Raw genomic sequence first — 57,444 nt, forward strand, 5'->3', positions numbered from 1 at the left:
CGACTTACCTCACCGTGCTTTGTAGTATAGCTTCTTTAAAAACTATTTTATCAGCAATGTGGAAAAGTGAAAGACTTTCATTACTATTTGTGCCGCCGACTTGGCGGCGGAATGGAGATTATTATGAAAGGGGGAAACATGAAATTAATAATTCACGATCTGAACGAAGAAGAAGTCAAAAATTTATTTTCTGAACCGGATGAAGATGTGGTCCTGATAGGAAATAAAGGGGAAATCCGTAATTGTATCGGCTGTTTCGGATGCTGGATCAGGACTCCGGGCAAATGTATTATAAGAGACCGGTATGGTGACATGGGAGAGCTGCTTGCCCGGTGTGAGGAGGCTGAGATTATCAGCCGGTGCTGTTACGGAGGCTACAGTCCTTTTGTGAAAAATGTGCTGGACCGGAGTATCCCTTATCTGCATCCGTATTTTGAGATTAAGAATGGCGAAATGCACCACAGGCAGAGATACGAGAAAATATTAAAATTAAAAGTGGGATTTTACGGAGAGTGTATATCAGAAGATGAGAAGTGGACCGCAGAGGAGCTTGTTAAGGCCAACGCAGTCAATTTGTATGCACAGGTGGAAGGAATACGGTTTGTGAAAACACCGGATGAGTTAGGAGGAAGGTAACATGAAGATCGTATGTATCAACGGAAGTCCCAAGCCTTCTGGAAGCAGTTCCGGAGTGATTTTAAAGGAATTAAAAAACTTGCTGAAGGGGCTGGATATCAAAGAGATCTCCGTGCGAAAGCCGGAATTAACTGAAGAAATGAAAGCAGCAGTCATGGACAGTGAGTGTCTTGTGTTTGCGTTTCCTCTTTATGTGGACAGTATACCTTCTCATCTGACGGCTGTGCTGCGGCAAATGGAAAAATTATTTCAGGAAACTGAGGCTGACAGGATGGTCTATGCGATTGTAAACTGTGGATTTTACGAAGGATATCAAAATCATATTGCCCTAAACATTATGAAGTGCTGGTGTAAGAAAGCAGGTCTCTCATGGGGACAGGGCCTTGGCATCGGCGGTGGAGGAATGATCCCCATGCTTTCTGATATACCGGAAGGAAAAGGAATCAAGAAAGATTTCTCCGCTGCGCTGAAAGAGATGGCGTGCAGTATCAGCACCGGGCGGAAAGCCGAAGACCGGTTTGTTTCTCCGGGGATACCGAGAATCATGTATAAGCTGGCTGGCCAGATGGGATGGAGAAAACAGATCAAAGAAAATGGACTTTCAGTAAAGGAACTGTCCAGAAGGATTTTAAAATAAGTATTTTACGGGGGACTGGATCATGAGAAGAAAAGACAGGGAAATCACAGATCCTGCAAAGATCAGGGCAATTATTTCGGCGTGCAGCTGCTGCAGGCTGGGATTTGCGGATGGAGAAAGCGTCTATATCGTGCCTTTAAGTTTTGGATACTGTGAGGATGGCGAAAAGAGGACTTTTTATTTCCACAGTGCAGGTGAGGGCAGAAAAATTGAATTGATCTCCAAAAATCCCTGTGCAGGGTTTGAACTGGATACAAATTATAAGCTGAATGAGAGTACAAAAGCCTGCGGCTATTCCGCCCGGTTTCAGAGTGTTGTAGGAAGCGGAAATGTATCATTTGTGGAAGATACGAATGAAAAAAGAAAGGCACTTTTGGCTATTATGTATCAAAACACCGGGAAAGAAGAGTGGGAGTTTTCAGAGGAAATGTTTGACGCAGTGTGTACTTTTAAGCTGGAAGTAAGTGAGATGTCCTGTAAGGAGCATTCCTAAAACCAAAAATGTAAAATATTTCTAAAAAATTAAAGAAGGGTATACCACACCCGGGGAAATTGTTATATAATAGCAGTATTCATGAAAACCAGATGTTGATGGAGAAGGTATATGGACACTTTAGAATATTTAACAAAAGAGGTACAAAAGTTTTGTGAGGACAGAGACTGGGATCAGTTTCACGGGCCAAAGGATCTGGCCATCGGGTTGTCAACCGAGTCCAATGAGCTTCTGGATCTGTTCCGGTTCAAATCAGAGGAGCAGATGGGGGAGATGATGGATCGGGATACAGCACGGGAACGCATATCGGAAGAACTTGCGGATGTGTTTTTCTTCCTTCTCCGCTTTTCTCAGATGTATGAATTTGATTTGAAAGATTCTCTCCTTGCTAAAATTGAAAAAAACGGAGAGAAGTATCCCGTGGATAAAGTAAAAGGAAAGAATTTAAAGTATACGGAGTTAAAAACGACTACAGAATGAAAGGTTACATATGGAGGATGCACGCGGATTACTGAAACAATATTTCGGATTTGATGACTTCCGGGAAGGCCAGAAGCCTTTAATCGACGCGGTCTTAGAGGGGCGGGATGTTCTTGGGATCATGCCCACGGGCGCCGGGAAGTCTCTCTGCTTTCAGATCCCTGCCCTGATGATGCCCGGGATTACGCTGGTTGTTTCACCTTTGATCTCTCTGATGAAGGATCAGGTGGGAGCATTGAATCAGGCCGGGATACATGCAGCTTTTCTGAACAGTTCATTGAGCATGGGACAGTATAGAAAAGCCCTGGATCTGGCACGGGAAGGCAGGTATAAGATCATATACGTGGCTCCGGAGCGGCTGGAGACAGAGGGATTTTTACGGTTTGCTCTTTCGCCCGGCGTGGATATTTCTTTTTTGGCTGTGGATGAAGCACACTGTGTATCTCAGTGGGGACAGGATTTCCGTCCCAGCTATTTAAAGATTCTCTCCTTTTTGGAGAAGCTGCCGAGGCGTCCGGTTTTAGGGGCGTATACGGCTACGGCCACTGTGGAGGTAAAAGAGGATGTCCTGGATATCCTAAATCTGAGAGACCCGCTGGTCGTGACAACAGGATTTGACCGGGCAAATCTGTTCTTTGGAGTTAAGAAGCCCAGAGATAAATACCGGGAATTAGAATCCTATTTAAGAGAGAAAGAAGAAAAAATGCCGGGAAGCAGCGGCATTGTGTACTGCCTTTCCAGAAAAAGTGTGGAAGAAGTATGTTATCAGCTCAGAGAAGCAGGATTTTCGGTGACCAGATACCATGCGGGACTGTCGGATACAGAACGGCGTGAGAATCAGGATGACTTTATTTATGACCGGAGACAGATCATGGTGGCAACCAATGCGTTCGGCATGGGTATTGATAAACCGGATGTGCGTTTTGTCATTCATTATAATATGCCGAAGAATATGGAAAGCTATTATCAGGAAGCCGGAAGGGCAGGACGAGACGGGGAGCCTGCAGAATGTATCCTGTATTTTGGAGCCGCCGATCAGAGGACCAATCGTTTTTTGATTGAACATGGAGAGGATAATCAGGAACTGGATGAGGAGACCCGCAGGATCGTGATGGGAAAGGATCTGGAACGGCTGAAACAGATGACTTTTTACTGTGCGTCCAGCGGCTGTCTGCGGCATTATATCCTTGATTATTTCGGAGAAGACAGCGGCACGGAATGCCAGAACTGCAGCAATTGTTTAGAAGAGTTTGACCTTTCGGATGTGACAGAACAGGCAGCGGCGGTTGTCAGATGTATCGAAAGCTGTCATAGAAATTTCGGAATCAATCTGATTGTGGATGTCCTGAGAGGGGCAGACAATCAAAAGATTCGTCAGAGGGGCCTGGAGGATAACCCGGAATATAAGGCATTGGCCGGAATGACAGTTCCGAGTCTGAAACAGCTGATGAATGAGATGATGATGCAGGGATTTCTGAATCTGAGCAATGACGACTATCCGGTATTGGAACTGACAGACCGGTCCGAAGAACTTTTGAGCGGTGAAAAACTTGTCATAAAAGTTCCGAAGAGAGAAGAAAAACAGGCGCCGAAAGCCAGGAAAAAGAAGGCCGGAGCCGCTTCTGCTCTGGAAGAAAAAGATCTGGGTCTGTTCGAGGAACTCAGAAAGCTTCGTATGGAGATCGCAAAGGAGGAGAAGATACCGCCGTATATGGTATTTTCGGATAAGACGCTGGCAGGCATGAGTGAGGCAAGGCCGCAGACTCTGGATGAGATGCTTAATATAAGCGGAGTGGGACAGTTTAAGCTTGAAAAATACGGGGAGAAGTTTCTTGAGAGTATTAAAAAGTATGAAGAATAAGAAAGACAGAGAACTGAAGGAGGAGATGAAATGGCTGTCAGAAAGATCCGTACCGGAAATGATCCGATATTAAAGAAGAAGTGTAAGACGGTGCCTGAGGTGGATGACAAGGCAAGGCAGCAGCTTGAAGATCTCATGGATACTCTGCACAGTGCAGAGAACGGGGCGGCACTGGCTGCGAACCAGGCCGGTATTCTCAGGAGAATGATCGTCATTGACTATGAAGGGTATTATTTAAAACTGGTAAATCCTATAATCGTTGAGAGCAGCGGGTCACAGGAGTGTGTGGAAGGCTGTTTGAGTTTTCCAAACCGTTTCGGTAAAACTATTCGCCCGGCCAAAGTGACGGTAGAAGCGCTGGATGAACACGGACATGAAGTATCTTATACGGTGGAAGGTGAGATGGCAAAGTGTTTCTGCCATGAGATCGATCATTTGGATGGAGAAGTATTCATAGATAAAGTATATGAATACGTAGGAATCGATGAGTAAAGAAAAGGTCCTCGTATTGTTCGGTGACTCTCTCACCGACTACTTTCCTATGGAATTGTTTCAAGATGTGGAGGCGCAGGTTTATAACAGAGGTGAAGAGGGCAATACAGTGCCGGAGATGGCTGCCAGGGCAGAGATGGATGTGGTTTCGCTGAAACCGGATTTAGTTCTAATGCAGGGCGGGGCCAATGATTATCTGCTTCCTTTTTACCGGGGCGCAGAGGTGGTAGCCGGTCAGCTGTTGAGGACGGCAGAGCGGATTTTGGAGAAACTTCCGGGGACAAGGATTTGTATCGAATCACTGTACCCTATGTATACAAAAAAGACAGGAAATGCGCTTCCTTTCTGGTCAGAAGGGAAGTCAAACGAAGAGATACAGGCTGTTAATTCAGAAATTGAGAGACTTTGCGGGGAAAAAGAAATTCCATATGTGGATGTTTACCGGGAATTGATCGGGGAGGATGGAGAACTGCCGCTTTCTTATACGGTGGATGGTGTTCATCTCAGCAGAGAGGGATATGAACAGGTGTGGAAGGTATTGTCCCAAGTGTTGATAGCGGAAAAATTCCTGAGATAGAATTGTGGATAAAATGTGCCTGAGACGGAAAAGGAGAAAAATATGGGAGAAAAAAGGCTTTCAGACAGTGCGGCAGAGGAAATTCTTGCAATGATCACGGTTGAGAAACGGTTTTTGCCCGGTGATAAACTGCCCAATGAAAATGAACTCTCACAGGAGATGGAGATCAGCAGGACGACGCTGCGGGAAGCGGTCCGGGCCTTGGTCGCCAACGGTATTCTGGAGATTCAAAGGGGCCGGGGGACATTTGTGAAACAGGATATTGACACGGATGATGTGAAGCTGCTCACGCCTCTGAAAGATGTTAAGGTAAATGTAAGGGAACTCTATGAGATGAGGCTGATCTTTGAACCGGAGGCTGCCTACTATGCGGCGCTTAGGGCAAGTGATAAAGAACTTGACCGTATTCTCGCATTTGGACGCCGGGTGGAAGAGAAGGTCCGCAGGGAGGAAGACCGGACAAAAGATGAGCAGATGTTCCACAGGTCCATTGCAAAGGCAACCCACAATGAATTTATGAATCAGCTGATGCCTGTGATCTATCAGGGGATCGGAGAGGGAGTCACGCTGTCCAGACAGAAAGAGATGGCGGTACAGGATACCTTAAAGGATCATCAGCTGATCATGGAGTTTCTGGAAGCCAGAAATGCGGAGGGGGCCAGGAGCGCTATGAGAATTCATATCCTGCATGCTATGAAGGAATTAAATATAGAAAATTTGTAGTTTGAATTTATACAGGCAAAAGAAACGGCAGGTGATGATCTGCCTACATGTACTTTAAAGACAGTAGCTGAGAATATCAAAGGAAAAGAAATCAGGGATAAGACAGTTATCCGGCCGGCAGAGGAGCCTTACAGCAGGACCGGCGGAATTGCTGTGCTGAAGGGAAATCTGGCGCCGGAAGGATGTGTGGTGAAACGGTCTGCGGTGGCAGAAGAGATGCTCAGCCACAGAGGAAGGGCAAGAGTCTTTGACGGTGAGGAAGCAGCCCTCGAAGCAATCTATGCCGGCAGGATCGAATCCGGAGATGTGGTGGTCATCCGTTATGAGGGCCCAAAAGGGGGACCGGGCATGTGGGAGATGCTGAATCCTACATCTGCCATCATGGGCAGCGGTCTGGGAGACAGCGTGGCACTGATCACGGACGGCAGATTCTCAGGCGCCACAAGAGGAGCGGCCATCGGCCATGTTTCGCCGGAGGCGGCCGTAGGAGGACCCATCGCCCTGGTGGAAGACGGGGACCTTATTGAAATTAATATCCCCGATCATAAAATCCGGCTGCTGGTGGATGAAAATGAGATCAAAAACAGAAAAAGCAGGTGGATGCCAAGACAGCAGAAATTAAAAAACGGATACCTGAAAAGGTATGCCAGGAGTGTCACATCAGGCAGCACAGGTGCCATTTTAGAGTGATGATATGTGTAAAATAAAAAGATGACAGAGGATGAAGTGATTGAACAGTGCGCCGGGGCAGATATATTCATTGTACAGTATGAAAGCGCTGCCGGAGCTTAAATATGTCGTGAGATAGCAATTCATTGTCATGTGGATATATAAAATGGGACCGAACGTTTGATGCGTGCGGCCCCATTGTTTTAGATTTCAAAGGTTTCCAATCCCTCAAACTGCATTTTGTAATATTTTGCGTACATTCCGTCCTGTTTTAACAGCTCTCTGTGGGAACCGCGTTCCTGGATGGTATGGTCATCTATGACGAGGATCTCATCGGCATGTTTAATCGTAGAAAGCCGGTGGGCGATGGTGATCGTCGTCCTGTTTTTGGACAGCTCTTCCAGACTTTTTTGAATGTGGCGTTCACTTTCATTATCTAATGCACTTGTTGCCTCATCGAGAATCAGGATTGGAGGATTCTTTAAAAACACACGGGCAATAGAGATCCGCTGTTTCTGCCCGCCGGAAAGCCGGGTACCCCGCTCTCCCACAAAGGTGTCATAACCGTCGGGGAGTTCCGCAATAAAGCCGTGGATGTTAGCTTTTTTGGCTGCCTCGATGATCTCCTCCATAGAGGCCTCCGGTTTTCCGTATGCAATATTATCCCGGACGGTCCCTCCGAACAGGTAAACGTCCTGCTGGACGATGCCGATGGAATTTCTCAGGCTCTGAAGAGTCATTCTTCGTATATCCTGGCCTCCGATGGAAACGGTGCCGCCGCTTACGTTATAAAACCTTGGGAGAAGGGAACAGATCGTAGTTTTTCCTCCTCCGGACGGTCCCACCAGGGCCACGGACTTTCCCGACTCAATCTCAAATGAAACATGGTCCAGAACCACTTCGTTGTCTTCATAGCCAAAGCTGACATCCTTATAGGCGATATTGCCGTCCGGATCGGCGATAGGTTCTGCGCCCGGCAGATCGACGATCTCAGGCTCTGTCTCAATAATATCCAGAAAACACCGGAAACCGGACAGTCCTTTCTGCATCATTTCAGTGAGCTCTACGAGGATCTGGATCGGGCTGATAAAAATACCGATGTACAGGGCATACATTGCCAGATCTCCGGGAGTCATCTGACCGGCGGCGATGAAGCAGCCTCCCGCCACGAGAGTTACCAGATACATGATACCCTGAAAGAACGTATTGCCGCCCTGGAAGGTTCCCATGGCTTTGTAGTTATCCCGCTTGGACATGAGGAAGCCTTCATTCCCCTGATGAAACTTTTCCCGTTCAATATCTTCATTGGCAAAGGACTGTACGATCCTGATGCCGGCCAGAGAATCCTGAAGGGTTGCGTTGATGTTACCGATCTTTTTCCGGTTATCCAGGAAGGTGGCCTGCATCCGTTTATTCTGGCGGGCCGAAAAGAGGATCATCATCAGCACTACCGCAGACAGGATCAATGCCAGTTTCCACTGGATGATAAAAAGAAAAATAAACGATCCGATGATCTTTACCACGGAGATGAACAGGTTTTCCGGACCGTGGTGCGCAAATTCGGAAATATCAAATAAGTCGGACACTAAGCGGCTCATCATCTGTCCTGTGTTGTTCTGGTCATAATAGGAAAATGAGAGATTTTCATAGTGTTCAAACAGTTCCCTGCGCATATCCCTTTCCATCTGGGCACCCATGATATGCCCCTGGCAGCTTACATAATACTTGCATAATGCCTGGAGGATATAGAAGATCAGCAGAATTCCTCCGATAACAAAGATATTTTTAAGGATCACGGAAGATTCCTTTAAAAACAGTGTATTTGTAAGGGTTCGGAGTATCTGCGGGTATGCCAGATCTACGATGCTGATGAAGGCCGCGCAGAGCAGATCAAAAAAGAAAACAGCCTTGTAAGGACCGTAATATTTGATGAATTTTTTATAAGTATCCATAATATAAGACTCCATTCTCATAGTAAATATCAGTGATAGTAAAGATTCTAACACAGGACAGAAAGCATGTAAACAGAGGAATGTAAAATATGCTTGACATTAAATGTAAAGCGAACTATACTAATATTGTAAAGCAAACTATACAAAAAAGGGTGTGCATATGAAAACAAGAATTCAGGAATTGAGAAAGGATCAAAAGGTGACACAGATGGAGCTGGCCGAATCCGTAGGGGTGACCCGGCAGACCATTATCTCTCTGGAAAACGGCAGGTACAAAGCCTCGCTGGTGCTGGCCCACAAGATTGCGCAGTTTTTTGGAGTAACGATCGAGGATATTTTTATATTTGATCAGGAGGAGGAAAACTTATGTTAGGATTATTTTGTGCAGGCAATGCCAGGAATGATGAAGAATATGGGAGGGCAGTCAGGAGTAAATAAGATCAATGAACATATGATATCCACGTATGCAGGAGTGGGGTCAGGAATCATGACAGCAGCCGTGGTCCTTTGGATACGGTTTCAGCTCATATTGAAAAATCCGAAAAAGCTGAAAGAAATGCGGCTCAGCAATACCGACGAGAGAAATCAGGAGATTGGAAAGAAGGCATACAGATTTGCCTCCACCGGACTGATCATGGCACTTTATCTCATCTGTCTGATCGGAGGTCTGTGGTATCCGGTCTTGATCAGTGTCGTAGGAATACTTATGTGGATCTTCCTGCTCACTTATGTAATCTCTTATAAAGTGTTTGAAAGAAAAATGTAAAAAAAGAAATATCCGGGAACAGTTGATTTGCTGCCATCCCGGATGTTTTTTATTTCATTTCATAGGAAAGTTCTACGACCTTCCCTATGAAATAAAAACGCTCCGCGGGTTGTGCACAGATGCGTAAGGAAATTATTTGCCTGCGGCAAATTGCATCTGGCACGCAAAGTTGTCAAGCCCCTCAAAGAGTGAGTGAGGGGTTGGGGCGTTGAAGTGGGCTTGCCCACTTTGTTCTTTTCATCCCTGCTGTGCAGCCGATTCTTTTTGTTCCCATTTCTTGCTTTTAAAATAGCAAAAACCGGCGATGGCAGGCAGCAGGGATGACAGAGCCTGCCCCAGATAGATTCCGGGGAATCCCAGTTTAAGAGGAAATGCAAACAGCCAGCTCAGGGGCAGGCGTACGATGACGGCATCTAAAACTGCATTTACCATGGCAATATGGGAAGAACCTATACCGATTGCGAAGGAATCAAACGTATACATAACTGCATAGACCAGACTGTTTGCACCACAGCATATTCGGAGGTACAAAATCCCGCTTTTCAGGACCTCCGGACTCGAGGGGTCAAACAGCATAATGATGGGCTCAGCAAAGATCTGGACGATCAGAACAGAGAACAGCGTCACCATGACATTGAGACGGAGACCGGTCAGGGTTGTTTTTTTCACGCGCCGGATATCATTTGCACCTATATTTTGACCGGCCATGGCTGTGACTGCCTGCCCCACAGCCCAGCACGGCATGCCTGCAAAAGTATTGATTTTCAGCCCGACACCGGATGCCGCTGCGGCGGCTGTACCGAAATTGTTGAGCATACCTGTAATCAATAGATAAGAAATATTGACGATGATCATCTGGCCGGCCGCCGGCAGACCAATTTTCATAATGACTGCCAGCTTATCGGCTTTGACCGCAAAGTTTCTGATTTTAAAATCAAAGACAAAGTTCCTGCGTTTCAGATGAATGACTGCGGTTACAAGTGAAATACCCTGGGAAAAAACTGTCGCGTAAGCCGCTCCTCTCGTTCCGATTCCCAGATAAGAGACTAAAAGCAGATCCAGTATGATATTAACGGCAGCAGCCACCGCGACAAAGTAAAGCGGACTCTTTGAATCTCCGAGCCCCTTCATAACCGAGCAAACGGAATGATACCCAAATACAAAAACAGTTCCCCAGCAGATGATTTCCATGTATGCACAGGCATCCTGCATTGCATCGGCAGGAATTTTTAATAAAATAAAAAGCGGTCTGCAGAATAGAAGTCCAAGTATGGTTATAAAAAGCGAAGCGATAAAGGTAACTGAAAAAAGCGTTCCGGTTGTTTCCGCCTGGCCTTTTATGTCGCCGGCTCCTTTAAATTGGGCGATCAGTACAGTCCCGCCCATGGTGATTCCCAGGCAGAAAGAATTAATAATAAAACAGAGCATGGAGGCGTTGCTTACAGCGGCAAGCCCGGCTTTTCCGACGGTCCTTCCGACCACCAGCATATCTGCGATGCTGTAAAATGATTGCAGCAGATTAGCTGACAGGAGAGGGAGTGCGAACAGGACCAGATTTTTTGTAATGTTTCCTTTGGTCAGGTTTTGTTTTTCTTTCATTTTCATGTTCCTTTCAAAAAAGCAGAGGGCATCATTAAAAGGGTGTGCCCTCTGTTCATATAAATAAAAAATACAAAAGGCAGCAGACAAAACATTGTCCGCTGCCCAGGTATGATTTATTTCCAGCTGTGAAAAACATACAAACAAAACCTGATGTCTCCATCAGTGTTTGGCATACTTCTTCATAATCTTGGCTCCGTACAATGTTTTGAATCATCAAATTGTATGGAGCTTTCATCAATACATAATTTTCCGAATATCATTGTACTCACCCTTTCTTTTCGTTGATAAGATAACTATAAAGGTCTCAGCTTCCTATGTCAAGCACTTCATAAATATGTCTAAAGCTTTCTGCAGCGGTTGAACGCCGCATGGATCTCCTGCCGTCTCGGCATTGCCAGATTAGATCTCACATATCCGCTGTCCAGTATCGCCGCAAGCCCTTTGGCGTCGATGAGCGCTAAAAGTTCCTCTGCGATTTGGCGCAGGTCTTTTCTGCCGTCGATCAGATGCAGCTGGGCATAAAGCAGAGCATAGGCGAGAGCTGTTGTCTGCTCAGAGTCACAGATCTGTTCTGCATACCGCAGGTCCACAGTCTCTTTGTTGATCTGGAATGCGTCTTTTCCGAGGGTTTTTAATTTGTTCCGGCTGTTTTTCAGGGACGGACGGCTGGGGTTTACAACACGGTGAAAAGAAGGGCTGTCCGGCTTTTCTTTCGGAATTGTTACCGGCGGAAAGGCTTTGGACTCCTCTTTTGCAAAGTCTGTGATCTCCCTCGGCACATAGCGGTCCATCTGTAAAATGTGGTCGGCAACCTGGAAATAAGCCCCGGAGCTTCCTGCCACAATGACGGAAGAAATACCGTGGTCTTCATACAGTCCCCGGACCCGTTCAATAAACGGAGTAATAGGCTCATGATCCCTGTGGACCACTCTCTGCATCAGTTCGTCACGAATCATAAAGTTGGTGGCGCTGGTGTCTTCATCGATGAGGAAAAGAGAAGTTCCGGCCTCCATACTCTCGATCACATTGGCCGCCTGGGAGGTGCTGCCGCTGGCGTCTTCAGTGGAGAAAGAAACCGTATCTTTTCCGTTTGGAAGATTATTGATAAACAGGGAAATATCTGTGTTTTTTATGCTGCGCCCGTCCTCTGCGCGGAGTTTTACCGCCGTGTCATCGGTGATGACATATTCACGGCCGTCATTTCTTATATGGTTGTAAACACCTAATTCCAATGCTTTCAGCAGTGTTGATTTTCCATGATAGCCCCCGCCTACGATCAAGGTAATGCCTTTTGGTATTCCCATGCCGGAGAGGGGACCGTGATGAGGAAGATTTAATGTGACTTTCAGGGAGTCCGGCGAATGGAAAGCCACAGCCTGCCTCATCGGACGCGGAGATACCCCGCTCTCCCTTGGGAGGACAGAACCATCTGCTACAAAAGCACAGAGATTCAGCTTCGGAAGCTGGTCACGAATATATTTTTGATCTTCAGCAAGACTGATCACATCTTCGACGGCGCCTACGTTAAGCTTCTTATAATAGAAGGAAGACAATACACAGTCGGGAAGAAAGTCAAACAGGATTTTGATCAGTTCAAATGCGGCGATGGTCCGGCCCCTGGCAGGAAATCCGATCTCAAAATGGACAGAGATATCACCGGACTCGGGATGGATGGACAGGGCGGTCCGCTCTAAAATCTCCTGCCCGCATCTACTGACAGAAATCAGGCCGCTCTTGCCTGAACCCTTTGCCTTAAAATTATAGGATTCCAGTTTCTTTCCGAAAACGCGGGTCAGATAGTCCTGAAGTGCGGTCCGCTTATGGGGCTGGTCAAACAGTTCTAAAGGGAATCCGGCTTTTATGCCGGGGATGCTGAGGCTTACTTTGGAGGGAGAGGCAAAGGGATCTCCCTGTACATGGTCAATATGCAGGGTATAGCCGCCGAACCGGTAACTCCCCCTGGTGTCTTTATAGGCAGGATAGCCTTTATGGTCGATACGCTCTAACAGCGATCTTAAATCATCTGAAGTCTTCATATGTTCTATCACCTTTCAAAATATGAGTTTTTTACCACTATTTCCGTCACGCTTTGAAATGCGTTCCTCCAATAGCGTTAAAATACTTTCGTTGGATAAAGATACTTGTCTGATGGATACCTATCCAGTTGATATTACGTCCATTTTCTGCATGATTGGAGTGAGGCATTCTAAGAGCCGAACGGGAAATCATGTGGAAAATGTCATCATAAGTATCCCACGATTAATTCGGTCAGTCAATCTGGTCCGAGTATTTTTTTTCTTTCAATGGCAAACACTGCGGGCAGTTGATATAATAGATGAAAGGAGGATTAGCCGATGGAAATTGAAAGAGTCTGGGCAGTTTATTTCAGCGCTACAGATACAACGAAGAAAATTGTGACGGTTTTAGCCGGGGAGGCGGCCCGAACACTGCGTGCAGAGTACTGTGAATATGACTTTACGCTGCCTGCTTCAAGAAAGGATCTTCTTGTTTTTGGACCCCGGGATCTTGTGATCTTCGGGACGCCGGTATATGCGGGGAGAGTGCCAAATGTTCTGCTTGACTTTCTGAAAGAGTATATCAAGGGAAATCATGCCTGTGCGGTGCCGGTCACGGTTTACGGCAACAGAAACTATGACGATGCCCTGATCGAGCTTCGGGATCTTTTAGAGCAGAACAGGTTTCATACTGTGGCAGCAGCAGCTTTCGTGGGCGAACACTCTTTTTCGGATACCTTGGGCAGAGGGCGGCCGGATAACAGGGATGTGAGCCTTATAAGGGAGTTTGCATTCGGGCTCTGCGAACGTTTGAAGAGGACTGAAAAAGAAGATTACAGCCGTCCGGTATACGTAAAAGGGATCCGGAAGCCATACAGAGGCTATTACCGGCCCAGAGACAGAAAAGGAAAATTCATTGATATCAGAAAAGTAAAGCCCTTAACCTCCGGGGACTGTGACGGCTGCGGAATCTGTGCAAAAGTCTGCCCCATGGGTTCTATAAGGCGTGAAGATGTTGGGACAGTGGACGGGATCTGCATTAAATGCGGGGCCTGTATCAAGAAATGCCCGAGACATGCAAAATATTATGAGGATGAAGGGTATCTGTACCATAAGACAGAATTGGAAGAACAGTATACAAAGAGGGCTGAGCCTGAGATTTTTTTCTGAATACATAGTGGGAGGAACGGATGATTAAAAATGTGATATTTGATATAAGAAATGTTCTTGCAGATTTTGGGTAGGAGAGATTATTTTTGAGGCTGGGTTTTGAAGGAGAAGCATTTTATTCGCTGGCGCCGGAATATAAAGAGCAGATTGACCTGCTCTATGAGCGCATTCACAAGATGACCGAAGAATATTCTTATGCATCCGGAAGAGCCTGTCTTTATCGGTGATATGGAGGAAAATATTACCGCGGCAAAACTATATGGATACGAAGGAATCGTATTTAAAAGCAGGAAACAAACAGAGAAAAAGCTTGCAGAGCTCAGCATCTGAAAATAAAGATTGTGCTTTTTATAGTTCGTTTATTAAAAAATATCAGGATATTCTCAGAGAATATGAAATTTCTCCGGAGCTGGTCCCGCTGGAGATTACGGAAAGCGTCATGTCAGAGGCTGAGGTGCTGCTGAGAAATATTATAGATGAACTTCACAGCATCGGTTTTTCTGTGCTTATGGATGACTTTGGAACGGGCTACTTTTCCATGACGATGCTTGGCACCATGCCGATCGATGTGCTGAAGCTTGATAAAAGTTTGTGGACGATATCGGGGAGAGCAAAGGAGAGAAGATCGTAAGGAGCATTATTGATCTGTCGAGAGGTCTGGGTATCCGTCTCACGGCGGAGGAGGTCGAGACAGAGGAGCAGTACAAATTTTTGAGGAAACTGAAATGTGATGAAATCCAGGGATATTATTTTGTAAAGCCAATGTCGGGCGCTGTTTTTCAAGCTTTATTGAAGACTGACAAATAAAGTACAGAAAAATATACAATAATTTTAAAAAAAAATGAAATTTCCTCTTCCATTTTGGGGCCAGACGTAATATAATAGCAAAAGCGGGGCATGGCTCAGCTTGGTAGAGCGCGTGGTTCGGGACTACGAGGTCGCAGGTTCAAATCCTGTTGCCCCGACTGCTGAAAGCATCAGACGAAAGTCTGGTGTTTTTTCATTTCATAGGAAAGTTCTACGACCTTCCCTATGAAATAAAAACGCTCTGCGAGCTGTACACAGATGCATAAGGAAATTATTTGACTGCGTCAAATCGTATCTGGCACGCAAAGTTATCAAGCCCCTCAAAGAATGAGAGGTTGGGGAGATGAGGTGGTCTTGACCACTTTGTCCTTTTGAAAATCCTGTTGCCCCTTGTTATCTTTTTTTTCACGTCGTATAATAGTATTTTGTGGGGCAGACTGTTTTCTGCCGTTCAGAACAGAGAAAAATAGGGAGAATTATTTTATATGAAGAAGAAAAAATTAGGCCTGCTGATCCGGCTGCTGATCGGTATCACAGCGGGTATGCTGATCGGCTCTGCCGGAGATATATTCGGCGTCGGGGATACGTTTATCTTTAAAGGCGTAATCCGTCTTTTTGTTACTTTTACTACATTGTTCAGTACATTTTTAAATTTTATTATTCCGCTGCTGATTCTTTCTTTTGTGGCCGCAGGACTGGCCGACCTGGGGAAGAAGGCCAATAAGCTGTTTGGGGTGACTCTGCTGCTCGCATACGCATCTACGGTGATCGCAGGGATCAGTGCATTTTTTGCGGGAAAGGCACTTCTTCCTTACCTGATTCAGCGGATCACCGGCAGCGAGATCCAGACCAGGTCTTTTGAAGCCATCTTTGCGATTCAGGCTGACCCGGTGTTCGGAGTTATGACGGCTCTGATCCTGGCGTTCCTTTTAGGACTTGGAATCGCAAACAGTAAAAATGATACGCTGCTGCTTTGTTTAAAGGATCTTCAGGAGATCATCACCAAGACATTAAACAAGATTATCATACCGATGATCCCGTTTTACGTGGCAGGGCTGTTCAGTAAAATAGCAGCCGAAGGGAAACTGCTTCCGACCATAAAGATGTTTGTTAAACTGTATGTGATGATCCTGATCTTTCAGTGGCTTTACATTGCATTTCAGTTTTTGATATCCACACTGTTTACGAAAGAGAACAAGTTTAAGAATTTAAGAGGCATTGCGCCGGCGTATTTTACGGCACTGGGTACACAGTCTTCCGCATCGACGATCCCGGTAAACCTTGAAAGCAGTAAGGACAGCGGTGTGTCAGAAGATATTGCAGACTTTGTCATTCCATTATGTGCGACAATCCATCTCTCCGGAGACACGATCTGTCTGGTAATCGGTTCCATGGGTATTATGCTCGCCAACGGACTGACGCCGACATTGTCCATGTTTCTTCCGTTTATTTTTATGCTGGGTATTACCATGGTGGCGGCTCCGGGAGTTCCGGGAGGCGGAGTCATGGCGGCTCTCGGCCTCATCAAATCTATGCTTCATTTTACAGACCCGATGAGCCAGCTGATCATTTCTCTTCATTTTTCCCAGGACAGCTTTGGGACGGCCTGCAATATTACGGGCGATCAGGCAATCGCTTACATGGTCGACAGCATCGACAGAAAAAACGGAGAAAAGAAATAGGGAATGGAAAAAAGAAAGGAATTATTTACCAATAAAGATTTGAAAAAGCTGATCATTCCGCTGATCATCGAACAGCTTCTGACGGTAACCGTGGGTCTTGCCGACTCCATTATGATCTCCAGCGTGGGAGAGGCGGCGGTCTCAGGGGTGTCTCTGGTGGACAGCATCATGATTCTGCTCATCAACATGTTTTCGGCTCTGGCCACCGGGGGAGCCGTGGTGGCAGGCCAGTATCTGGGCCAGAAAAAGCACGTGATGGCCTGCAAGACCGCAGACCAGCTGATCTTATTTATTTCAGCCCTGGCTGCGGTGATCATGGCCGGCATTTATGCAATGAGAGGCTTTATCCTCCACGGAGTTTTCGGGGCCATTGAACCGGCAGTTATGCACAGCGCGGAAGTTTATCTTCTGATCGTGACGGCGTCGATTCCGTTTCTGGCAGTTTACAACGGATGTGCGGCCTTGTTCAGGACTATGGGGAATTCCAAGACAGCCATGCAGATGTCACTCTTTATGAATGCTGTCAATATCATAGGCAACGCTGTCCTGATCTACGGTGTGGGAATGGGCGTGGAAGGAGCGGCGATTCCTACGCTGGCATCCCGGGTAATCGCTGCGGCAGTGATCCTTGTGCTTTTGAAAAACAGGAATCAGGCAGTCCATATCAGCAGAAATTTTAATTTCAAGTTCAAAGGTTTTTTGGTCGGCAGAATATTGAAGATCGGTGTCCCCAACGGGGTGGAAAACAGCATGTTTCAGCTTGGAAAGATTCTTGTTTTAAGCCTGGTTGCCGGGTTTGGGACTGCATCGATCACGGCCAATGCAGTCAGCAACATGGTGGCTATGTTTGAGATCATCCCGGGAATGGCAGTAGGGCTTGCGGTGCTGACTGTTGTATCCAGATGTGTAGGTGCCAATGATTATGAGGCAGCCCGGTATTATACAAAGAAACTGTTAAAGATCGCCTACGCTTCCCTGATCGTGTTTAACCTGTTTATTGTTGCCATGCTTCCTGTGATCATCCGGGCATATCATCTGTCGCCGGAGACCGCGGCCATTACAAGAAAGATCTTGCTGTACCACACACTGTGCTGTGTGACGATCTGGCCTGTTTCCTTTACTCTGCCCAATACTCTCAGGGCTTCCAATGATGTAAAGTACACGATGGTCACCGCAATCATTTCTATGTGGATCTTTCGAATCTTTTTCAGCTTTGTCCTCGGGAAATGGCTTGGATGGGGAGTGTTTGGAGTATGGGTCGCAATGACACTGGACTGGGCGGTGCGGGCCGTGCTTTTCCTGATCCGGTACATAAAAGGCAAGTGGCAGTACAGGACGATTTAACTTGACAAGAACGAGACAATCGTGTAAATTAATAGGCATAAGCTATTGGTTTGATAGATAAAAGTTATTAATTCAGAACGAAAGCAGCAATATTCGGAGATTATCATGTCAGCAAAAGGTAAAATGACAAATACATATGGTTTTTCATTTTATTTCTGGGGTTATTATTTTAATCCCGGCTTTTTGCGCTACAATGAATCATCTCCTGAAATCCGGTAGAAAGATCCATCGGTAAAGATCATTTTTAGGACCTGTATTCTTGTAGTGGAATACAGGTCCTTTTTATTTCACAGAAAAGGTTATAACCTTTCCTGTTCGCAGGCAAAAATCTATTTAATTTTCAAGGAGGAAAAGTACAATGATTATTATTTTAAAGAATGACGCAGAAAAACAGCAGGTGGAAGAATTAAAGCAGGAGATGGTATCCCAGGGCTTTGCCATTCATGAATCTGCAGGGATCAACACCCAGCTTTTAGGGCTGATCGGGGACACATCCAAGGTCGATGTCGACCATGTGATGGCAAATGATATTGTGGAGACCGTGCAGCGGATTCAGGAACCATACAAGAAGGCAAACAGGAAGTTCCATCCGAATGACACGGCTGTGGATATCGCGGGAGTAAAGATAGGCGGAGGAGAGTTTCAGGTGATCGCCGGTCCGTGCTCCATTGAGACGAAAGAGCAGATGACAGAAGTGGCACAGAAGGTAAAAGAAGCAGGAGCAGGTCTTCTGCGCGGAGGGGCATTTAAGCCGAGGACATCACCTTACGCTTTCCAGGGGCTCCACGATGAGGGGCTCAGGCTTCTGCTGGAGGCTAAAAAAGCCACGGGTCTTCCCGTGGTGACAGAGATCATGGATGCCAGCCATCTTCCTCTGTTTGAGGGTGTGGACCTGATCCAGGTGGGAACCAGAAATATGCAGAACTTTGAACTGTTAAAAGAACTTGGCAAGATAGATAAACCAATTCTTTTAAAGAGAGGAATGGCCTGTACCATTGACGAGTGGCTTATGAGCGCCGAGTACATCATGGCAGGCGGGAATGAGAACGTGATCTTGTGTGAGCGGGGGATCAGGACTTACGAGACCGCGGTGAGAAATACGCTGGATCTGTCCGCCATTCCGATGATCAAGAAGAAATCCCATCTCCCGGTTATCGTAGATCCTTCTCACGCCACAGGCATCCGTTTCATGGTAGAGCCTATGGCCCTTGCCGCCATTGCGGCGGGCGCCGACGGCCTGATGGTAGAGGTACACAACAATCCGGCCAAGGCACTCTGCGACGGCCCTCAGTCACTGACACCGGAAGGATTTGACCATATGATGCAGAAGGTGATGAAAACAAGAGACTTCTTTCAAAATTTATAATCTTTTGTTATACTGGTTCCAGACTTATTTGAAAAGAAAAGGAATCAGGACAAAGGAGCAGCAAAATGAAAGTAATCGTCGGACTGGGCAATCCCGGAAGACAGTATGAACGGACCAGACACAACATCGGCTTTGAAGCCATTGATTATATTGCCGGGAAAAACCAGATAGAAATTTCTTCAAGAAAGCATAAGGCGCTCATCGGAAGCGGATACTTAGGAGGACAGAGGGTACTGCTCGTAAAGCCGCAGACCTTTATGAACTTAAGCGGGGAGAGCCTTCGGGGAATCATGGACTTTTACAAACTGGAGCCTTCAGACTTTATTGTAATATTCGATGATATTTCTCTGGACGTAGGGCAGCTCAGGATCAGGAGAAAGGGCAGTGCCGGAGGCCATAACGGGATCAAGAGCATCATCAGCCATCTGGGAAGCATGGATTTTCCGCGGGTAAAAATAGGAGTCGGAGAAAAGCCCAAGGGATATGATCTGGCAGACTACGTGCTGGGCCATTTTTTAAAGAATGAACTGGAAATTTATGATGATGTGTTTCCGGATGTGGACAATGCGGTGAAACTTATGGTGATAGATGACATATCCGGGGCTATGAACCAATATAATAAAAAAGCGAGGAAGTAACCGCAGCAGAAAGTAAGGAATGAGACGTGTTAGATCATATTTTTGAGAATGATGCAGTGTTTGAACAGATAAAAACAGGCCTTGAGAACAATCAGGGCCCTGTTTTAGTGTCAGGATGTACGGACGGGGCAAAAGCCCATCTGGTCAGTGCACTGAGAGGAAAAAAGAAGCGCGGTAACTATAAGGTGATCGTGACAGCAGATGAGAATAAGGCCAAGGAGTGGGTGGAAAACTATCGGTTCTTCGGGGAAGACGCCGTCTACTTTCCTGCCAAAGACCCGCTGTTTTACAGCGCCGACATCCATGGAAATGCCATTGCAAAAGAACGGCTCAGGGGGATCGAGAGTATCATCAAAGGACAGGGAGGTGTCTTCGTCCTTTCTGTCGACGCCCTGATGGACCGGGTTGTACCCCTTGCGGAGATCAAGAAAAACCGGGTGATGATCAGCCTGGAGACAGAGGTTTCCGAGCAGGAGATTACGAAAAAATTTACCGCTATGGGGTATGAGAGGACTCCATTTGTAGAGGCGGCCGGAGAATTTGCGGTCAGGGGCGGGATCATCGACATTTACCCGTTTACATCGGACTGCCCGTACAGGATTGAACTCTGGGGGGAGGAGGTCGATTCGATCCGCAGTTTTGATGCCCAGAGTCAGCGGTCCATTGAAGAAGTAAAGAGTCTGACGGTCTATCCTGCCACGGAGATTGTTTTAAGCGAAGAACGGATCTCACAGGGACTAAAAAAGATCGAGGCCGAGTATCAGGACTTGAAAGAGACGTTCCACAAAGCCTTTGAGACGGACAAAGAGGTCAGGCTCACGAAGGAATTTCAGAGGATCAGAGAAGAGCTCTCGGAACTTTCCATGCTCATCGGAGTAGAAGGATATCTTCCGTATTTTTATGACAGGCTGGTGTGTTTCCTTGACTATTTCCCGAAAAATACCGCGGTCTATGTGGATGAGCCGCAGCATGTGGAAGAGAGGGGACGGGGCTTTTTCCTGGAGTTTACGGAGAGCATGAAAAGCCGTCTGGAGGCCGGATATCTGCTGCCGGGACAGATGGATACGGTAGCTTGTTTTGACGAGACTCTGAACCGCCTGCTGAAACAGCCGGCCGTTTTCTTGGCTTCACTGGCATCTGAGGTGAAGGCTGCGAAGGCGGCAGACACATTTTTCATGGAGACAAAGTCTGTCCAGTCCTACAACAACAGCTTTGAGCAGCTGATCAAGGACCTGAGAAGGTACCAGAAAAAAGAATATCGGATTCTTGTTGTCTCCCCTTCGGTGACCAGAGCAAAACGCCTGGCTGAGGATATGAGAGACAGCGGACTGACTGTCACATATGATAAGAAACCGTCAGAAGATATGGTTCCCGGACAGATCGTCATCACGCCAGGCAAATTAAAGAGCGGCATCGAATACCCGGAGACGAAATGGGTGCTGATCTCTGAGAGCGATATTTTCAGCGGAAGGAAAGAAAAACGCAGGAAGAAAGCCGCTTTTAAGGGAAAAGGCGAGAAGATAAAGAACTTCGCGGATATTTCCATCGGCGACTATGTAGTTCATGAAAAGCACGGCGTCGGAATCTACCGGGGAATTGAAAAAATCACCGTAAACAACGTCGAGAAGGACTATATCAGCATCGAGTATAAAGGCGGGGACAATCTGTTTATTCTTGCCTCGGCCCTGGACCAGATCGCAAAATACGCCAGCGCCAATGCAAAGAAGCCCCGGCTTAACAAGCTGGGAGGGAATGAGTGGAAGAAGACCACGAAACGGGTCAGGGGCCAGGTGCGTGAAACCGCCAAAGAGCTGGTGGAGCTGTATGCGGTCCGGCAGGCCAAAGAAGGGTATGTCTATGATAAAGATACGGTTTGGCAGAGAGAGTTTGAGGAAATGTTTCCTTATGAGGAAACGCAGGACCAGCTCAATGCCATAGAGGACGTGAAGCGGGACATGGAAAGTACGAAAATCATGGACCGGCTCATCTGCGGGGATGTGGGATACGGAAAGACGGAAGTAGCCATCCGGGCGGCCTTCAAGGCTGTGACCAACGGAAAACAGGTGGCATATCTGGTACCTACAACGATTCTTGCCCAGCAGCACTACAATACATTCTGCGAGCGCTTTCAGAATTATCCGATGACCGTCAGGGTGATGTCCAGATTCTGTACTCCCAGGGAACAGAAAGAGACGATGGAAGGCCTGAAAAAAGGAATCGTGGATGTGGTCATCGGGACACACCGGCTCCTTTCCAAAGACGTGAAGTATAAAGACCTGGGACTTTTGATCATAGATGAAGAACAGCGTTTCGGCGTGGGACATAAAGAGAAGATCAAGACACTGAAGAAAGATGTGGACGTGCTTTCTCTCTCCGCAACACCGATTCCGAGGACGCTGCATATGAGTCTGATCGGGATCAGGGATATGAGCATTTTAGAGGAACCTCCCCACGACCGAAGAGCGATCCAGACTTATGTGATGGAATACAACGAGGAGCTCGTAAAAGAAGCAGTCCACCGGGAGATGACGAGAGGCGGTCAGGTATACTATGTATATAACCGGGTCAATAACATTGCGGAGATCACGAGTGAGCTCCAGAAACTCCTGCCCAATGCAAAAGTGGCATTTGCCCACGGACAGATGCGGGAGAGGGAACTTGAAAATATCATGATGCAGTTTATGGAAAAGGAGATCGACGTGCTCGTCTCCACGACTATCATTGAGACCGGGCTGGATATACCGAACGTGAACACGATGATCATTCATGACGCCAACCAGCTGGGACTTTCCCAGTTATATCAGCTAAGGGGACGCGTCGGGCGCTCCAACCGGAACGCATTTGCATTTTTAATGTATAAAAGGGACACTTTATTAAAAGAGACAGCGGAGAAAAGGCTCCAGGCGATCCGGGAATTTACGGACCTGGGATCGGGATACAAGATCGCCATGCGGGATCTGGAGATTCGGGGAGCGGGAAATCTGCTGGGGGAAGAACAGTCCGGCCATATGGAAGCGGTGGGATATGATCTGTACTGTAAGATGCTCAATGACGCAGTGCTGAGACTCAAAGGTGAACTTTCAGAGGATACGGATTTTGACACGACACTGGATCTGAATATTGATGCCTTTCTTCCATCCGCCTATATCAGAAACGAAGTGGAGAAGCTGGAGCTTTATAAACGGATATCTGCCATCGAGACGAAGGATGAGCTGGAAGATATGCAGGATGAGCTCCTGGACCGTTTCGGCGATCTCCCGGCAGCGGTGGTCAATCTGCTCCATATCGCTCTGTTAAAATCTATGGCTCACCACGCTTATATGACGGATGTGAAACAGAAGGGCGAGAAAGTATTCTTTGAGATGAATCCGGAGGCAAATGTGCAGGTGGAGAAGATCCCGGATGTGCTGAACGAATTTCCGAAGGAACTCTCTGTCAGTGCCGGGGAGCATCCTGTATTTGTACTGGATCTTTCATCCGCGAAGAAAAGCGCATGGCTTTCAAAGATTGAACATTGTGTGAACTCATTGGATGCGTTGATTATCAGATCGTAATGTAGTATAATCCAAAATGGAAATAAATTAAACGGAGGAAACGAAGAATGAAACGTGTAGCGAAGAAGATCGTATGTCTTGCGGCGGTTATGGCTTTGTGCGCGGCCTTATTGGCGGGCTGCAAGAAGCAGGATGACAAGACGCTGTTTGAATATGCAGGAAATAAGGTGACCTATAAGGAAGCCCATGTATATGCCAGGATCATGCAGTACAGCGCAGAGCAGCAGTACGCATCCTATTTAGGCGATAAACTGTGGTCTACCCAGGTCGGTACCGATAAAAAGGGCAAAAAGATCACAATGCAGGATTCAATTAAAGACAATGTCATCAACCAGATCAAGACTGTAAAAGTATTGGCCGACCACGCAGATGACTACAAGGTAAAGCTTACTTCGGATGAGAAGAAACAGCTGGACGAATCCGTAAAATCTTTTACAAAAAATGAACTTGGAAAACGTGTCATGAAGGTGACCGGGGCAGACAAAGATTACATCAAGGAAATTCAGCAGGAAAATCTGATCGCCCAGAAGGTTATGAATGCGATCATTGAAAAGGCAGATGTGAAAGTGACAGACGACGAAGCGAAGACCGTAAAAGTATACAAGCTCGTTTTCACGACGAAGAAAACAGACAGCAAGACCGGCAAAGAAGTAAATATGACTGCAAAAGAAAAGGCAGCTCAGTTAAAGAAAGCCAAAGAAGCATTAAAGGCGATCAAGAAAGGCCAGAGCGTCAAGGCAGTAGCCAAAAAGTATAAAGTCGACACAGACAACGAAGAAAGCTACACAAAGGGAAAAGCAGCTCTCGGAACCAAGTTTGAAGATGCGGCTTCCAAATTAAAGAAGAATCAGGTCAGCGGCGTAGTCGAGACAGACGATGCGTATGTCATTATCAAGATGCTGAACCCGAATGTAAAGAGTGAGCTTGCCACATCCAAGAGTACGCTTCTGCAGGAAAAACAGCAGGAAGCATACCAGAAGGTATATAAAAAGTGGACGAAGGATGCAGACAAGGAGTGGGACGATGACAAGAGCATCGATCAGGAACTGTGGAAAAAGATCACATTTAAGTATAAGGCAACGACTACAGCTACCGAAAAAACGACCACAGAAGCCACAACCACAGCAAAGCAGAAAGCAACGACAGAGAAGAAAAAGTAATACAGCTCTTTGTGAAAGGCAGCCCATGATCCGGCTGCCTTTTTCGTAAAGATCAGAGAAAAGGAGGCAGTGTATGGAATTTCAGATCGGCGATGTGATCAAAATGAAGAAACCTCATCCGTGCGGGAGCAATGAGTGGGAGATATTGAGGGTCGGCATGGATTTCCGGCTGAAATGTACGGGCTGCGGCCGGCAGGTAATGGTGTCAAGGAAGCTCGTGGAGAAGAATTTCAGGGGATTTGTGAAAAAAGCTTGCGGTTAAAAGGAATTTATGGTAACATATCAACTTGTGATATATAAATTTATCCTTGCTCTTGGCAGAAGATCAAGAGCCGAAAAGACCAGAAGGAGGTGCAGATAACATGAGTAAATATGAACTCGCATTAGTCGTGAATGCTAAGATCGAAGACGAAGCAAGAGCGGAAGTAGTGGAAAAAGCAAAAGCTATGATTACAGAAGCAGGAGCTGAGATCACGAATGTCGATGAATGGGGAAAGAAGCGTTTAGCTTACGAGATCCAGAAGATGAGAGAAGGATACTACTACTTCATCCAGTTCGACGCAGAGACAGAAGTTCCGGCTGTTTTAGAAGAAAAACTTCGAATTACAGAAAATGTATTACGTTATTTAGTCGTAAAACAGGATGCCTAACACTTTGATAGGCAGGAGGAATCCAATATGAATAAAGTGATTTTGATGGGCCGTCTTACCAGAGACCCGGACGTGAGATACTCACAGGGTGAGAGAGCGACGGCAGTTGCAAGATATACTTTAGCTGTAAACAGGAGATTCAAGAGGGATGGCGAACCGGATGCAGACTTTATCAACTGTGTCGCATTTGGACGTGCCGGCGAATTTGCCGAGAAGTATTTTCGCCAGGGAATCAAGATTGTCATCTCAGGAAGAATCCAGACAGGCAGTTACACCAACAAGGACGGAATCAAGGTCTATACCACCGATGTTATTGTAGAAGAACAGGATTTCTGCGAGAGCAAAGCGGCAACTGACCAGTACAACGGAGGAGGAATGCAGACAGCAAATCCTTCGAAGCCGCCGCAGCCGAGCCAGGCCGCAGGAGACGGTTTTATGAACATTCCGGACGGATTGGAAGAGGAACTGCCATTTAGTTAAATTAGGAGGTTTAATCATGGCTTATAATAGAGGTGATTCTCCAAACAGGAGAAGAGGCGGACGCAGAAGAAGAAAAGTATGTGCATTCTGTACAGAAGCCGATGCCGTTATCGATTACAAAGATGTAGCGACATTAAAGAAATATGTTTCTGAGAGAGGCAAGATCCTGCCGAGACGTATCACAGGAACATGTGCAAAGCATCAGAGAGCTGTCACAAGCGCGATCAAAAGAGCAAGACATCTCGCTTTAATGCCTTACACACAGGACTAATAAAAGACAAGCCGCCGTATCCCTATGGATATGGCGGTTTTTTTGACCTTGCCTGCCAGTCATGCTATAATGAAAAATACAATATTTGAATCCGAGGTTTAAGGAGCCGTATCATGAAAAATAAAAATACAAGTATAAGCGTCAGCAAAGATATCGTCTGGCCCGTTCTGGCCGGACTGTTGTTTTTGATGGCAGACATCCTGGTGTTTTCCATTGACGTGAAGTCCGGGATCATCCTGGCCTGTTTTGTACTGATCTTCTTTTTGTTTTCCGTGCTTTATTATCCGTATTATAAGAAGAAGATGACACAGGAAACGATGGACTTTTTATTCGAGCAGAGCCGGGTCCAGAACCATTTGATCAAAGAGCTGCCCCTGCCCTATGTACTGATTGGCGGGGACGGGGATATCATGTGGTATAATCAGGCATTTGAAAAGATTTTGAACGGGAAGAACATTTCCAAGCTTCAGCAGATGTTCCCCGAATTGGACAAGAATCTGCTTCCGTCGGAGATGAATCATGCAGTCTCCCACGTGAAAAAAGAGATCAGGGAGAAAGAACAGGAAATGACCTGCTTTTACAAGATCGAGTTTGTGAGGATCCAGATGGACAGTCTTATCGATGAGGAGACAGAGAGCAAGTCCAAACAGTGGCTCAGAGACCAGTCGATGATTGCCGCCTATATCTTTGACCAGACCATGCTCAAGATGTATATGGAGCAGAACGAAAATCAGCGGATGGTGGTCGGACTGATCTATATTGATAATTATGATGAACTTCTGGACAACGTGGATGAAGTAAAACAGTCCATGCTTCTGGCGCTGACAGACCAGAAGATCAATAAATTTATCCAGAATATTTCAGGCATTGTCAAAAAGACGGAGAAGGATAAGTATTTGATCATCTTTCAGCAGAAGTATCTGGAGAAAGTCAAAGCCGAGAAGTTTCATATTCTGGAGGAAGTCAAGAGTATCAATCTCGGAAGCAGCGGCAATATGACGCTGAGCATCAGCCTTGGAATCAACGGTCAGAGCTACCAGGAAAACTACGAGGCTGCATGCACGGCCATGGACCTGGCTCTTGGACGGGGCGGCGACCAGGCGGTGATCAAGGACGGCGAGGATATTTCCTACTACGGGGAGAATGCCGCCGTAGTTGAGAAAAATACGAGAGTCAAAGCCAGAGTCAAGGCCCACGCATTGAGAGAACTTCTGGAGTCCAAAGAAAATGTAGTTATTATGAGCCATAAAATACCGGACCCGGATGCCATGGGGGCTGCGGTGGGATTATACCGCCTGGGGCTTTCTCTGGGCAGAAAGGCCCACATCGTCATGAATGAGGTGACGATTTCGGTGCGCCCGATCATGGAAGAACTGCTGTCGTGTGAGGAATACGACGAGGACATGTTTATCTCCAGCGATACGGCCAGGGAAATCACGGATGACAACACCCTGCTGATCGTTGTGGACGTAAATCATGCAAGCTATACCGAGTGTGAAGATCTGCTGGAACAGACCAATACGATCGTCATACTGGACCACCACAGGAAAGGAAAAGAGACGATTAAGTATCCGGTCCTCTCTTATATCGAGCCTTATGCCTCTTCTACGTGCGAGCTGGTGGCGGAGGTTCTTCAGTATATCACTACGAAGCCTAAGCTTCTCCCGGTGGAAGTCAATGCCATGTACTTCGGCATGCTGATTGATACGGATAATTTTGTCAACAAGACAGGGGTTCGGACGTTCGAAGCGGCGGCGTTTCTGAAACGGAGCGGAGCAGACTTAAATAAAGTACGGAAAATGTCCAGGACCAGTATGGACTCATACAGAATCCGGGCAAAAGCGGTCAGCGATGCTGAGATCATGTATGATTCCTTTGCCATTGCTACTCTGGTGGGGATCGGCATCGACAGTCCGACGGTGGTCGGGGCCCAGGTGGCCAATGAACTTTTAGATATTGACGGAATCAAGGCATCCTTTGTATTGACCGGCGTGGAAGAGCGCGTCTATGTCAGCGCCAGATCAATTGACGAGGTGAATGTACAGAAGATTATGGAGCAGTTCGGAGGAGGAGGCCATCTGACCGTGGCCGGTGCCCAGATGGTCGATGTTTCCCTGTATGACGCAAAACAGATCATCAAGGGGACTCTGCAGTTTATGAAAGAGGAAGGAGACATATAAAATGAAAGTTATTTTATTGCAGGATGTAAAAAATGTAGGAAAGAAAGACGATATCGTTGAAGTGAATGACGGATACGCAAGAAATGTGCTCCTGCGCAAGGGACTCGGCGTGGAAGCCAGCAAGAAAGCGGTCAACGATCTGAAGCTTAAGAAGGCCAATGAAGACAGAGTGGCAAAAGAGAAATTAGAGGAGGCAAAGAAATTTGCCGAGGAACTCAAAGAAAAGGAAGTTATCTTAAAGATGAAAGTGGGAGAGGGCGGAAGAACCTTCGGAGCCGTATCTACAAAAGAGATCGCAGAGGCTGCCAAAAAGCAGCTGGGCTATGAACTGGATAAAAAGAAGATGCACACAGAGCCGATCAAAACGCTCGGGGTACACAATATTGAAGTGAAAGTGCACCCGAAAGTGACTGCCACATTAAAGGTAAAAGTACAAGAGGATAAATAAAGACAATGGATGAGGCATTTATCAAGAAAATACAACCCAACAGCATGGAGGCAGAGCAGTCTGTCATAGGTGCCATGATCATGGACAGGGACGCGATTGCCGATGTTTCCGATATTGTCACCAAAGAGGATTTTTATCAGAAGCAGAACGGGATTCTGTTTGAATCGATGACAGAGCTGTATAAGGAGGGGAAACCCGTAGATCTGGTCACCCTCCAGAATAAGCTGAAAGAAAAAGATGTGCCGGAATCCATGAAAAGCCTGGAGTTTATAAGGGATCTTCTGGAGGTGGTGCCTACCTCTGCCAACGCCAAGCAGTATGCCCGGATCGTGAAAGAAAAGTCCACCCTGCGAAAGCTGATCAGGGTTACGGAGGAGATCACGAAGGACTGTTATCTTGGAAAGGAAGAGGTTCCACAGATCCTGGAAAAGACGGAAAAGGACGTGTTTGGTCTCCTGCAGGAGGCCAGCGGCCGTGAGGATTTTGTCTCTATCGATCAGGTTGTATTAAACACGCTGGAGAGCATAGAGGAAGCGGCGGCCTCCGATGGAAGGATCACCGGGGTTGCCACAGGGTTTGATGATCTTGACTTTAAGCTTACCGGCCTTCACCCGTCGGAGCTCATTATGGTGGCTGCAAGGCCTGCCATGGGTAAGACTGCATTTGTCTTAAACATCGCCCAGCATGCTGCGGTAAGAAAACAGGTTCCCACAGCTATATTCAGCCTGGAAATGTCCAAGGAACAGCTGGTGACTCGTATGATCTCCATGGAGGCCATGGTGGACTCTCAGGCGATCCGTACCGGAGAGCTTCAGGAGAGCGAGTGGGAGAAGATCATGGAGAGTGCCGGGACCATCGGGCGTTCCCCTCTGATCATCGATGATACTCCGGGAATCACTGTGGCGGAATTAAGGTCCAAATGCCGCCGTTATAAGCAGACCTACGGGCTGGGCCTGATCATCATCGACTATTTGCAGCTGATGTCCGGAGGGAAAAAGTCAGAGTCAAGGCAGCAGGAGATCTCCGAGATCTCTCGTTCCTTAAAGGCGCTGGCCAGAGAGATGGATGCGCCGGTCATCGCCCTGTCACAGCTGAGCCGTATGGTGGAGCAGAGGAAACCGCCCAAGCCGGTCCTTTCCGACTTGAGGGAATCCGGTTCCATCGAGCAGGATGCCGACGTCGTTATGTTCATCTACAGGGATGACTATTACAACGAAGACTCTGAAAAAAAGGGTCTTGCAGAGATCATTGTGGCAAAACAGAGAAATGGTTCCACAGGAAGCGTGGAACTTGTCTGGTTAGGACAGTATACGAAGTTTGGAAATAAAGAGAGAGTCAGGATGTAGCCTGCAGATTATGATAGAAACCGTCGTCTTTTAGAGGGCGGTTTTTCTTGTCCCGCAAAGAGCCCCCACCTTATAATAAATTAAGAAGAAAGGAAGGGACTTATGAAGGAAAAAAGACGAATGATTTCTGAAGCAGCCAAAGAATTAGGGTTAGAAACCTATACTTTAAGGGCCTGGGAGGAAGAGCTGAAGCTTAATATTCCGCGGAATGACAAAGGCTACCGTTACTATGGGGAAAAAGAACTACATACATTTATCAAGATCCGTGATATGAGGGATGAGGGTATGAGCATGGATGAAATCAAGGAGGCTCTGCCAAAGAATGTCATTCCTTTTCCCGCAGGCGGGAGCAGTGTGGGTCCGCAGGATAAAATGGAACAGTTCCAAAATGTTATGGTTAAGATTATGGGACGGGCCTTAAACGAACAGAAAAATCAGCTGAGCCGGGAAATCGGAGATCAGGTTACCAGGCAGGTGGCAAAGGAAATGGATTATCAGTTCCGTCAGAAGGAGGAGTCGGAAGAGAAGAGATTCCAGAAGCTGGACGAGCTGATCCGCCTGCAGCAGCAGAGCAGGGAAGAAATTGCAGCTACAAAAGAGAGAGGCTTCTTTTTTAGGAAGAAAAAAAGAAACCGCGAATAATCATCATCGCAAACAAAAAAGAGATGCCGGGCGGCATCTCTTTTTATGTATCGATTATTCCTGGCTGATAGCGCCGGTTGGACATCCGTCTGCGCAAGCTCCGCAGTCTAAGCATGTATCTGCATCGATTACGTACTGTCCGTCCCCTTCGCTGATAGCTCCTGCCGGGCAAGTACCTTCGCAAGCGCCGCAAGAGATACAAGCGTCTGAAATTACATATGCCATATCTATATTCCTCCTTTAAAAAGTTGTGTATGAAATGGCGGGTGACCCGCCTTTCAGGTACTTTTCATTTTAATATACTTAATATACAATATCAAGGGAATTCCGGTGAATTATTGTATTTTTAATTATAATGTATTATACTAAATAGGATTCTTCTTCAGGGATTTATGGAGAAGAACGGCGACTGTTAAGAATGGAGGTATTATAAATGAATACAATCACAAAGGACATGGTGATCGGTGACCTGCTTGCCATCGATGAAAACTTCGCGGCTATTTTAATGGCATCCGGCATGCACTGCGTGGGCTGCCCGTCTTCTCAGGGAGAGACACTGGAAGAAGCTGCTTTTGTTCACGGAATGAATGTAAATGAACTTCTCGGCAGACTGAATGAATATATGGAGACAAAACAGGCCTGACGCCCTGTCACCGTAAGATTTAGAGGACAACCTTCAGATGAGATTCTGGAGATTGTCTTCTTTTTTTTGCCCTGATTTATATTTTGCGGTGCGTTGTGCAATCGGATTGCGCATGCTTGTGATGAGCAATTCAATGAGCAACTTTGGGACCCAATTCAGATTGTTTTAGTGGGTATTACAGGGTTACAATTTAAGAGTACTAAGAATGAAATAAAAAGAAAAGGAGTGATAATGTTTGAAACGCGACATGATTTACAAAGACCTGATCCAGCTGGATATGGAAGCGGCAGACACCGATGACTTTTTTGACAAGATGGCCGCAAAACTTGAAGAACTTGGTTTTGTAAAGAGCTCATTCGTGGATGCGATCAAGACAAGAGAGAAAAACTTCCCGACGGCATTGGCGGTAGAGCCGTATCCGGTGGCGATCCCTCATGCAGATCCGGAACATATCTTAAAGCCTTTCATCGCGCCGGTCAGATTAAAAGAACCGGTCAAGTGGTGTGAAATGGCAGCAAACGATGTGGAACATGATGTGAAGTTTATCTTTATGCTTGGCTTTAAGCGTTCCGACGAGCACGTGGAACTGCTTCAGATCCTTGTGGCAAACTTCCAGGATGAGTCCCTGATGGAACGCCTGATGGATGCAAAAACCAAAGAAGAGTATATGGAAGCGATTCTTTCCATGGAAGGACTCTGATCACAGAGTGAAAGTAAATGAAAACAAGGGCTTATCTCAAGAAAGGAAATAAAAATTATGAAAAAGATCATTGTAGCATGCGGAAGCGGAGTAGCAACATCTCAGACAGTAGCAAGCAAGGTGAACCGTTTATTAAAAGAAAATAAGGTAGACGCTCAGGTGGAAGCGGTAGATTTAAAATCCGTAGACCGCTATATGGATTCAAGCGTGGCATATATCGCGATCACAAAAATCGACAAGGAGTATCCGATTCCGGTCATCAACGGAATCGCATTCTTAACCGGTGTAGGTCAGGATGCAGAATTGAAAAAACTGATCGAAGCATGTAAATAAGAGGAGAAAAACTACAAAAGACACATCGTAAGAGGATGAAAGGAGAGATTGTATGCAAGTATTGAGTTCAGTTGTCAACTATCTGTTAAGTTTGGGGGCGGCGATTTTCGTTCCTATCATTATCATTATCGCCGGACTGATCGTAAGGATGAAGGTGAAAGATGCGGTTTCCGCCGGTATTACACTCGGGGTGGCGTTTACAGGAATGACAATGCTCATTTCCTTCATGACGGATACCATCAGCCCAGCGGCTCAGGCCATGTTAAAATCAACCGGTATTTCACTGCCTATCGTGGATGGAGGCTGGACCACCATGTCAACCATATCCTGGTCCTGGCCATACGCATTTTTAATGTTCCCACTGCTGATCATCATCAATGTCATCATGCTGGTCATTAACAAAACAAATACATTCAACGCCGATCTTTGGAACGTATGGGGTAAGATTTTTACTGCCGTTGCCGTTGTAGCCATCACAAAACCTCATTTTGGAGGGGCAGGATCCATTGCCTGCGCATTTGTGGTAGCAGCTATCCAGATCATTTTTGAGCTGAAAGCGGCAGATATGCATCAGCACAGAATCGAAAAGCTTTCCGGAATTCCGGGTGTAACCTGTACCCATAAGATGACCTTCCTGGCAGCTGTCATGTATCCGATCGACTGTATTTTAAAGAAAGTACCTGCATTAAACAAACAGTTTGACGCAGCGGCATTAAAAGATAAAGTTGGTATTTTTGCAGAGAACCATATCCTTGGATTCATTCTTGGTATTATTTTCGGAGTTCTCGCCAGATACAGTGTAGCAGATACTCTGACCCTGGCGATTAAGGCAGCGACAGCGCTGACTCTGTTCCCGGTCATCACAAAATACTTTATGCAGGCATTGGCTCCGATCTCTGAGGCAGTCAGTGACTTCATGAATAAGAAATTCTCAGGAAGAACTCTCGTAGTAGGGCTTGACTGGCCGTTCCTCGGAGGATCCAATGAGATCTGGCTGGCAGTGATCTACTCTGTGCCAATCACATTATTATTCTCTATGTTCCTGCCGGGAAATGAAATCCTTCCGTTTGCAGGTATCATCAACCTTGCACTTGCCGTACCAGCATTCCTTGTTACTGGAGGAAACCTGATCCGTATGATCATTCTCTGCACCGTCTTCGCGCCGGTATTCTTATGGGTTGGTACTGCGTTCGCGCCGTTTATGACCGACCTTGCAAGGACAACAGGAGCAGTATCCCTGAAAGCGGGAGAGATGATCTCCAACAGTTCCATTGATGGACCGATCCAGACTTACGCTTTCTCCCATGTATTTAAGGTACTGGACGGAAACTTTATTCCGCTGGCCATCCTGATCGTCTGGGTGATCTGTTTTGTACTCTACTACAGAAGCCTTAGCAAAGAAGCACAGCAGGAAACAAACAACTAAACGTTTTAGACATAGAAAAGGGGAAGAATTATGCAGAGGTTTGTCAATGATCCGGATTACGTCGTAGAAGATATGCTCAAAGGCTTTTTAAAAGCCCACGGAGATCTTGTCGTGAAGTCTGAGGCCAATGACCGTGTGGTAAAATACATAAATACACCGGTGGAAGGAAAAGTCGGACTGGTAACAGGCGGCGGCAGCGGACATGAACCTGCTTTTCTTGGCTATGTCGGAAAGAATATGGTGGATGCTGTGGCAGTCGGCGAAGTTTTCTCTTCGCCGTCCGCCCAGGCATTCTATGACGCATTTATGGAGGCGGACGCTGGAGAAGGCGTGGCCTGTCTGTTTGGAAACTATGCCGGAGACAACATGAATGTAAAAATGGCTGTACGAAAAGCGAAAAAAGCCGGTGTCACTGTAAAGTATGTAACCGCAAACGATGATGTGGCTTCATCTCCGAAGGAAACGAAGGAAAAACGCCATGGTATCGCAGGCGGCGTTTTTATGTGGAAGATCGGGGGAGCCAGGGCAGCAAAAGGCGGAGATCTGGATGAGGTCATTGCATCTGCCCAAAAAGCAGTGGACAATACAAGAAGTATCTGTGTAGGATTAAGTCCATGTGCCATACCTGCAGTTGGACATCCCAATTTCCATATCGAAGAAGGAACTATGGAGGTGGGGATCGGACACCACGGGGAACCGGGCATTAATGTGCAGGACCTGGAGCCTGCCGCAAAGATTGCAGAGAACATGGCTGAAACAGTAGCAAACGACCTGGAACTCAGAGAAGGGGAAGAGGCGGCGGTGCTGCTTTCCGGTCTCGGGGCGACACCGGTCATGGAACTGTATGTACTGTACGATGAAATTGAAAGATACCTGAGAGAAAAGGGAATTTCCGTTTATAAGACTTTTATTGGGGACTATGTGACTTCCCTTGATATGAACGGAGCCGCGCTGACGGTCATGCGCCTGGATGATGAATTAAAGGAACTGCTGGATTACGAGGCAAAATCACCGGGCATTGAGGTTACCAGATAGCACCGGAACGATGAAAGAGGGATTCTAGTGTATTTAGACGAAAGAGGCTATTTAGTATTAAAAACAATTGTAAATAATCCGTCTATAACTGGAAAGGAAGTGGAGCAGTCATTAGATTTGTCCAGGAAGCAGGTCAGCTATACGATGGATAAGATTAACCAGTACCTGGCGGATAACGGACTGCCCAAGATAGAAAGACTGCGCACCGGGAAATTTGTGATACCGGTTCCTGTGCTGGAACAGTACCAGACCGAGGATATCGGGATCAAAGACAGTACCTATGTGTACTCCGACAAAGAACGGGGAGCTCTGATCTTCCTGATCCTTCTGTGCACAAGGGAAGAATTATCAATTTACCATTTTACATCAAAGCTGGATATCAGCAAGAATACATTTTTGATCGACGTTAAAAAACTGGAGGAAAGGCTGGCGCCGTACGGCCTTGGAATCCATTACAGCAGACAGGACGGATATCATCTGGCCGGAAGTGAGTTCTGCAAACGGGAGGCCATGATCCCTATTGTGCGGCAGATCTTAAATATGCCGAACGGGCAGGAAGCCATTATGGAGATTTCCCAGGTCGATCCGGAACTCATGGAGCAGGTGCGGGGGCAGATCAGTGAGATTGAGAATAAGTTAAAGATCCGTTTCACCGATGAAAGGCTGAGGGAACTTCCGTATATCCTCTGTCTGGTGCTGATTCGCATCAAGAAAGGGAGAATTCTGGAAGATCTTCCTGAGTCCTTCCAGCATATCGCCGGAACAAAAGAGTATTCTGTCATGGTGGAGTTTGCAAAAGAGCACGACGTGGCATGGCAGACGGAAAAGATCTTTTTTGCCGCGCAGATTCAGATTTCCAACTATCACAGTTTCCAGTCGGATAATTTGAGAAGCGAAGTGGAGATCATGGAGGCGGCCAGACAGGTCATCGACAATTTTGAGAAGATTATATGCGTCAACATCAAGGAGCAGGACATTCTTCTTGAAGCGCTCTTTCAGCATGTGAAGCCGGCGTTTTACCGGGTCAAATACCACTATCATATTGAACAGAGTATTGTAGACATGGTACTTCCGAGATACAGTTCCCTGCACGCCATGGTAAAGAGATCCATGAAACCGCTGGAGGAACTGGCGGGAAGTGAATTTCCCGATGAAGAGCTGGTTTATATTACAGCGCTCTTCGGGGCATGGCTTCAGAGAGAAGGAATCCTGGACATAGAAAATCAGAAAAAAAGAGCTGTGATCGTCTGTGCCAACGGGGTGTCGGTTTCCAACTTCTTATTTTTCACACTGCGGGAGCTGTTTCCGGAGATCGAGTTCCTCACATGCCTTTCTATGAGGGATTTTACCGAATACAAAGAAGAATTTGAATTAGTCTTTACTATGGTCCGGCTGGAGACGGATAAACTTCAGTTTCTCGTAAAACCATTTCTCGATGAAGCCTCCAAGCATAAGTTCAGGGAAAAGGTGCTGAGTGAGATTAACGGTATTATGCCCCATGAAGTGGATGTGACAGAAATTGTAAGGGCTGTGGAGCAGCACGCAGTCATTGAGGACCGGGACGCGCTGGTCAGAGAGATAAACAGAGTCTTAAACCCTGTAAATGTCCAGGGAACTGCAGAAAGAACAGCGGAGATAAAAGAACAGCCCATGCTGGCAGATGTACTTACAAAGGAAACAATTCGGATATCAGAGAAGCCGATGGAATGGGAAGATGCCGTAAGGACGGCGTCGGCTCCGCTGCTTGCACGGGGAGATATCGAACAGCGCTATGTGGAGCGGATGGTCCAGATCATCCGGGAAGATAAGCCATATATTATGATCGCTGACGGAGTCATTATTGCCCATGCGGGAGTGGAGGACGGAGCCGGGAGGATCTGCATCTCTTTGTTAAAGCTTCCGGAAAGGATTGACATCAATGGGTACCTGAACGCGGATATTGTCATAGTTCTTGGGACTCCGGATGCCACCAATCATTTGGGAGTGCTGTTCCAGCTGAATGAGATCCTGGAGGACCCGTCTGCATTAAAGAAGCTGAAGCAGGCAAAACAGCCGGAAGAGATCCTTACCATTGTTCAAAAAGAAAAGGAGAAATCATTATGTTAGAATCATTAAAAAAGGATGTAGTTCAGATTGCAAAAAGAGCTCAGAAGGACGGACTGTGCAAGCATTTGTCCGGAAACTTCAGTGCCAGGGATAAAGAGACAGGCTATGTAGTCATCACACCGACTCAGGTGGACAGAGAACTTCTCACGGCAAGGGATATGGTTGTCTTAGACCTGGATGCCAATGTCATCGAGAACCTTTCCGGGCTGCGTCCGACCAGTGAGTCTTTAATGCATTTACAGATTTATAAGACGAGACCGGAGGTCAATGCAGTTGCGCATACACATTCAATGTATGCTACCACCTTTGCGGTGCTGAAAAAACCGATCCCGGCTGTTGTATACGAAGTTGCCAATTTAGGAGTGAGCAAATCCAGAATTCCGGTGGCTCCATACGGACGCCCAGGTTCCACGGATCTCTCCGACAGCGTTATTGAACCAGTTCAGGAAGCAGATTGTTTCCTGCTTCAGGGACACGGCGCCGTTGCCGTAGACAGCAGAGAAATTTACGATGCTTACCTGAAAGCCTCCTATATTGAAGAACTTGCTCAGTTATACTTCAATTCTCTCGTTGCAAACAGAGGACAGGAGCCGGATTACTTCCCTCCGGAAGAATTACAGAGCTGGGCATATCCTTCACAGATTAAATTCCCAAATAAATAAGGAGTGTGAGAGATGAAGAAAATTATCAATGAGCCGGACAATTATTTAAAGGAGATGCTCAGCGGCATCTATATCGCACATGAAGACATGGTGACCTGCACAGACGGTGACCTTCAGTGCCTTGTGTCTAAACACAAAAAAGAAGGAAAAGTCGGCATCGCCACAGGAGGCGGTTCCGGTCATCTTCCTTTGTTCCTTGGCTATGTTGGAGAAGGCATGCTGGACGGCTGCTGCGTGGGTGACGTATTTCAATCTCCGAGTGCAGATCAGATGCTTGCCGTGACAAAAGAGATTGACAGCGGGGCAGGCGTGCTCTATATTTACGGAAATTACAACGGAGATATCTTTAACTTTGATATGGCGGCCGAGATGGCAGACATGGAAGAGGATATCCGTGTGGAGACCGTTCTCGGAGCCGATGACGTGGCTTCTGCCGGTCCTTCCGCACCGGGGGAGAAGAGCACCCGCCGGGGAGTGGCAGGTATTTTCTTTGTATTTAAGTGTGCAGGAGCTGCAGCAGATAAAATGATGGATCTGGACAATGTAAAGAGAATTGCAGACAAAGCCAATGCCAATGTTCGGACTATGGGAGTCGCTCTTACCCCTTGTGTGGTGCCGAGAGTTGGTAAAGCAGGATTCTCCATCGGCGAAGATGAGATGGAGATCGGCATGGGCATCCACGGAGAGACCGGTATCAGACGGGGAAAAATTGAGCCGGCGGACCAGATTGTAGATGAGATGTTAGGCCAGATCGTTGCGGATCTTCCTTATGAGAGCGGCGATGAGGTGGCTGTCCTCGTAAACGGCCTTGGAGCCACCACTTTAGATGAACAGTATATTGTGACCCGCCGCATCGATAAGGTGCTCTCAGAAAAGGGAATCAGTGTTCACAGATATTATGTGGGAGAGTATGCCACAGCACTGGAGATGGCAGGATTTTCAATCTCTCTTCTGAAGCTGGATGATGAGCTCAAAGAAATGCTGGACAGTGATGCGAAGACACCGTTCTTCCGCCAGTAAGTGAGGAGGCAGAATTAGGAATGGATAACAGTTATTTAATCAGGCTTTTGAAAGAAATCAGTGACATCATGGCAGAAAACAGGGATCACCTGATTGAGATGGACAGCATTGTGGGAGACGGTGACCTGGGACTTACGATGGGAGATGGATTCAAGGCTGCCTATGAGAAAGCTGCGGATGGGTCCGTTACAGATGCCGGAAAGCTTTTATACCAGGCCGGAAAGGCCATGGCATCTGCCGTGCCGTCTACGATGGGTACACTGATGGCGTCCGGCCTGATGCAGGCGGGCAAAGTCCTGAAGGGTACGGAAACGCTTGAAAATGCCGATGTGGCAAAGATTTTTGAGGCCTATGAAGCAGGTGTTGCAAACCGCGGAAAAGCCAAAGTGGGAGAAAAGACGTTCATTGACGGTATCCACCCGGCGGTGGAAAGTCTGAATGCCGCTGCGGCATTGGGTGCTCCCTTGGAAGAGATGGCAGCCGGTGCAGTGAAAGCAGCAGAGGACGGATTTAAGAGTACGACTACTATGCTTGCGGTTCACGGACGCGCCGCAACCAGGGGAGAGGCTTCCAGAAGCCTTGAAGATCCGGGAGCTTATGTGGCGGTGCTTATTATGAAGGCGTTTGAGAAGAGTACAAAATAAACAGAATGTGCTAAGGAGAGACCGGTCCTGCAAAATATTGCAGGATCGGTTTTTTGTATTTTTCTTATTAAAATCCAATTACTTGAAAAAAAGAATCTTTCATGATATAATAGTAAAAATAGTTGTTGAGAAGTTGAATAAAATAAATATATTGTGGAGAAATGTTTTAATGATAGAAAGAGATTTAACGAGCAGAGAAATATGGATTATGAAGTGTATATGGGCTAATCCCGGGGGGATGACATTACAAGATCTCCAGAAAGAACTAAAAGAAATATTTGATTGGGAAATAAAAAGATCTACGATACACACCTACCTGACAACGATAGAAGGAAAAGGATATATAGAAGTCGAGAAGAAGGGAAGAAACTTAATTATGAAACCGTCTATCAGCGAAGAAGAACATAAGAAAGAGCAGGCAGAGAGGATGATCAGCTTTTGGTATGACGGGTCAAGACAAGGACTTATTAAAACACTGGTAGGGGATAATATTTCTCAAGAGAGCGGGCGGCATCTTATGGATGTATTGGATGAACTGGAAGAAATATAAGAAAAAATATAAAACAGTTGTAAGAGTCTTTACTGAGATATACAAAATTGATAAAAATTATGCTCTGTTTGGCGATGGCAATAGTGCTTACTGTTTGTTATGTAATGCCAAGTCAGGCAGCGAATGAGTCAAAAAATACAGAAACTGCAGATACAAATGAAGATCTTGATACACATGTTGATGATGGAGTGCCAGGAATTATGGAAGAAGATGATTTTGATACTCCGGAGAAATATAGAAAGTATTTAGAGGAGCATCCTGAACAGCAAGTTGAGACTTATGCTGCAAAAGCGTCCGCTAATCATAATGTAAAAGCAACAGCAACGTTACGTTACAAAATTCAAAATTTACCATCAAAAAATGCCATACAGAAGACTTATATAGGTTCTACTTATATTTATGTTATACAAAGAGTAGGAGCCAATTCATTGTTATCTAGGTGTACGATAAATGGGAATTTTGGGAAAAGCACAGAAACAGAAGGCATCCAGTTAAAAGGGAATCTGGTCTATTTCGGTATTTGTGATAAGAGTAAGGCAGACCCTGCATGCATATACTCAATTAATAAAAGTGCTTTTTAAACAAACTAAACAAAAAATTTTAAGAATGTGGAGGAATAAATAATGATTAGAAAAAAGTTTTATAGTATTTTCATGAGCCTAGTGCTATTATTTTCAATGCTTTCTTATACACCAATGGTTAGTGTAAAAGCGTCTCAATTAAGGTATGGAGATTATACATATCAGATTCAGACAAATGGTAGTAAAGAAAAGTACATTTATATTACGGGATATAGTGGAAAAGGAGTAAATATTGTATTGCCAAGTCAAATTAATAATATAAAAGTAACGACTATTTCAGAAGACTTATTTAAAAACAATGATTTGGTGAAAAGTATAACATTATCAAAAAATATAAAAGATGTGTATGGCAGATATTTTAAAGAGATCAATCATTTAGAGGAGTTAAAAGCAGTAAAAGAGAATCCATATTATACTTCTTCAGATGGAGTTTTATTTGATAAAAACAAACGTGAGTTGGTCTGCTATCCAAGAGCAAAAACAAACAAGAACTATTCGATTCCGTCAACAGTAAAAGAAATACAATCAGATGCCTTTGCAAATAACTCAAGTTTAGAAAAAATTGTTTGCAATAAATTAATGGATGCTATTCCAGATGATTTTGCAGCAGAAAGTAATATTAAAACAATCGAAATGGGCAAGAATATTCAAAGAATTGGAGAAAGGGCCTTTTATAAATGTAAAAAACTTAAAGCAGTAAATTTGAGTAAAGGTTTAAAATATATAGATGATGAGGCTTTTCGTGAATGTACGGCTCTTACCAGCATAAAACTTCCATCCAAGTTAAAAAATATTAGATTTTGGGCGTTTAGGAACTGTAAATTACTAAAGAAAATCACAATTCCGGACAGTGTTACATTTATAGAGACATGTGCATTTGAAGGATGTCCTGCGAAATTAAAAAAACCATCGTATTTAAAGAAAAATAAATTGGAACTTGGGGGATATGAGTACAGAGCAATCGCAGCGGTGAAAATTCCAAGAAAGGGGAAAGACAAAAAAGTAAAATATAGAGCTTCCAAAATCACAAAAATTACAACTTTAAAAAAGAACATAAAATTAAAAAAGGGAAAGAAGAAAAAAATTTATACGAGGATCTATGTCTCTAAAAAGAAGAAACAGGGCTATTTAGATTATTCTATTTTAAAATTTACTTCTTCAAATAAGAAAGTTGTCAAGGTAAGTAAGTACGGAAATATCAAGGCGCTGAAAAAAGGGAAAGCCACTATTACAGTGAAACTCAGAACTTCCGGAAAGTCTTATAGAATTAAGGTGAGGGTAACAAAGTAAGCTTATAAAGGCAAATAAGGGCTTCTTTGTCATCGGCATAAGAGATAACCGTGACAAGAAACTTGTTATTTTCTTGTTTTTATTCCTGAGGGATCAGGAAAAGCAAATCCGGCCACGGCAGTGTTTGTCAGAAAAAAACAAAGTGTGGAGACTAAGTAATTATTACAGTGAGTAAATAAAACTTAAAGCTTTCATAGTCCATAAAAGAAAGCACTATTCTTTGTAATTCGCCAATATGGGAATACACTTTCAAAGAATAGTGCTTTTTTATGAAACTTTTCGTCTATAATTCTCCTCTGGCCTCACGATCAAGCAATTCTTTCATAATAGAATCATATCGTTTATCCAACTTGTAAAATGCAAGCGTAACGACTGCAAGGGCTGCGACGAGTACCGGGCCGATCTTGTAAATGTTGATGATCATATTCAGTGCGGAACCTGGCTGTGTCACGGAACCGGCAGCAGAACTGACATAGCCTGACAGAGAGAGCAGTCCGGTCATGGCGGCGGATGCCACACCTGCGCCTACCTTTGTTCCGATGGAACCGCCTGCGAAGATCAGACTTTCCTGGCGGACATGGGTTTTCCACTGTCCGAATTCCACTACGTCACCGACCATTCCAAATACAGCTGCGTTCAATGGGGCCAGGCCTATAGCGCGGGTTACACAGCTCATGACTATCCATGGAAAACTGTACGGATTCAGGAAAAACAGAAGCTGTCCTGCCAGTGCGATAAATGCTCCGGCAAATGCAACATTTCTCTTGCCGAATTTCCCGATCAGCGGGGCGCATGCAAAGATACAGCCTACTAAAGTCAGAGTCTCTGTCATAAACAATGCACTGTACATCCAGGTATCATTGTGGAAAATATATTTACAATAGTAAGGAAGAATTGTCCCTGAGATACCGAAGGATACACTCTGAAGCATCCAGAGCACAAGTACTGCCCAGAAATACTGGTTTGTTACAAGGGCTTTCAGGCCTTCTTTCAGAGGAACGCTTTTCACTTTTTCTTTTGCCGCAATGACAACGGTTTCTTTACATTTCAGAAAACAGTTGATGAGCAGTATCAATGCAAGAACTGCCCAGATGGACATGGTCTTTACCCACGCGGCCTGATCGTCTCCGAAAAGCTTTACTAATGGGAGAGTAAAAGTTACGGCTACGATACGTCCGATTGGAGATAGTCCCATCCTCACAATACTCAACATATCCCTCTCGGAAGAAATTCTCGTCATCATGGCAGAGAGACTTCCGTAAGGAAGATTGATGGCTGTATAACAGATTGTGGTACAGAAGTTATATGTAACAAACAGGTAAACTGCCTGAACGATTCCGGTCGTGTGAGGCACGGTGAAAAGAAGGACGGCGGAGAGCGCATATGGTATGCTCATCCAAAGAATCCACGGCCTTGACTTTCCCCATTTTGAGTTTGTGCGCTCTACGATAATACCCATGACCAGGTCAGATACCCCGTCAAACAGCCGGGAAAGAAGCATAACCAGTCCGACAGTAGCCGGATTGATCCCAACATAATCCGTATAAAAAAGTGTGAGTAATGTACCGATCATTCCAAAGATCACGTTACATGCCACGTCGCCGCCGGCATAAGAGATCCGGGTTCCCCAGCTTAATTTGTGGCCCTTGACATAGTTTTTTTCCATTTATTTTTCTCCTTATTTCATCTGGTATATCGAAAAAATTCCTATTTATACCGTGATTTCAGAAATTTTTACAGGGCGGTGTTCTTCCAGTGACTTTTTAGCCGCAAGCCCCATGAGTACCGGCTCAAGTCCGTCCATAACTCCGAGTGGTGTTTCTGTGTCTTTTTCGATGGCATCGATAAAGCATTTGATTTCTTTTGCGTAAGCTGCCATGTAGCGCTCCAGGAAGAAGTAAAGAGGTTTTTCTCCGGTTACTCCTTCTGCATTGCTGATGACCGCTGAAGATGCGGAGTCATTCGCTGTTGCGACCATTCCTTTTGAGCCGAATACTTCAGCTCTCTGATCATAGCCGTAAACTGCTTTTCTGGAGTTGTCGATGACTGCGATCGCACCGTTTTTCATTTTTAAGGTAATGACTGCGGTGTCTACATCTCCTGCTTCGCCGATGGCCGGATCTACCAGGACAGCTGCCTCGACGTAAACTTCTTCCGCATCGCATCCTGCGAGGAAACGTACCATGTCAAAGTCATGGATTGTCATGTCTAAGAACATTCCTCCGGATACCTTTACATATTCTGCACTCGGCGGTTCCGGATCTCTGGATGTCACTTTAATGATCTGTGTCTCACCGATCTTTCCGGCAGCAACTGCATCTCTGACCGCTTCAAAGTTGTGGTCAAACCGGCGGTTGAAGCCAACCTGGTATTTCACACTGCTGTTTTTTAAAGCATCAATTACTTCCTGAATCTTCTTTACGTCATGATCGATCGGTTTTTCACAGAAGACATGTTTTCCTGCCTTGATAGCTTCCACGGAGATCGGAGAATGTGTATCTGTGGAAGAACAGATCAGCACTGCATCAATTTCAGAATCATTCAAGATATCTTTGTAATCCTTGGTTGTTTTTTCAACGCCCATCTCTTTTGCCCATACTGCTGTTTCCTCTGTCATAAAAGGATCTGCAAGTGATTTAACCTTTGCGTTGCCAACCTGTGTACAGATGCTTTCTACATGTACTCTTCCGATTCTTCCTGCCCCGATAATACCTACATTTACCATAATAAAAACTTCCTTTCTTATATTGAACTTGTTTGATTTCTCTATGAGTTAATCATATCAGGACAAAGATATAACCAAAACCTGTACTATTTTTGGATTTGATAGTATTTTTATGTGAAAATTATGGGAGAGTTCTTTTTGTGTCTTTTTTTTAGAACAAAAAACAAAAAAGAAATCCGCATTACACGATGCGGATTCCTTTTTATTCGTTATGTTAAGTTAAAATTCGGCTATCTGCCGGATCGCATCCTCAGAAAGGATGGTTTGAAAATGTTCATTAAATAAAGCCTTAGTCGCATAAGTATTTGGGATACGTTTGCTGTACTCTGAAAGTCTGCTGCGGACTTTCGTAAAATCATACTTGTTGTCCTCGGCAGACAGGCAGAGATAATAACAATTATTTTCGGTATCTTTATATAAGCGGCTTTCATGCGGAAAGCTAAGCACCAGTTTTGCTGCATTAGCTACTTCTTCCAGAGAAGAAAAGCAGTATACGTCACAATTGGAATCCATTATGGCCAGGTGCACTGCATCAGCCAGTTCGGACAGATCGCTGTCAGAAGCATCGTCAAGGAAATTGAGAACTCCGTCGGAATCTTCCAGATTCATATTGCCGGATGAAAGCTTTGAGTTGACTAATTTCTCGTAACGGTCGTTAAACTGATCGGCGTCTTCCACTTTCGTGACGACGAGGATCAGACATTCCTGGGAGACCGGGATCGCTTCTACCATAAGAGGAATGTTATTGGTCTCAAAACCTAATTCCTGAGAAGCTTTCTTCATCAGTTCGCGGAACAGTCCTTTGGCCTTATCGGAACCAAATGCCAGTTCATTGAGCAGTGTCTCTTTTCCAGCAAGGTCAGCTTTATTCAAAGTACATCGGATTTGATTGTCACTAATTCGTTCTATCTTCATAGTCATCACTCCCTTACTTTATATTATAGTATAGTATCTGAATGCATATGTGTAAAGTGTTTCTGAACAACTTACAAAAATATACAGAAATACTTGAAATTATTTACAGAATTTGATATTATAAACTTACAGCATATGGAAAAGAGCTCTTTCCTGCGCTGAGGCGCCGCATCTTCACTGCCTTTTCGGCAGTGTCTTAAATTTATATATCATAGCACTTTTCTGGCTCATTTCACAAACATTTCAGAATGGAGATTATCATGGGACATCGCAGTGATTTATTGGATTATTTAGAACTTGGATTGGCAGTCCAGGTCGATGGAATACCCGTAGACAACAGCAATCAGGAACAAATGGATCTTATGCTTGAGGAAGATGATTCCTACATGAAAGACTTCATTGATGATGAGAAAGGGGAGATCTGTGCCGTCTACTATCAAAAAGTAACCAATCATTAAACAATGCGTCATCTATACCAGTAGTATCTCAATTAAGCCAAGGGATTATTTCTCTTGGCTTAAATAGGATTGAATTCCCTTATAGATGGCCTGTGCTGCTTTTTCCTGATAGGCTTTATCCTCAAGTTTCTGCTTTTCTTCTTCATTGCTTAAAAAACCGCACTCTGCGATGACAGTCACATAAGGATTATCCCGAAGAAGGAAGTAATCGCTGTTTGCTTTTGCCACTCTGTGGTTGTCTGGATCCAAATTTTCCACCAGAGAACTTTGCACGCAGTCGGCAAGCTGTTTTCCTTTTTGAGAACCCTGATAGTAAAATACCTGTGCACCGTGCACTTCACCGCTGGGATAGCTGTTCTGATGAACACTCACCACAAGGACCGGCTCGGCATCAAAGATGATCTGCTTCCTGTTGGAGAGATCGGAAACTTTTACATTGGTCGTGCTGGTGGCCAGATTGTAGTCGCCGTCCCTGGTCATTTTTACCTTGAATTTTTTTTTCTCCAGGATCGTTTTTAATTTTTTTGATATGGCCAGATTGATGTCTTTTTCCAGCACATCTCCGCTGCCGACTTTGCCGGGATCATTGCCGCCGTGTCCGGGATCGATGATGATGACATTCTGTTTCCCAATCGTCTGGTTTACAAAGATGGGAAGGGTGATCGAGGAAATATAGAGCAGGACGATGATACAGAAGATTGCACCCCCTAAAAGTTGTTTGCGATATTTCATTTGGAGACCTCAGGACTTTTGTAATATTATATTCAGAAGAAGGCCTGATATATGAATGAGTTTTTTTACCATTATTTCTGTCACGTTTTAAAATGCGTTCCTCCAATAGTGGTAAAAACTATCGTTTAAAATCGGAACGTCCCAGGTATTCGCTGGTCATTTTTACGACTTGGTCCGACAGCAGTGTGATGGAGATCAGATTCGGTATGGCCATCAAGCCGTTAAAGGTATCCGAGAGGTTCCAGACAAAGGACAGGTGCAGGATGGAGCCTAAAAATATAAAATAAAGAAAGACAAGTTTATAATTTGTGACGGCTTTTTTTCCAAATAAATAGGCAGCCGCCGTCTCGCCGTAAAAGGACCAGCCGATGAGGGTGGCAAATGCGAAGAATACGATGGCGATGGATACGAAGGCAGAGCCCCAGGAGCCGAAGACTGTGGAGAAGGCAGCGCTGGTCAGGGGGACTCCATTGGGCAGTGAATCAAAATGGATTGTAGTGCCCTGGGCCGCGTCCAGAGCCATGGCTTTTAGATAAGTTCCCTCGTCATAGACGCCGGAAGTGAGGATGGTAAGGGCTGTGATCGTACACATCACAACGGTGTCGGTAAATACTTCAAAGATACCCCACATGCCCTGGACTACGGGTTCTTTTGCATCGGAATTTGTATGTACGGTGACGGAACTTCCCAATCCTGCCTCATTGGAGAAGACTCCGCGGGAGATTCCCTTTTTCATGGCAATGGTGATCCCGTAGCCAAGGACGCCTCCTCCGGCGGCTTTTGGTGAGAAAGCACCGTGAAGGATCGAATGGATGGTAGATGGAAGCCGGTCTATGTGGACAAAAATAATAACAATACAGCCCAGTGTGAATAAAGCAGCCATTACCGGGATGATTTTTTCTGTCACGCCGGCGATCCGTTTGATTCCTCCCATTATGACAAAACCTACCATGAACAGGGTGACAAGACCTGTGATTACTGGGGAGATTGAAAAAGCAGAAGAGAGTGCGGATGCCATAGAGTTTGCCTGTGTCATGTTTCCGATCCCGAGAGAAGCGAGAAGGCAGAATGCTGCAAACAGAGCGGCCAGCCATTTTGCGCCGAGACCCCGTTCCATATAGACCATGGCACCTCCGGCCCATTTCCCGTTTTTGTCCCGGTAACGGTATTTCATTCCGAGTGTGATTTCCGCATAATGTGTCATCATTCCCAGGATGGAAGAAATCCACATCCAGAAGATGGCTCCGGGCCCTCCGGCAGTGATGGCAGTGGCAACCCCGGCGATATTTCCGGTTCCCAGGGTCCCGGCCAGGGCAGTGCAGAGAGACTGAAACTGCGAGATAGAAGCGGAATCTTTTGTTTTTCTTACCTCGGATTTTTTCAAAGAGGACAAGAGCGTGGAAGAAATCCACAATCGAAAATGTCTTAACTGGAAGCATTTTGTTCTAAGCGTAAACATCAGACCGACACCTAAAAAACAGGCCAGCATAGGAGTTCCCCAGATAAAGGAATTGAATGCATTATTCAGACGGCTGATCAGAGTAAATATTTGAACCATATATCAAACCTCTTTGTGATAATTAAAGTATTATATTCAGCCAAGCAGCAGGTTTATGATTTATGGCGGAAAACTCCTTGCTTTATTTTTCAGCAAAAGTTTGTTATAATAATTATTAATAGGTTTTTCTCAGAAGAAGGATGGGTTTTATGAAGACAATTGTGAGAAACGTTGAGAACAAGGACAATAAGGAAGCGATCCGGGAAGCTGCCGGGCTTCTTCGGGAGGGGAAGCTGGTAGCTTTTCCCACGGAGACAGTCTATGGACTTGGAGGCAGTGGCTGGATGGAAGAGGCTGCTTCCAAAATCTACGAGGCAAAAGGGAGACCGTCTGACAATCCTCTCATCCTACATATCGGGAGCATGGAGATGATCGATGAGATCGCATCCTGCGTACCGGGGCCGGCCAAAAAAGCGATGGAAGTTTTCTGGCCGGGTCCGCTGACCGTGATCCTGCCCAAAAGCGACAGGGTTCCGTACCGGGTTACCGGGGGACTCGATTCCGTAGCCGTCCGGATGCCCAGTCATCCTGCGGCATTGGCCCTGCTGAGAGAGACGGGTGTTCCTGTGGCCGCGCCCAGCGCCAACACTTCGGGAAGGCCCAGTCCGACAAAGGCGGAACATGTGGTAGAAGACCTGGACGGGAAGATCCCGATGGTATTGGACGGTGGGAAAGTAGAGGTCGGTGTCGAATCGACGATCGTTGATTTTACCGGAGAAGTACCGGTCATTTTAAGGCCGGGAAAGATTACAAAAGATGAACTCGAGAAGACTCTTTTGACAGAGGTGCTGATGAGCACTCCGTCAGTCAAAGAGGATACAGTGCCCAAGGCACCCGGAATGAAGTACAAGCATTATGCGCCGAAAGCTCAGCTGATTCTTATCCTTGGGGAGGACATAGAGAAAGTTGTAAAGGAGATCACCAAAAGGGTCCATGACTGCCGGGAGCAGGGCATGAAGACCGGAGTTATCGCCACTGAAGAGACAATGGGCGATTACGATGCAGATGAGGTGATCTCTGTGGGAAGCCGCAGCCATATGGAGACAGTGACGGCAAACCTCTATGACGTGCTGAGAGAGTTTGACCACATAGACGTGGACGTGATCTTTTCAGAAGGATTTGAAGGTGAAGAGTATGAAGAAGCGGTGATGAACCGTCTGGCTAAAGCAGCGGGACATCAGGTGATCCGTGTTTAAAAGGAGATTAGTTTGAAAAAAATTATATTTGTAAGTACGAACAACACCTGCCGCAGTTTTATTGCGGAATCGGTGCTGCGGAAATATTTAAAAGACGCCCACAGAAGAGACATCCAGGTGGAGTCCAAGGGACTTGTCGTATTATTTCCGGAGCCGGTACACACAAAAGCAGCAGATCTGGTCAGGAAGAGCGGGATTGAGATCGTAGATTTCAAAGCATCCCAGCTTACGCAGGAAGATGTGGAGACTAGTGATCTGATTCTCACTATGAATGATAAGCAGAAGGAAAAAGTACTGGAAGACTATCATGGATATAAGGAAGTGGCCACCATCAACGAGTATGCCAACCATGAGGGGGCGGTCATTGATCCTTACGGGATGGATGACGAAGACTATGAACATTGCTTTGTACAGATTACACAATTAATCCATAAAATCTGGAACCATAAGTTAGGAGGAAATGAAATGATAGGTATTGGATGCGACCACGGCGGGTATGCGCTGAAACAGGCGGTTATTAAGCACCTGGAGGAAAAGGGGCACGCGGTAAAAGACTACGGATGCTACTCAGAGGAATCTTGTGATTACCCGGTATACGCGAAAGCAGTGGCTGAGGGTATACTGAAGGACGAAGTGAAACAGGGGATTCTGATCTGCGGAACAGGCATCGGCATTTCCATCACTGCCAATAAGATCAAAGGCATCCGGGCAGCGCTGTGCGCAGATACATTCAGCGCAAGAGCCACAAGAGAACATAACAACGCCAACATTCTGGCGCTGGGGGCAAGAGTTACCGGAGAAGGCCTGGCACTGGATATCGTGGACACATTTTTGGAGACAAAGTTTTCTAACGATGAGCGTCATATCCGCAGGATCAATATGATCGAGGATTAAATTTTCAGGAGATATTATACGGCATGGACAGCACGCGCGGCTTCTGTGCCGTATGCTTTTTTGTTCAGAAAACAAGAAAGAGAATAAATACCAGATAAATATGGAAATAATAGCTACTGTACGAAGCTTTTTTCCTAGCCATAATATGTTTTGGATGATATAATTACAAAGTGTGGATAGAAACTTTTTCAAGGAGGTCTTTATGAAGATCAATAAGGACATTGTCCGCTCATTATCTTTGATAACACAGCTGGGAATCACGATTCTGACATCGACATTTCTGTGCATGTTTTTAGGCCTTTGGCTGGACCGAAAGTTTTCTACCCATTTTTTTATCCCGTTATTGATTCTGGGCATTGGAGGAGGACTAAGCGGTGCCTGGAAACTCATAAGGAATGTCAGTGAAGACGAGGAGGGTGATGATAATAGAAGAGCTTAAAGAGATCAATCCTGTCCTCTTGGAATTGCTGGCCGGATTGGGGATCTACGGTGCGGCGGCCGGTGCAGCCGGCATGGTCACATCAGGGGGATCTCTGTATTTTCTGGGAGGGATCCTTGCGGGGCTGTTTCTTGCGGCCTGTCTGATCCTGAATATGTATCTGACCATTGATACTGCACTGGATCTGGATCCTGAATCTGCAAATAAGTATATGGTAAGGCGGACTCTGGTCCGCAAGTTCCTGACTGTCCTTGCGGCAGCCGTTGGGATTAAGATCCATATGCTGACATTTTCAGGGATCATACTTGGAGTTTTGGGGATTAAGATAGCGGCATATCTGCAGCCATTGATCCACCGCCGTGTATCGGAAAAACGATCCGGCAGGAACGAAGAAGTAAAAAGTAGAATGGATTAAAAAGGAGGGAATGCTATGGGAATGATTCAGGCCCCCATGTTGGCTGCCGCATCGGGAAATGATGTGGACTTCATGGTGCACGGGCTGATACCATTGAATTTTTTCGGGCATAAGGTATGGATCACCACCACACATGTGACAACACTGATCGTGATGCTCTTTATCATGGCGCTGGCCCTGATCGCGAGGCGGAGTATCATGAAAGATTATGAAAAGCCCAGCGGTCTTGCCAATGCAGTGGAACTGGTGGTGGAAATGCTGGATAAGCTGGTGAAGAGCACCATGGGAAAACACTGGAAGCCGTTTGCCAACTATATCGGAAGCATCATGTTTTTCATCTTTATTGCCAACACATCGGGGCTTTTTGGGCTCCGGGCGCCGACGGCCGATTATGGGACTACTTTGTCTCTGGCACTGATCACCTTTGTGATGATCCAGTACAGCGCATTTAAGACGAGGAAGTTCCGCATGTTTACGGACCTGTTTCAGCCGATTCCGGTGCTGTTTCCGGTCAATGTCATCGGTGAGTTTGCAACTCCGGTGTCGCTGTCGCTGCGTCTGTTCGGAAACATCATGGCAGGGACCATCATGCTTTCGCTGTGGTACGGCCTGCTTCCGATCTTTGCGAAGCTGGGACTTCCGGCATTTCTGCATGTATATTTTGACTTGTTTTCCGGTGCGATCCAGACCTTTGTCTTTGCCATGCTGACCATGACATTTATCGCAGACAAGAGGAACGCGTAAACCGGAAGAAACTATCAAGAGCAATAAAAAGAATAATTTTATTTTTAGGAGGATTTTCTTATGAATATTTCAAGTGAAGCATTTGTATTAGGTTGTTCAGCAATCGGAGCGGGCCTTGCGCTGATCGCAGGTATCGGACCTGGTGTGGGACAGGGATACGCAGCAGGACAGGGTGCGGCAGCCGTAGGACGCAATCCGGGCGCCAAGGGAGACATCATGTCTACGATGCTTCTTGGACAGGCAGTTGCAGAGACCACAGGTCTTTATGGTTTGGTTATCGGCCTGATTCTGTTATACGCTAACCCGTTATTCGCTAAATTATAATCCGGGAAATAAAACGGCGGCAGAAGCCGTCGGGAAATGACAAACCGGAGAGAATTCAGGGAAAGGAGGACAGGACGTGGACAGAATCTTTGGACTTGATATCCAGCTTGGATTTGACGTTTTATGCCAGGCAATCGCGGTTTTTATCATGTTTGCTTTTTTATCTTATGTATTGTTTGAACCGGTCAGGAAGCTTTTAAATGACCGTAAAAATAAAATCGCACATGATCTGGATACTGCGGCGGCCGACAAAGAAGAGGCGGCCAGACTGAAAGCTGAGTATGAAGAAAAGATCAGGGATATAGAAAAAGAAGCCGATGAGATTTTAAGCCAGGCCAGAAAGAAAGCCCTGAAAAGGGAAGAGGAGATCGTTTCGGGAGCCAGACAGGAAGCACTGAGGATCACAGAGCGGGCGGAAAATGAGATCGAGCTGGAAAAGAAAAAGGTCCGGGATCAGGTGAAACAGGAAATGATCCAGGTGGCAGTGGCTATGGCAGGCAAGATCATTACAGACAAGATCGATCCGGCAAAGCAGGATGCCCTTGTGGAAGAGACCTTAAAGGAGATGGGTGATCAGACATGGCGAAGCTAGTCAGCAAAACATATGGAGATGCCTATCTTTCGCTGGCAGAGGAGAAAGGAAATCTTGACTCTGTCAAAGAAGAAGTCCTTAATGTGCGCCGGGTGTTTTTGGAGAGCGGGGAGCTGAATCAGATGCTTTCCCACCCCAAGATCGTAAAAGAAGAAAAAATGCGGATCCTGGAGACAGCATTTAAAGGCAGGATTTCTGAGGACATGATGGGCTTTTTGTTGGTCATTGTGAAAAAAGACCGATACCGTGACATAATGTCTGTTCTCGACTATATGATCGGCCGGATGAAGAAGAAAGAGGGGATAGGGAGCCTTCAGGTTGCCTCCGCTTTTGAACTGTCCGAAGGGCAGAAAAAGGACATTGTGGATCGAATGAAAGAACTGACAGATTACAGGGAGTTTGAAGTGGACTATGAGATAGACGAGGGGCTGATCGGAGGGCTGGTGCTGCGGCTCGACGACAGGGTCATCGACAGTTCCATAAGGACGAAGCTTCAGACCATGGGAAAGAGTCTGTCAAAAATACAGTTGTGATTATAGGCAAGGAGGCAAAAAAGCAAAATGAATTTAAGGCCAGAAGAGATCAGTTCTGTCATTAAAGAGCAGATCAAACAATACTCTACCAAGCTTGAAACCTCTGATATTGGAACCGTGATTCAGGTAGCCGACGGAATTGCAAGAATCCATGGTCTTGATGAGGCCATGCAGGGAGAACTTTTAGAATTCCCGGGGGAAGTATACGGAATGGTGCTGAACCTTGAGGAAGACAACGTCGGAGCCGTACTGCTGGGAGATCAGAAAAACATCAGTGAAGGGGATGTCGTAAAGACGACCGGAAGAGTCGTGGAAGTGCCGGTAGGTGACGCGATGACCGGACGTGTTGTGAATTCTCTGGGACAGCCGATTGACGGAAAAGGTCCGATCGAGACAGAAAAGTACCGTCCAATAGAAAGAGTTGCATCAGGAGTTATCTCAAGAAAATCCGTAGATACTCCGCTTCAGACAGGAATCAAAGCGATCGATGCCATGGTGCCGATCGGACGCGGGCAGAGGGAGCTGATCATCGGCGATCGGCAGACCGGAAAGACTGCCATCGCGGTTGATACAATTATTAATCAGAAAGGTGAGGGGGTTCACTGTATTTATGTAGCCATCGGACAGAAGTCGTCGACCGTAGCCAATATCGTAAAGACACTGGAAGAGTACGGAGCCATGGATTACACCACAGTGGTGGCATCTACCGCAAGTGAGCTGGCACCACTCCAGTATATCGCCCCATACGCAGGATGTGCCATCGGGGAAGAGTGGATGGAGAAAGGGGAAGATGTTCTTGTCATCTATGATGACTTGAGCAAGCATGCCACCGCATACCGTACCCTGTCCCTGCTGCTTCGGAGACCGCCGGGACGGGAGGCTTATCCGGGAGACGTCTTTTATCTTCACTCAAGGCTTCTGGAACGGGCAGCCAAGTTATCCGATGAACTGGGAGGAGGTTCTCTGACAGCCCTTCCGCTCATTGAGACCCAGGCAGGAGATGTATCTGCCTATATTCCGACCAACGTTATTTCCATCACGGACGGACAGATTTACCTGGAGACCGAGATGTTCAATGCGGGATTCCGTCCTGCGATCAATGCGGGGCTTTCTGTATCCAGGGTAGGCGGTGCGGCACAGATTAAAGCGATGAAAAAGATTGCAGGCCCGATCCGTACTGACCTTGCACAGTACAGGGAGCTCGCAGCCTTTGCACAGTTCGGTTCAGAACTCGATGATGACACCAAAGAACGTCTGGCACAGGGTGAGAGGATCAAGGAAGTGCTCAAGCAGCCTCAGTATCAGCCGCTTCCGGTAGAACAGCAGGTGGTTATTATCTATGCGGCTACCAGAAAATATCTTTTGGAGATTAAGGTTGAAGATATCCTGGACTTCCAGAAGGAGCTGTTTGAATTGATCGACACCAAGTATCCGGATGTGTTCCGTTCGATCCGGGAGACAAAGGAGCTTGGAAAAGAAGCGGAAGACATGCTGATCACTGCGATCAAAGAGTGCAGGCAGCAGTTTGAAGCAAAGTAAAGAGGTGAGCTTTTATGGCATCAATTGTTGATATAAAAAGAAGAAAAGCCAGTATCGAGAGCACCGGACAGATTACAAAGGCGATGAAGCTTGTCTCAACGGTAAAGCTTCAGAGAGCAAGGGTGAGGGCCGAGGAATCCAGGACTTACTTCAACAAGATGTACCGGACCGTATCTTCGATCCTGGCCCAGTCAGATAATATCGACCACCCGTATTTAAAGTCCAATGGTTCGGAAAAGAAAGCAGTGATCGCTGTTTCCTCCAACCGGGGACTGGCCGGAGGGTACAATAACAATATTGTCAAGATGATCCGTGACAGCGGACTCAACAGGGAAGATGTGATGATCTACGGAGTCGGACATAAGGCTATGGACAGTCTGGCAAACAGGGGATATCATATCGTCTCCGATGACTCTGAAATGATCGACGAACCGGAGTATGAAGACGCCGTTGATCTGGGAAACCGTGTCCTCAAGGCCTTTAAGGACGGTGAAATCGGTGAGATATATCTGGCATATACCAATTTTAAAAATACGGTAGTTCATGAGCCCACGATGATCAAACTGCTTCCTGTGGAGATCGATCCAAAGGAAAAGGAAGGGGAAGACTCCAAAACACTCATGAACTATGAGCCGGAACCGGAAGAAGCTTTATCCATGCTGATTCCCAAGTACGTCTGCAGTCTGATCTTCGGTGCGCTTGTTACATCGGTTGCCAGCGAAAACGGTGCCAGGATGCAGGCCATGGATTCGGCAACGACCAATGCCGAAGAATTAATTGACAACTTAAGCCTTGCCTATAACCGGGCAAGACAGGGCGCTATCACGCAGGAATTGACAGAAATCATTTCAGGAGCGGAGGCGCTGGAATAGAAGTAGGAGGAATTATTAAATGGCAGATAATCATACAGGGAAGATCACCCAGATTATTGGTGCGGTTTTAGATATCAAGTTCAGTGACGGGCATCTGCCGGAGATCAATGACGCTATTGATATTATGACAAAGCAGGGCGGGAAGCTGGTTGTAGAGGTTTCCCAGCATCTGGGCGATGACACCGTGAGATGTATTGCGATGGGACCGACAGACGGTCTGGTTCGAGGGATGGAGGCGGTCTGCACAGGCGGGCCGATCTCTGTTCCGGTAGGAGAGCAGACCCTGGGAAGAATGTTTAATGTCCTTGGAGATCCTATTGACAATAAACCGGCCCCTGAGAATGCAAAACGACAGCCGATCCACAGAAAGGCGCCGGCTTTCAAGGACCAGTCTACAGAGACTGAGGTCCTGGAGACAGGCATCAAGGTCGTAGACCTTTTATGCCCGTACCAGAAAGGCGGAAAGATCGGACTGTTCGGCGGTGCCGGCGTAGGAAAGACGGTCCTGATTCAGGAATTGATCCGAAACATTGCGACAGAGCACGGCGGATATTCTGTTTTCACCGGAGTCGGAGAACGTACAAGAGAGGGCAACGACCTTTACCATGAAATGAGTGAGTCAGGAGTCATCGACAAAACTGCCATGGTATTCGGACAGATGAATGAGCCGCCGGGAGCGCGTATGCGGGTCGGCCTTACAGGATTGACTATCGCAGAAAACTTCCGTGACGAGGGTGGAAAAGATGTCCTTTTATTTATCGACAATATTTTCCGTTTCACCCAGGCAGGCTCCGAGGTGTCAGCACTTCTTGGGCGTATGCCGAGTGCGGTTGGATATCAGCCGACTCTCCAGACAGAGATGGGCGCTCTCCAGGAGCGGATCACTTCGACCAAAGACGGTTCTATCACATCCGTACAGGCAGTCTATGTGCCGGCCGATGACTTGACCGACCCGGCTCCGGCGACAACCTTTGCCCATCTGGATGCCACAACCGTACTTTCCCGTGCCATCGTGGAACAGGGAATTTACCCGGCAGTGGACCCTCTGGAGTCCACATCCAGGATTCTGGACCCGAAGATCGTCGGGGAAGAACACTATCAGGTGGCCAGAGGGGTGCAGGAGATCCTTCAGAGATACAAAGAGCTCCAGGATATCATCGCAATCCTCGGTATGGATGAGCTTTCTGATGAAGAAAAGCTGATCGTAGACCGGGCAAGAAAGATTCAGCGGTTCCTGTCCCAGCCGTTCTTCGTGGCAGAACAGTTTACGGGTACGGTTGGAAAATATGTAACCTTAAATGATACGATCCAGGGCTTCAAAGAAATATTAGACGGCAGGCATGATGACATTCCGGAGGGAATGTTCCTGAATGCGGGAAGTATTGATGAGGTTGTGGAACGTGCGAAAGCAAAGTAGGCAGGTGATCCTATGGCTGAAAATCTGATGAAACTGGAAGTGACCACTCCGGACCGCTCTTTTTATGCGGGAGTGGTCCGGATGGCTGAGTTTACGACCACAGAAGGGGATGTGGGAATCTATCCGAAACATATCCCAATGACAATGATTATAGCTCCCGGCATCCTGACCATCACGGAGGCAGACGGAACGAAGAAACAGGCGGCTCTGATGAAAGGATTTGTGGAGATCACCAAGGAGGCTGTCAACATTTTAGCAGAGGTTGCGGAATGGCCGGGTGAGATTGACTTAGAGCGGGTGGAGCGTGCCAAGAGACGTGCCCAGGAACGCCTGAAACACAAGAGTGATACAGACCTCACCAGGGCGGAAATGTCTTTAAGGAGAGCTCTGGTAAGAGAAGAATTATCAAAAAGGATGTAGACAGAACATATTTCTGGACGGGCAGCCATGAGAGCCGCGT

The 57,444-nt window shown here is 46.2% G+C and carries 60 protein-coding genes, 1 tRNA gene and 2 pseudogenes; 54 read left to right on the top strand and 9 right to left on the bottom strand.

Annotated features, from left to right (window positions below):
* Window positions 1-138 precede the first annotated feature (138 nt).
* The 9 genes and pseudogenes from CI597_RS10795 to CI597_RS10835 all read left to right on the top strand — a co-directional run.
* Complete coding sequence (locus CI597_RS10795; RefSeq protein ID WP_024728784.1) at window positions 139-636, top strand: hypothetical protein; 498 nt, start codon at window positions 139-141, stop codon at window positions 634-636.
* A gap of 1 nt (window position 637) precedes the next feature.
* The gene (locus CI597_RS10800; protein ID WP_024728783.1) at window positions 638-1,273 is read left to right on the top strand and encodes an NAD(P)H-dependent oxidoreductase; all 636 of its coding nucleotides are present in this window, start codon (window positions 638-640) and stop codon (window positions 1,271-1,273) included.
* Window positions 1,274-1,295: 22 nt separating this feature from the next.
* Window positions 1,296-1,766, top strand: coding sequence for a pyridoxamine 5'-phosphate oxidase family protein (locus CI597_RS10805; protein ID WP_006567667.1), 471 nt, complete (start codon window positions 1,296-1,298; stop codon window positions 1,764-1,766).
* Between the two features lie 111 nt (window positions 1,767-1,877).
* Window positions 1,878-2,246, top strand: coding sequence for a nucleotide pyrophosphohydrolase (locus CI597_RS10810; protein ID WP_006567666.1), 369 nt, complete (start codon window positions 1,878-1,880; stop codon window positions 2,244-2,246).
* Window positions 2,247-2,256: 10 nt separating this feature from the next.
* The gene (gene recQ / locus CI597_RS10815) at window positions 2,257-4,107 is read left to right on the top strand and encodes a DNA helicase RecQ (RefSeq protein WP_024728782.1); all 1,851 of its coding nucleotides are present in this window, start codon (window positions 2,257-2,259) and stop codon (window positions 4,105-4,107) included.
* Window positions 4,108-4,137: 30 nt separating this feature from the next.
* The gene (def, locus tag CI597_RS10820; RefSeq protein WP_024728781.1) at window positions 4,138-4,599 is read left to right on the top strand and encodes a peptide deformylase; all 462 of its coding nucleotides are present in this window, start codon (window positions 4,138-4,140) and stop codon (window positions 4,597-4,599) included.
* Entirely contained in the window at window positions 4,592-5,176 is a 585-nt protein-coding gene (locus tag CI597_RS10825; RefSeq protein WP_024728780.1) for a GDSL-type esterase/lipase family protein, read from the top strand. The genes def and CI597_RS10825 overlap by 8 nt, the downstream gene beginning before the upstream one ends.
* A 42-nt stretch (window positions 5,177-5,218) precedes the next feature.
* The gene (locus tag CI597_RS10830) at window positions 5,219-5,899 is read left to right on the top strand and encodes a FadR/GntR family transcriptional regulator (protein WP_024728779.1); all 681 of its coding nucleotides are present in this window, start codon (window positions 5,219-5,221) and stop codon (window positions 5,897-5,899) included.
* Window positions 5,900-5,935: 36 nt separating this feature from the next.
* Window positions 5,936-6,589 (top strand): annotated as a pseudogene (locus CI597_RS10835) (dihydroxy-acid dehydratase); the annotation flags it as partial.
* 182 nt (window positions 6,590-6,771) lie between these two features.
* Here the strand turns inward: CI597_RS10835 and CI597_RS10840 are convergent.
* Entirely contained in the window at window positions 6,772-8,520 is a 1,749-nt protein-coding gene (locus tag CI597_RS10840) for an ABC transporter ATP-binding protein (protein ID WP_024728777.1), read from the bottom strand.
* A gap of 160 nt (window positions 8,521-8,680) precedes the next feature.
* Here CI597_RS10840 and CI597_RS10845 point away from each other — a divergent pair, with 160 nt between their 5' ends.
* Window positions 8,681-8,893 carry a helix-turn-helix transcriptional regulator gene (locus CI597_RS10845; RefSeq protein ID WP_024728776.1) on the top strand — a complete coding sequence of 71 codons (213 nt, stop codon included), beginning with the start codon at window positions 8,681-8,683 and terminating at the stop codon, window positions 8,891-8,893.
* Between the two features lie 18 nt (window positions 8,894-8,911).
* Window positions 8,912-9,286, top strand: coding sequence for a hypothetical protein (locus CI597_RS10850; protein WP_369882347.1), 375 nt, complete (start codon window positions 8,912-8,914; stop codon window positions 9,284-9,286).
* A gap of 237 nt (window positions 9,287-9,523) precedes the next feature.
* Here CI597_RS10850 and CI597_RS10855 read toward each other — a convergent pair whose 3' ends face one another.
* Both CI597_RS10855 and CI597_RS10860 read right to left on the bottom strand, forming a co-directional pair.
* Window positions 9,524-10,885: an MATE family efflux transporter gene (locus CI597_RS10855; protein ID WP_024728775.1), complete on the bottom strand. Its 1,362-nt coding sequence runs from the start codon at window positions 10,883-10,885 to the stop codon at window positions 9,524-9,526.
* 341 nt (window positions 10,886-11,226) lie between these two features.
* Complete coding sequence (locus CI597_RS10860) at window positions 11,227-12,924, bottom strand: ABC-ATPase domain-containing protein (RefSeq protein ID WP_024728774.1); 1,698 nt, start codon at window positions 12,922-12,924, stop codon at window positions 11,227-11,229.
* A 318-nt stretch (window positions 12,925-13,242) separates the two neighbouring features.
* Here CI597_RS10860 and CI597_RS10865 point away from each other — a divergent pair, with 318 nt between their 5' ends.
* The 18 genes and pseudogenes from CI597_RS10865 to CI597_RS10960 all read left to right on the top strand — a co-directional run bounded on the left by CI597_RS10865 (window position 13,243) and on the right by CI597_RS10960 (window position 30,641).
* Window positions 13,243-14,073 (top strand): 4Fe-4S binding protein, encoded by an 831-nt coding sequence (locus tag CI597_RS10865; RefSeq protein WP_024728773.1) that lies wholly within the window; start codon window positions 13,243-13,245, stop codon window positions 14,071-14,073.
* An 86-nt stretch (window positions 14,074-14,159) separates the two neighbouring features.
* Complete coding sequence (locus CI597_RS18570) at window positions 14,160-14,300, top strand: hypothetical protein (protein ID WP_235824606.1); 141 nt, start codon at window positions 14,160-14,162, stop codon at window positions 14,298-14,300.
* 32 nt (window positions 14,301-14,332) lie between these two features.
* A pseudogene (locus CI597_RS18575) lies at window positions 14,333-14,880 on the top strand (EAL domain-containing protein).
* A gap of 84 nt (window positions 14,881-14,964) precedes the next feature.
* Window positions 14,965-15,038: transfer RNA gene (locus CI597_RS10885), tRNA-Pro, on the top strand.
* Between the two features lie 327 nt (window positions 15,039-15,365).
* Window positions 15,366-16,562, top strand: a complete 1,197-nt coding sequence (locus tag CI597_RS10895) for a dicarboxylate/amino acid:cation symporter (RefSeq protein ID WP_024728771.1) — start codon at window positions 15,366-15,368, stop codon at window positions 16,560-16,562.
* 3 nt (window positions 16,563-16,565) lie between these two features.
* On the top strand, window positions 16,566-17,906 hold the full coding sequence (locus CI597_RS10900) for an MATE family efflux transporter (RefSeq protein ID WP_024728770.1): 1,341 nt from the start codon (window positions 16,566-16,568) through the stop codon (window positions 17,904-17,906).
* Between the two features lie 358 nt (window positions 17,907-18,264).
* On the top strand, window positions 18,265-19,272 hold the full coding sequence (gene aroF / locus CI597_RS10905) for a 3-deoxy-7-phosphoheptulonate synthase (protein ID WP_024728769.1): 1,008 nt from the start codon (window positions 18,265-18,267) through the stop codon (window positions 19,270-19,272).
* A gap of 65 nt (window positions 19,273-19,337) precedes the next feature.
* Window positions 19,338-19,910 carry an aminoacyl-tRNA hydrolase gene (gene pth, locus CI597_RS10910; RefSeq protein WP_024728768.1) on the top strand — a complete coding sequence of 191 codons (573 nt, stop codon included), beginning with the start codon at window positions 19,338-19,340 and terminating at the stop codon, window positions 19,908-19,910.
* A gap of 26 nt (window positions 19,911-19,936) precedes the next feature.
* Window positions 19,937-23,464 (top strand): transcription-repair coupling factor, encoded by a 3,528-nt coding sequence (gene mfd, locus CI597_RS10915; RefSeq protein WP_024728767.1) that lies wholly within the window; start codon window positions 19,937-19,939, stop codon window positions 23,462-23,464.
* A gap of 47 nt (window positions 23,465-23,511) precedes the next feature.
* Window positions 23,512-24,624: a peptidylprolyl isomerase gene (locus CI597_RS10920; RefSeq protein WP_024728766.1), complete on the top strand. Its 1,113-nt coding sequence runs from the start codon at window positions 23,512-23,514 to the stop codon at window positions 24,622-24,624.
* Window positions 24,625-24,697: 73 nt separating this feature from the next.
* A complete protein-coding gene (locus CI597_RS10925; RefSeq protein WP_024728765.1) occupies window positions 24,698-24,886 on the top strand; it encodes a DUF951 domain-containing protein in 189 nt (62 codons plus the stop codon).
* A gap of 100 nt (window positions 24,887-24,986) precedes the next feature.
* Window positions 24,987-25,274 (top strand): 30S ribosomal protein S6, encoded by a 288-nt coding sequence (gene rpsF, locus CI597_RS10930; protein ID WP_024728764.1) that lies wholly within the window; start codon window positions 24,987-24,989, stop codon window positions 25,272-25,274.
* Between the two features lie 27 nt (window positions 25,275-25,301).
* Window positions 25,302-25,754 (top strand): single-stranded DNA-binding protein, encoded by a 453-nt coding sequence (locus CI597_RS10935; RefSeq protein WP_006567634.1) that lies wholly within the window; start codon window positions 25,302-25,304, stop codon window positions 25,752-25,754.
* A gap of 16 nt (window positions 25,755-25,770) precedes the next feature.
* Window positions 25,771-26,025 (top strand): 30S ribosomal protein S18, encoded by a 255-nt coding sequence (gene rpsR / locus CI597_RS10940; protein WP_006567633.1) that lies wholly within the window; start codon window positions 25,771-25,773, stop codon window positions 26,023-26,025.
* Between the two features lie 113 nt (window positions 26,026-26,138).
* Complete coding sequence (locus CI597_RS10945; protein WP_024728763.1) at window positions 26,139-28,205, top strand: DHH family phosphoesterase; 2,067 nt, start codon at window positions 26,139-26,141, stop codon at window positions 28,203-28,205.
* A 1-nt stretch (window position 28,206) separates the two neighbouring features.
* Window positions 28,207-28,653, top strand: a complete 447-nt coding sequence (gene rplI / locus CI597_RS10950; RefSeq protein WP_024728762.1) for a 50S ribosomal protein L9 — start codon at window positions 28,207-28,209, stop codon at window positions 28,651-28,653.
* 5 nt (window positions 28,654-28,658) lie between these two features.
* Entirely contained in the window at window positions 28,659-29,999 is a 1,341-nt protein-coding gene (gene dnaB / locus CI597_RS10955) for a replicative DNA helicase (RefSeq protein WP_024728761.1), read from the top strand.
* A gap of 102 nt (window positions 30,000-30,101) precedes the next feature.
* Window positions 30,102-30,641 (top strand): MerR family transcriptional regulator, encoded by a 540-nt coding sequence (locus CI597_RS10960; RefSeq protein WP_024728760.1) that lies wholly within the window; start codon window positions 30,102-30,104, stop codon window positions 30,639-30,641.
* A 54-nt stretch (window positions 30,642-30,695) separates the two neighbouring features.
* Here the strand turns inward: CI597_RS10960 and CI597_RS10965 are convergent, their stop codons facing one another.
* Window positions 30,696-30,866 (bottom strand): DUF362 domain-containing protein, encoded by a 171-nt coding sequence (locus CI597_RS10965; RefSeq protein WP_006567628.1) that lies wholly within the window; start codon window positions 30,864-30,866, stop codon window positions 30,696-30,698.
* 208 nt (window positions 30,867-31,074) lie between these two features.
* On the opposite strand from CI597_RS10965, the gene CI597_RS10970 reads away from it, so the two are divergent.
* The 12 genes from CI597_RS10970 to CI597_RS11025 all read left to right on the top strand — a co-directional run bounded on the left by CI597_RS10970 (window position 31,075) and on the right by CI597_RS11025 (window position 41,631).
* Window positions 31,075-31,284: a DUF1858 domain-containing protein gene (locus CI597_RS10970; RefSeq protein WP_006567627.1), complete on the top strand. Its 210-nt coding sequence runs from the start codon at window positions 31,075-31,077 to the stop codon at window positions 31,282-31,284.
* Between the two features lie 235 nt (window positions 31,285-31,519).
* Window positions 31,520-31,984, top strand: a complete 465-nt coding sequence (locus tag CI597_RS10975) for a PTS sugar transporter subunit IIA (RefSeq protein WP_024728759.1) — start codon at window positions 31,520-31,522, stop codon at window positions 31,982-31,984.
* A 57-nt stretch (window positions 31,985-32,041) separates the two neighbouring features.
* The gene (locus CI597_RS10980; protein WP_006567625.1) at window positions 32,042-32,317 is read left to right on the top strand and encodes a PTS sugar transporter subunit IIB; all 276 of its coding nucleotides are present in this window, start codon (window positions 32,042-32,044) and stop codon (window positions 32,315-32,317) included.
* Window positions 32,318-32,369: 52 nt separating this feature from the next.
* A complete protein-coding gene (locus CI597_RS10985) occupies window positions 32,370-33,743 on the top strand; it encodes a PTS galactitol transporter subunit IIC (RefSeq protein ID WP_024728758.1) in 1,374 nt (457 codons plus the stop codon).
* 30 nt (window positions 33,744-33,773) lie between these two features.
* On the top strand, window positions 33,774-34,778 hold the full coding sequence (locus CI597_RS10990; protein ID WP_024728757.1) for a dihydroxyacetone kinase subunit DhaK: 1,005 nt from the start codon (window positions 33,774-33,776) through the stop codon (window positions 34,776-34,778).
* Between the two features lie 27 nt (window positions 34,779-34,805).
* Entirely contained in the window at window positions 34,806-36,884 is a 2,079-nt protein-coding gene (locus CI597_RS10995; RefSeq protein ID WP_024728756.1) for a BglG family transcription antiterminator, read from the top strand.
* The gene (locus CI597_RS11000; protein ID WP_024728755.1) at window positions 36,878-37,546 is read left to right on the top strand and encodes a class II aldolase/adducin family protein; all 669 of its coding nucleotides are present in this window, start codon (window positions 36,878-36,880) and stop codon (window positions 37,544-37,546) included. Before CI597_RS10995 ends, CI597_RS11000 begins: the two co-directional genes overlap by 7 nt.
* Window positions 37,547-37,558: 12 nt before the next feature.
* Window positions 37,559-38,566, top strand: coding sequence for a dihydroxyacetone kinase subunit DhaK (locus CI597_RS11005; protein WP_024728754.1), 1,008 nt, complete (start codon window positions 37,559-37,561; stop codon window positions 38,564-38,566).
* A gap of 20 nt (window positions 38,567-38,586) precedes the next feature.
* The gene (locus tag CI597_RS11010; protein WP_024728753.1) at window positions 38,587-39,210 is read left to right on the top strand and encodes a DAK2 domain-containing protein; all 624 of its coding nucleotides are present in this window, start codon (window positions 38,587-38,589) and stop codon (window positions 39,208-39,210) included.
* Window positions 39,191-39,760, top strand: a complete 570-nt coding sequence (locus CI597_RS11015; RefSeq protein WP_143266082.1) for a BlaI/MecI/CopY family transcriptional regulator — start codon at window positions 39,191-39,193, stop codon at window positions 39,758-39,760. The genes CI597_RS11010 and CI597_RS11015 overlap by 20 nt, the downstream gene beginning before the upstream one ends.
* Window positions 39,761-39,807: 47 nt before the next feature.
* On the top strand, window positions 39,808-40,341 hold the full coding sequence (locus CI597_RS11020) for a hypothetical protein (RefSeq protein WP_143266083.1): 534 nt from the start codon (window positions 39,808-39,810) through the stop codon (window positions 40,339-40,341).
* Window positions 40,342-40,383: 42 nt separating this feature from the next.
* Entirely contained in the window at window positions 40,384-41,631 is a 1,248-nt protein-coding gene (locus CI597_RS11025; protein WP_024728750.1) for a leucine-rich repeat protein, read from the top strand.
* 283 nt (window positions 41,632-41,914) lie between these two features.
* Here the strand turns inward: CI597_RS11025 and CI597_RS11030 are convergent, their stop codons facing one another.
* From CI597_RS11030 to CI597_RS11040, 3 genes are all read right to left on the bottom strand, one after another.
* The gene (locus tag CI597_RS11030) at window positions 41,915-43,297 is read right to left on the bottom strand and encodes an MFS transporter (protein ID WP_024728749.1); all 1,383 of its coding nucleotides are present in this window, start codon (window positions 43,295-43,297) and stop codon (window positions 41,915-41,917) included.
* A gap of 45 nt (window positions 43,298-43,342) precedes the next feature.
* Entirely contained in the window at window positions 43,343-44,356 is a 1,014-nt protein-coding gene (iolG, locus tag CI597_RS11035) for an inositol 2-dehydrogenase (RefSeq protein ID WP_024728748.1), read from the bottom strand.
* Between the two features lie 219 nt (window positions 44,357-44,575).
* On the bottom strand, window positions 44,576-45,271 hold the full coding sequence (locus CI597_RS11040) for an adaptor protein MecA (protein ID WP_235824607.1): 696 nt from the start codon (window positions 45,269-45,271) through the stop codon (window positions 44,576-44,578).
* 260 nt (window positions 45,272-45,531) lie between these two features.
* Here CI597_RS11040 and CI597_RS11045 point away from each other — a divergent pair, with 260 nt between their 5' ends.
* Window positions 45,532-45,729, top strand: coding sequence for a hypothetical protein (locus CI597_RS11045; protein ID WP_022261266.1), 198 nt, complete (start codon window positions 45,532-45,534; stop codon window positions 45,727-45,729).
* Window positions 45,730-45,774: 45 nt separating this feature from the next.
* Here CI597_RS11045 and CI597_RS11050 read toward each other — a convergent pair whose 3' ends face one another.
* Both CI597_RS11050 and CI597_RS11055 read right to left on the bottom strand, forming a co-directional pair.
* Window positions 45,775-46,461, bottom strand: coding sequence for an N-acetylmuramoyl-L-alanine amidase (locus CI597_RS11050; protein ID WP_024728746.1), 687 nt, complete (start codon window positions 46,459-46,461; stop codon window positions 45,775-45,777).
* 118 nt (window positions 46,462-46,579) lie between these two features.
* Window positions 46,580-48,019 carry an alanine/glycine:cation symporter family protein gene (locus tag CI597_RS11055; RefSeq protein ID WP_024728745.1) on the bottom strand — a complete coding sequence of 480 codons (1,440 nt, stop codon included), beginning with the start codon at window positions 48,017-48,019 and terminating at the stop codon, window positions 46,580-46,582.
* Between the two features lie 140 nt (window positions 48,020-48,159).
* Here CI597_RS11055 and CI597_RS11060 point away from each other — a divergent pair, with 140 nt between their 5' ends.
* From CI597_RS11060 to atpC, 12 genes are all read left to right on the top strand, one after another.
* The gene (locus tag CI597_RS11060; RefSeq protein WP_081723901.1) at window positions 48,160-49,215 is read left to right on the top strand and encodes an L-threonylcarbamoyladenylate synthase; all 1,056 of its coding nucleotides are present in this window, start codon (window positions 48,160-48,162) and stop codon (window positions 49,213-49,215) included.
* Window positions 49,216-49,227: 12 nt separating this feature from the next.
* Window positions 49,228-50,109, top strand: coding sequence for a ribose 5-phosphate isomerase B (gene rpiB / locus CI597_RS11065; RefSeq protein WP_081723900.1), 882 nt, complete (start codon window positions 49,228-49,230; stop codon window positions 50,107-50,109).
* 202 nt (window positions 50,110-50,311) lie between these two features.
* A complete protein-coding gene (locus CI597_RS11070; protein ID WP_024728742.1) occupies window positions 50,312-50,548 on the top strand; it encodes an AtpZ/AtpI family protein in 237 nt (78 codons plus the stop codon).
* Complete coding sequence (locus CI597_RS11075) at window positions 50,529-50,963, top strand: hypothetical protein (RefSeq protein WP_024728741.1); 435 nt, start codon at window positions 50,529-50,531, stop codon at window positions 50,961-50,963. The genes CI597_RS11070 and CI597_RS11075 overlap by 20 nt, the downstream gene beginning before the upstream one ends.
* Window positions 50,964-50,978: 15 nt before the next feature.
* Window positions 50,979-51,707, top strand: coding sequence for a F0F1 ATP synthase subunit A (gene atpB, locus CI597_RS11080; protein ID WP_024728740.1), 729 nt, complete (start codon window positions 50,979-50,981; stop codon window positions 51,705-51,707).
* Between the two features lie 60 nt (window positions 51,708-51,767).
* Window positions 51,768-52,031, top strand: coding sequence for an ATP synthase F0 subunit C (atpE, locus tag CI597_RS11085; protein ID WP_006567604.1), 264 nt, complete (start codon window positions 51,768-51,770; stop codon window positions 52,029-52,031).
* A 76-nt stretch (window positions 52,032-52,107) separates the two neighbouring features.
* Window positions 52,108-52,623, top strand: coding sequence for a F0F1 ATP synthase subunit B (gene atpF / locus CI597_RS11090; RefSeq protein WP_024728738.1), 516 nt, complete (start codon window positions 52,108-52,110; stop codon window positions 52,621-52,623).
* A complete protein-coding gene (gene atpH, locus CI597_RS11095) occupies window positions 52,611-53,156 on the top strand; it encodes an ATP synthase F1 subunit delta (RefSeq protein WP_024728737.1) in 546 nt (181 codons plus the stop codon). Before atpF ends, atpH begins: the two co-directional genes overlap by 13 nt.
* Window positions 53,157-53,183: 27 nt before the next feature.
* The gene (gene atpA, locus CI597_RS11100; RefSeq protein WP_095142948.1) at window positions 53,184-54,695 is read left to right on the top strand and encodes a F0F1 ATP synthase subunit alpha; all 1,512 of its coding nucleotides are present in this window, start codon (window positions 53,184-53,186) and stop codon (window positions 54,693-54,695) included.
* A 14-nt stretch (window positions 54,696-54,709) separates the two neighbouring features.
* Entirely contained in the window at window positions 54,710-55,567 is an 858-nt protein-coding gene (gene atpG, locus CI597_RS11105) for an ATP synthase F1 subunit gamma (RefSeq protein ID WP_024728735.1), read from the top strand.
* Between the two features lie 19 nt (window positions 55,568-55,586).
* Window positions 55,587-56,984: a F0F1 ATP synthase subunit beta gene (gene atpD, locus CI597_RS11110; RefSeq protein ID WP_024728734.1), complete on the top strand. Its 1,398-nt coding sequence runs from the start codon at window positions 55,587-55,589 to the stop codon at window positions 56,982-56,984.
* 12 nt (window positions 56,985-56,996) lie between these two features.
* Window positions 56,997-57,404, top strand: coding sequence for an ATP synthase F1 subunit epsilon (atpC, locus tag CI597_RS11115; protein WP_024728733.1), 408 nt, complete (start codon window positions 56,997-56,999; stop codon window positions 57,402-57,404).
* Window positions 57,405-57,444: the final 40 nt, after the last annotated feature.

Origin of the sequence: Anaerostipes hominis (ex Lee et al. 2021) (genome assembly GCF_002270485.1) — a bacterium.
GTDB lineage: Bacteria > Bacillota > Clostridia > Lachnospirales > Lachnospiraceae > Anaerostipes > Anaerostipes hominis.

Excerpts from the sequence above, each read along its gene's own strand:
- CI597_RS10795 (WP_024728784.1), top strand. The coding sequence starts at position 139 with ATGAAATTAATAATTCACGATCTGAACGAAGAAGAAGTCAAAAATTTA.
- CI597_RS10800 (WP_024728783.1), top strand. The coding sequence starts at position 638 with ATGAAGATCGTATGTATCAACGGAAGTCCCAAGCCTTCTGGAAGCAGT.
- CI597_RS10805 (WP_006567667.1), top strand. The coding sequence starts at position 1,296 with ATGAGAAGAAAAGACAGGGAAATCACAGATCCTGCAAAGATCAGGGCA.
- CI597_RS10810 (WP_006567666.1), top strand. The coding sequence starts at position 1,878 with ATGGACACTTTAGAATATTTAACAAAAGAGGTACAAAAGTTTTGTGAG.
- recQ (WP_024728782.1), top strand. The coding sequence starts at position 2,257 with ATGGAGGATGCACGCGGATTACTGAAACAATATTTCGGATTTGATGAC.
- def (WP_024728781.1), top strand. The coding sequence starts at position 4,138 with ATGGCTGTCAGAAAGATCCGTACCGGAAATGATCCGATATTAAAGAAG.
- CI597_RS10825 (WP_024728780.1), top strand. The coding sequence starts at position 4,592 with ATGAGTAAAGAAAAGGTCCTCGTATTGTTCGGTGACTCTCTCACCGAC.
- CI597_RS10830 (WP_024728779.1), top strand. The coding sequence starts at position 5,219 with ATGGGAGAAAAAAGGCTTTCAGACAGTGCGGCAGAGGAAATTCTTGCA.
- CI597_RS10840 (WP_024728777.1), bottom strand. The coding sequence starts at position 8,520 with ATGGATACTTATAAAAAATTCATCAAATATTACGGTCCTTACAAGGCT.
- CI597_RS10845 (WP_024728776.1), top strand. The coding sequence starts at position 8,681 with ATGAAAACAAGAATTCAGGAATTGAGAAAGGATCAAAAGGTGACACAG.
- CI597_RS10850 (WP_369882347.1), top strand. The coding sequence starts at position 8,912 with ATGCCAGGAATGATGAAGAATATGGGAGGGCAGTCAGGAGTAAATAAG.
- CI597_RS10855 (WP_024728775.1), bottom strand. The coding sequence starts at position 10,885 with ATGAAAGAAAAACAAAACCTGACCAAAGGAAACATTACAAAAAATCTG.
- CI597_RS10860 (WP_024728774.1), bottom strand. The coding sequence starts at position 12,924 with ATGAAGACTTCAGATGATTTAAGATCGCTGTTAGAGCGTATCGACCAT.
- CI597_RS10865 (WP_024728773.1), top strand. The coding sequence starts at position 13,243 with ATGGAAATTGAAAGAGTCTGGGCAGTTTATTTCAGCGCTACAGATACA.
- CI597_RS10895 (WP_024728771.1), top strand. The coding sequence starts at position 15,366 with ATGAAGAAGAAAAAATTAGGCCTGCTGATCCGGCTGCTGATCGGTATC.
- CI597_RS10900 (WP_024728770.1), top strand. The coding sequence starts at position 16,566 with ATGGAAAAAAGAAAGGAATTATTTACCAATAAAGATTTGAAAAAGCTG.
- aroF (WP_024728769.1), top strand. The coding sequence starts at position 18,265 with ATGATTATTATTTTAAAGAATGACGCAGAAAAACAGCAGGTGGAAGAA.
- pth (WP_024728768.1), top strand. The coding sequence starts at position 19,338 with ATGAAAGTAATCGTCGGACTGGGCAATCCCGGAAGACAGTATGAACGG.
- CI597_RS10920 (WP_024728766.1), top strand. The coding sequence starts at position 23,512 with ATGAAACGTGTAGCGAAGAAGATCGTATGTCTTGCGGCGGTTATGGCT.
- CI597_RS10925 (WP_024728765.1), top strand. The coding sequence starts at position 24,698 with ATGGAATTTCAGATCGGCGATGTGATCAAAATGAAGAAACCTCATCCG.
- rpsF (WP_024728764.1), top strand. The coding sequence starts at position 24,987 with ATGAGTAAATATGAACTCGCATTAGTCGTGAATGCTAAGATCGAAGAC.
- CI597_RS10935 (WP_006567634.1), top strand. The coding sequence starts at position 25,302 with ATGAATAAAGTGATTTTGATGGGCCGTCTTACCAGAGACCCGGACGTG.
- rpsR (WP_006567633.1), top strand. The coding sequence starts at position 25,771 with ATGGCTTATAATAGAGGTGATTCTCCAAACAGGAGAAGAGGCGGACGC.
- CI597_RS10945 (WP_024728763.1), top strand. The coding sequence starts at position 26,139 with ATGAAAAATAAAAATACAAGTATAAGCGTCAGCAAAGATATCGTCTGG.
- rplI (WP_024728762.1), top strand. The coding sequence starts at position 28,207 with ATGAAAGTTATTTTATTGCAGGATGTAAAAAATGTAGGAAAGAAAGAC.
- dnaB (WP_024728761.1), top strand. The coding sequence starts at position 28,659 with ATGGATGAGGCATTTATCAAGAAAATACAACCCAACAGCATGGAGGCA.
- CI597_RS10960 (WP_024728760.1), top strand. The coding sequence starts at position 30,102 with ATGAAGGAAAAAAGACGAATGATTTCTGAAGCAGCCAAAGAATTAGGG.
- CI597_RS10965 (WP_006567628.1), bottom strand. The coding sequence starts at position 30,866 with ATGGCATATGTAATTTCAGACGCTTGTATCTCTTGCGGCGCTTGCGAA.
- CI597_RS10970 (WP_006567627.1), top strand. The coding sequence starts at position 31,075 with ATGAATACAATCACAAAGGACATGGTGATCGGTGACCTGCTTGCCATC.
- CI597_RS10980 (WP_006567625.1), top strand. The coding sequence starts at position 32,042 with ATGAAAAAGATCATTGTAGCATGCGGAAGCGGAGTAGCAACATCTCAG.
- CI597_RS10985 (WP_024728758.1), top strand. The coding sequence starts at position 32,370 with ATGCAAGTATTGAGTTCAGTTGTCAACTATCTGTTAAGTTTGGGGGCG.
- CI597_RS10990 (WP_024728757.1), top strand. The coding sequence starts at position 33,774 with ATGCAGAGGTTTGTCAATGATCCGGATTACGTCGTAGAAGATATGCTC.
- CI597_RS11000 (WP_024728755.1), top strand. The coding sequence starts at position 36,878 with ATGTTAGAATCATTAAAAAAGGATGTAGTTCAGATTGCAAAAAGAGCT.
- CI597_RS11005 (WP_024728754.1), top strand. The coding sequence starts at position 37,559 with ATGAAGAAAATTATCAATGAGCCGGACAATTATTTAAAGGAGATGCTC.
- CI597_RS11010 (WP_024728753.1), top strand. The coding sequence starts at position 38,587 with ATGGATAACAGTTATTTAATCAGGCTTTTGAAAGAAATCAGTGACATC.
- CI597_RS11025 (WP_024728750.1), top strand. The coding sequence starts at position 40,384 with ATGATTAGAAAAAAGTTTTATAGTATTTTCATGAGCCTAGTGCTATTA.
- CI597_RS11030 (WP_024728749.1), bottom strand. The coding sequence starts at position 43,297 with ATGGAAAAAAACTATGTCAAGGGCCACAAATTAAGCTGGGGAACCCGG.
- iolG (WP_024728748.1), bottom strand. The coding sequence starts at position 44,356 with ATGGTAAATGTAGGTATTATCGGGGCAGGAAGAATCGGAAGAGTACAT.
- CI597_RS11040 (WP_235824607.1), bottom strand. The coding sequence starts at position 45,271 with ATGAAGATAGAACGAATTAGTGACAATCAAATCCGATGTACTTTGAAT.
- CI597_RS11045 (WP_022261266.1), top strand. The coding sequence starts at position 45,532 with ATGGGACATCGCAGTGATTTATTGGATTATTTAGAACTTGGATTGGCA.
- CI597_RS11050 (WP_024728746.1), bottom strand. The coding sequence starts at position 46,461 with ATGAAATATCGCAAACAACTTTTAGGGGGTGCAATCTTCTGTATCATC.
- CI597_RS11055 (WP_024728745.1), bottom strand. The coding sequence starts at position 48,019 with ATGGTTCAAATATTTACTCTGATCAGCCGTCTGAATAATGCATTCAAT.
- CI597_RS11060 (WP_081723901.1), top strand. The coding sequence starts at position 48,160 with ATGGGTTTTATGAAGACAATTGTGAGAAACGTTGAGAACAAGGACAAT.
- CI597_RS11070 (WP_024728742.1), top strand. The coding sequence starts at position 50,312 with ATGAAGATCAATAAGGACATTGTCCGCTCATTATCTTTGATAACACAG.
- CI597_RS11075 (WP_024728741.1), top strand. The coding sequence starts at position 50,529 with ATGATAATAGAAGAGCTTAAAGAGATCAATCCTGTCCTCTTGGAATTG.
- atpB (WP_024728740.1), top strand. The coding sequence starts at position 50,979 with ATGGGAATGATTCAGGCCCCCATGTTGGCTGCCGCATCGGGAAATGAT.
- atpE (WP_006567604.1), top strand. The coding sequence starts at position 51,768 with ATGAATATTTCAAGTGAAGCATTTGTATTAGGTTGTTCAGCAATCGGA.
- atpH (WP_024728737.1), top strand. The coding sequence starts at position 52,611 with ATGGCGAAGCTAGTCAGCAAAACATATGGAGATGCCTATCTTTCGCTG.
- atpA (WP_095142948.1), top strand. The coding sequence starts at position 53,184 with ATGAATTTAAGGCCAGAAGAGATCAGTTCTGTCATTAAAGAGCAGATC.
- atpG (WP_024728735.1), top strand. The coding sequence starts at position 54,710 with ATGGCATCAATTGTTGATATAAAAAGAAGAAAAGCCAGTATCGAGAGC.
- atpD (WP_024728734.1), top strand. The coding sequence starts at position 55,587 with ATGGCAGATAATCATACAGGGAAGATCACCCAGATTATTGGTGCGGTT.
- atpC (WP_024728733.1), top strand. The coding sequence starts at position 56,997 with ATGGCTGAAAATCTGATGAAACTGGAAGTGACCACTCCGGACCGCTCT.